General features: G+C 43.9%; 52 protein-coding genes and 2 tRNA genes (2 of these 54 cut by a window edge). 25 read left to right on the forward strand and 29 right to left on the reverse strand.

The features are described from left to right. From ACTXGH_RS11080 to ACTXGH_RS11105, 6 genes are all read right to left on the reverse strand, one after another. Positions 1–217, reverse strand: the 5' end (the start) of a protein-coding gene (locus ACTXGH_RS11080) for a type I restriction endonuclease subunit R (protein ID WP_439296477.1). It extends 2,990 nt beyond the left edge of the window; only the first 217 of its 3,207 coding nucleotides appear in the window; the start codon lies at positions 215–217; its stop codon lies beyond the left edge, outside the window. Positions 218–250: 33 nt separating this feature from the next. Then, entirely contained in the window at positions 251–1,447 is a 1,197-nt protein-coding gene (locus tag ACTXGH_RS11085; RefSeq protein WP_439296476.1) for a restriction endonuclease subunit S, read from the reverse strand. Next, positions 1,444–3,024, reverse strand: a complete 1,581-nt coding sequence (locus ACTXGH_RS11090; RefSeq protein ID WP_439296475.1) for a type I restriction-modification system subunit M — start codon at positions 3,022–3,024, stop codon at positions 1,444–1,446. The genes ACTXGH_RS11085 and ACTXGH_RS11090 overlap by 4 nt, the downstream gene beginning before the upstream one ends. A gap of 136 nt (positions 3,025–3,160) precedes the next feature. After that, positions 3,161–4,957, reverse strand: a complete 1,797-nt coding sequence (locus tag ACTXGH_RS11095) for an N-6 DNA methylase (RefSeq protein ID WP_439296474.1) — start codon at positions 4,955–4,957, stop codon at positions 3,161–3,163. Between the two features lie 40 nt (positions 4,958–4,997). Further along, complete coding sequence (locus ACTXGH_RS11100; RefSeq protein WP_439296473.1) at positions 4,998–5,183, reverse strand: hypothetical protein; 186 nt, start codon at positions 5,181–5,183, stop codon at positions 4,998–5,000. Next, a complete protein-coding gene (locus tag ACTXGH_RS11105) occupies positions 5,180–5,365 on the reverse strand; it encodes a hypothetical protein (RefSeq protein WP_075103527.1) in 186 nt (61 codons plus the stop codon). Before ACTXGH_RS11105 ends, ACTXGH_RS11100 begins: the two co-directional genes overlap by 4 nt. A 933-nt stretch (positions 5,366–6,298) precedes the next feature. On the opposite strand from ACTXGH_RS11105, the gene pqqA reads away from it, so the two are divergent. The 6 genes from pqqA (at position 6,299) to ACTXGH_RS11135 (ending at position 10,711) form a co-directional block, all read left to right on the forward strand. Next, complete coding sequence (gene pqqA / locus ACTXGH_RS11110) at positions 6,299–6,373, forward strand: pyrroloquinoline quinone precursor peptide PqqA (RefSeq protein ID WP_201500340.1); 75 nt, start codon at positions 6,299–6,301, stop codon at positions 6,371–6,373. A gap of 90 nt (positions 6,374–6,463) precedes the next feature. Further along, a complete protein-coding gene (gene pqqB, locus ACTXGH_RS11115; protein WP_439296472.1) occupies positions 6,464–7,375 on the forward strand; it encodes a pyrroloquinoline quinone biosynthesis protein PqqB in 912 nt (303 codons plus the stop codon). 37 nt (positions 7,376–7,412) lie between these two features. Then, entirely contained in the window at positions 7,413–8,168 is a 756-nt protein-coding gene (gene pqqC, locus ACTXGH_RS11120) for a pyrroloquinoline-quinone synthase PqqC (RefSeq protein ID WP_420884212.1), read from the forward strand. 14 nt (positions 8,169–8,182) lie between these two features. Then, positions 8,183–8,461, forward strand: a complete 279-nt coding sequence (gene pqqD / locus ACTXGH_RS11125) for a pyrroloquinoline quinone biosynthesis peptide chaperone PqqD (RefSeq protein WP_439263176.1) — start codon at positions 8,183–8,185, stop codon at positions 8,459–8,461. Further along, positions 8,458–9,639, forward strand: a complete 1,182-nt coding sequence (gene pqqE, locus ACTXGH_RS11130) for a pyrroloquinoline quinone biosynthesis protein PqqE (protein WP_439263051.1) — start codon at positions 8,458–8,460, stop codon at positions 9,637–9,639. The genes pqqD and pqqE overlap by 4 nt, the downstream gene beginning before the upstream one ends. A gap of 10 nt (positions 9,640–9,649) precedes the next feature. Further along, positions 9,650–10,711 carry a dipeptidase gene (locus tag ACTXGH_RS11135; protein ID WP_439296471.1) on the forward strand — a complete coding sequence of 354 codons (1,062 nt, stop codon included), beginning with the start codon at positions 9,650–9,652 and terminating at the stop codon, positions 10,709–10,711. A 114-nt stretch (positions 10,712–10,825) separates the two neighbouring features. Here the strand turns inward: ACTXGH_RS11135 and ACTXGH_RS11140 are convergent, their stop codons facing one another. The 3 genes from ACTXGH_RS11140 to ACTXGH_RS11150 all read right to left on the reverse strand — a co-directional run bounded on the left by ACTXGH_RS11140 (position 10,826) and on the right by ACTXGH_RS11150 (position 14,845). Further along, positions 10,826–13,375 (reverse strand): membrane-bound PQQ-dependent dehydrogenase, glucose/quinate/shikimate family, encoded by a 2,550-nt coding sequence (locus tag ACTXGH_RS11140; RefSeq protein ID WP_439296470.1) that lies wholly within the window; start codon positions 13,373–13,375, stop codon positions 10,826–10,828. Positions 13,376–13,648: 273 nt separating this feature from the next. Further along, the gene (locus tag ACTXGH_RS11145; protein WP_439296469.1) at positions 13,649–14,410 is read right to left on the reverse strand and encodes a M48 family metallopeptidase; all 762 of its coding nucleotides are present in this window, start codon (positions 14,408–14,410) and stop codon (positions 13,649–13,651) included. Positions 14,411–14,416: 6 nt separating this feature from the next. Next, positions 14,417–14,845: a hypothetical protein gene (locus ACTXGH_RS11150; protein ID WP_439296468.1), complete on the reverse strand. Its 429-nt coding sequence runs from the start codon at positions 14,843–14,845 to the stop codon at positions 14,417–14,419. Between ACTXGH_RS11150 and ACTXGH_RS11155 the strand changes: the two genes are divergently transcribed. Then, positions 14,844–15,170, forward strand: coding sequence for a hypothetical protein (locus ACTXGH_RS11155; RefSeq protein WP_439296467.1), 327 nt, complete (start codon positions 14,844–14,846; stop codon positions 15,168–15,170). The genes ACTXGH_RS11150 and ACTXGH_RS11155 overlap by 2 nt on opposite strands. Before the next feature lie 227 nt (positions 15,171–15,397). Here ACTXGH_RS11155 and ACTXGH_RS11160 read toward each other — a convergent pair whose 3' ends face one another. Next, a complete protein-coding gene (locus ACTXGH_RS11160) occupies positions 15,398–15,811 on the reverse strand; it encodes a PaaI family thioesterase (protein WP_299221188.1) in 414 nt (137 codons plus the stop codon). A 94-nt stretch (positions 15,812–15,905) separates the two neighbouring features. Beyond that, positions 15,906–16,850, reverse strand: coding sequence for a DMT family transporter (locus ACTXGH_RS11165; protein WP_439296466.1), 945 nt, complete (start codon positions 16,848–16,850; stop codon positions 15,906–15,908). Between the two features lie 395 nt (positions 16,851–17,245). Between ACTXGH_RS11165 and ACTXGH_RS11170 the strand changes: the two genes are divergently transcribed. After that, entirely contained in the window at positions 17,246–17,461 is a 216-nt protein-coding gene (locus ACTXGH_RS11170; protein WP_439296465.1) for a hypothetical protein, read from the forward strand. A gap of 95 nt (positions 17,462–17,556) precedes the next feature. Here the strand turns inward: ACTXGH_RS11170 and ACTXGH_RS11175 are convergent, their stop codons facing one another. Together ACTXGH_RS11175 and ACTXGH_RS11180 are read right to left on the reverse strand one after the other, a co-directional pair. After that, on the reverse strand, positions 17,557–17,802 hold the full coding sequence (locus ACTXGH_RS11175) for a hypothetical protein (RefSeq protein WP_439296464.1): 246 nt from the start codon (positions 17,800–17,802) through the stop codon (positions 17,557–17,559). 257 nt (positions 17,803–18,059) lie between these two features. Continuing rightward, positions 18,060–18,311 carry a hypothetical protein gene (locus tag ACTXGH_RS11180; protein WP_439296463.1) on the reverse strand — a complete coding sequence of 84 codons (252 nt, stop codon included), beginning with the start codon at positions 18,309–18,311 and terminating at the stop codon, positions 18,060–18,062. 464 nt (positions 18,312–18,775) lie between these two features. Between ACTXGH_RS11180 and ACTXGH_RS11185 the strand changes: the two genes are divergently transcribed. Then, positions 18,776–19,078, forward strand: a complete 303-nt coding sequence (locus ACTXGH_RS11185; protein WP_439296462.1) for a hypothetical protein — start codon at positions 18,776–18,778, stop codon at positions 19,076–19,078. Between the two features lie 203 nt (positions 19,079–19,281). Here ACTXGH_RS11185 and ACTXGH_RS11190 read toward each other — a convergent pair whose 3' ends face one another. Next, positions 19,282–20,805, reverse strand: a complete 1,524-nt coding sequence (locus tag ACTXGH_RS11190) for an alanine/glycine:cation symporter family protein (protein WP_439296461.1) — start codon at positions 20,803–20,805, stop codon at positions 19,282–19,284. 359 nt (positions 20,806–21,164) lie between these two features. On the opposite strand from ACTXGH_RS11190, the gene cls reads away from it, so the two are divergent. Then, positions 21,165–22,652: a cardiolipin synthase gene (cls, locus tag ACTXGH_RS11195; protein WP_439296524.1), complete on the forward strand. Its 1,488-nt coding sequence runs from the start codon at positions 21,165–21,167 to the stop codon at positions 22,650–22,652. Positions 22,653–22,666: 14 nt separating this feature from the next. On the opposite strand, the gene ACTXGH_RS11200 is transcribed toward cls, so the two are convergent. The 7 genes from ACTXGH_RS11200 to rsmH form a co-directional block, all read right to left on the reverse strand. Further along, positions 22,667–23,662, reverse strand: a complete 996-nt coding sequence (locus ACTXGH_RS11200) for a putative RNA methyltransferase (protein ID WP_439296460.1) — start codon at positions 23,660–23,662, stop codon at positions 22,667–22,669. Positions 23,663–23,788: 126 nt separating this feature from the next. After that, positions 23,789–24,907, reverse strand: a complete 1,119-nt coding sequence (gene mraY, locus ACTXGH_RS11205) for a phospho-N-acetylmuramoyl-pentapeptide-transferase (RefSeq protein WP_439296459.1) — start codon at positions 24,905–24,907, stop codon at positions 23,789–23,791. Between the two features lie 3 nt (positions 24,908–24,910). After that, positions 24,911–26,341: a UDP-N-acetylmuramoyl-tripeptide--D-alanyl-D-alanine ligase gene (locus tag ACTXGH_RS11210; protein ID WP_439296458.1), complete on the reverse strand. Its 1,431-nt coding sequence runs from the start codon at positions 26,339–26,341 to the stop codon at positions 24,911–24,913. 91 nt (positions 26,342–26,432) lie between these two features. Further along, on the reverse strand, positions 26,433–28,052 hold the full coding sequence (locus ACTXGH_RS11215) for a UDP-N-acetylmuramoyl-L-alanyl-D-glutamate--2,6-diaminopimelate ligase (protein WP_439296457.1): 1,620 nt from the start codon (positions 28,050–28,052) through the stop codon (positions 26,433–26,435). A 131-nt stretch (positions 28,053–28,183) separates the two neighbouring features. Then, complete coding sequence (locus ACTXGH_RS11220; protein WP_439296456.1) at positions 28,184–30,283, reverse strand: peptidoglycan D,D-transpeptidase FtsI family protein; 2,100 nt, start codon at positions 30,281–30,283, stop codon at positions 28,184–28,186. Further along, positions 30,283–30,759, reverse strand: a complete 477-nt coding sequence (gene ftsL / locus ACTXGH_RS11225; RefSeq protein WP_299221218.1) for a cell division protein FtsL — start codon at positions 30,757–30,759, stop codon at positions 30,283–30,285. The genes ACTXGH_RS11220 and ftsL overlap by 1 nt, the downstream gene beginning before the upstream one ends. 262 nt (positions 30,760–31,021) lie before the next feature. Next, entirely contained in the window at positions 31,022–32,206 is a 1,185-nt protein-coding gene (gene rsmH / locus ACTXGH_RS11230) for a 16S rRNA (cytosine(1402)-N(4))-methyltransferase RsmH (RefSeq protein WP_439296455.1), read from the reverse strand. 262 nt (positions 32,207–32,468) lie between these two features. Here rsmH and gltX point away from each other — a divergent pair, with 262 nt between their 5' ends. From gltX to ACTXGH_RS11260, 6 genes are all read left to right on the forward strand, one after another. Then, complete coding sequence (gene gltX / locus ACTXGH_RS11235) at positions 32,469–34,004, forward strand: glutamate--tRNA ligase (RefSeq protein ID WP_439296523.1); 1,536 nt, start codon at positions 32,469–32,471, stop codon at positions 34,002–34,004. Between the two features lie 280 nt (positions 34,005–34,284). Further along, positions 34,285–34,360: transfer RNA gene (locus ACTXGH_RS11240), tRNA-Ala, on the forward strand. Between the two features lie 155 nt (positions 34,361–34,515). Continuing rightward, positions 34,516–34,591, forward strand: a tRNA-Glu gene (locus ACTXGH_RS11245). 454 nt (positions 34,592–35,045) lie between these two features. Beyond that, complete coding sequence (locus ACTXGH_RS11250) at positions 35,046–36,104, forward strand: hypothetical protein (RefSeq protein ID WP_439263010.1); 1,059 nt, start codon at positions 35,046–35,048, stop codon at positions 36,102–36,104. A gap of 487 nt (positions 36,105–36,591) precedes the next feature. Further along, on the forward strand, positions 36,592–37,989 hold the full coding sequence (locus ACTXGH_RS11255) for a permease family protein (protein WP_439263008.1): 1,398 nt from the start codon (positions 36,592–36,594) through the stop codon (positions 37,987–37,989). A gap of 88 nt (positions 37,990–38,077) precedes the next feature. Continuing rightward, complete coding sequence (locus tag ACTXGH_RS11260) at positions 38,078–38,731, forward strand: LysE family translocator (protein ID WP_439263006.1); 654 nt, start codon at positions 38,078–38,080, stop codon at positions 38,729–38,731. A gap of 120 nt (positions 38,732–38,851) precedes the next feature. Here the strand turns inward: ACTXGH_RS11260 and acnA are convergent, their stop codons facing one another. Together acnA and ACTXGH_RS11270 are read right to left on the reverse strand one after the other, a co-directional pair. After that, positions 38,852–41,659 carry an aconitate hydratase AcnA gene (gene acnA, locus ACTXGH_RS11265; protein ID WP_439296454.1) on the reverse strand — a complete coding sequence of 936 codons (2,808 nt, stop codon included), beginning with the start codon at positions 41,657–41,659 and terminating at the stop codon, positions 38,852–38,854. Positions 41,660–41,963: 304 nt separating this feature from the next. Further along, positions 41,964–43,001 (reverse strand): DUF3025 domain-containing protein, encoded by a 1,038-nt coding sequence (locus ACTXGH_RS11270; RefSeq protein WP_439296453.1) that lies wholly within the window; start codon positions 42,999–43,001, stop codon positions 41,964–41,966. Positions 43,002–43,115: 114 nt separating this feature from the next. On the opposite strand from ACTXGH_RS11270, the gene ACTXGH_RS11275 reads away from it, so the two are divergent. Both ACTXGH_RS11275 and ACTXGH_RS11280 read left to right on the forward strand, forming a co-directional pair. Then, complete coding sequence (locus ACTXGH_RS11275; protein ID WP_439296452.1) at positions 43,116–43,832, forward strand: metal-dependent hydrolase; 717 nt, start codon at positions 43,116–43,118, stop codon at positions 43,830–43,832. Between the two features lie 59 nt (positions 43,833–43,891). Then, complete coding sequence (locus ACTXGH_RS11280; protein ID WP_439296451.1) at positions 43,892–44,452, forward strand: YchJ family protein; 561 nt, start codon at positions 43,892–43,894, stop codon at positions 44,450–44,452. Positions 44,453–44,467: 15 nt separating this feature from the next. Here the strand turns inward: ACTXGH_RS11280 and ACTXGH_RS11285 are convergent, their stop codons facing one another. From ACTXGH_RS11285 to ACTXGH_RS11295, 3 genes are read right to left on the reverse strand one after another with little or no spacing between them, the layout of a single operon-like run. Continuing rightward, complete coding sequence (locus ACTXGH_RS11285) at positions 44,468–45,376, reverse strand: class II glutamine amidotransferase (protein ID WP_439262996.1); 909 nt, start codon at positions 45,374–45,376, stop codon at positions 44,468–44,470. Further along, complete coding sequence (locus ACTXGH_RS11290; RefSeq protein ID WP_439296450.1) at positions 45,377–45,721, reverse strand: putative signal transducing protein; 345 nt, start codon at positions 45,719–45,721, stop codon at positions 45,377–45,379. A 41-nt stretch (positions 45,722–45,762) separates the two neighbouring features. Further along, complete coding sequence (locus tag ACTXGH_RS11295; protein WP_439262992.1) at positions 45,763–46,935, reverse strand: homoserine kinase; 1,173 nt, start codon at positions 46,933–46,935, stop codon at positions 45,763–45,765. Between the two features lie 186 nt (positions 46,936–47,121). On the opposite strand from ACTXGH_RS11295, the gene hisF reads away from it, so the two are divergent. The 7 genes from hisF (at position 47,122) to glmS (ending at position 54,826) form a co-directional block, all read left to right on the forward strand. Next, a complete protein-coding gene (hisF, locus tag ACTXGH_RS11300; protein WP_439296449.1) occupies positions 47,122–47,904 on the forward strand; it encodes an imidazole glycerol phosphate synthase subunit HisF in 783 nt (260 codons plus the stop codon). Positions 47,905–48,018: 114 nt separating this feature from the next. Further along, complete coding sequence (gene ribH / locus ACTXGH_RS11305; RefSeq protein WP_299221247.1) at positions 48,019–48,540, forward strand: 6,7-dimethyl-8-ribityllumazine synthase; 522 nt, start codon at positions 48,019–48,021, stop codon at positions 48,538–48,540. A gap of 206 nt (positions 48,541–48,746) precedes the next feature. Continuing rightward, positions 48,747–49,610 carry a transcription antitermination factor NusB gene (gene nusB / locus ACTXGH_RS11310; protein ID WP_439262988.1) on the forward strand — a complete coding sequence of 288 codons (864 nt, stop codon included), beginning with the start codon at positions 48,747–48,749 and terminating at the stop codon, positions 49,608–49,610. 2 nt (positions 49,611–49,612) lie between these two features. Continuing rightward, the gene (thiL, locus tag ACTXGH_RS11315; RefSeq protein WP_439296448.1) at positions 49,613–50,638 is read left to right on the forward strand and encodes a thiamine-phosphate kinase; all 1,026 of its coding nucleotides are present in this window, start codon (positions 49,613–49,615) and stop codon (positions 50,636–50,638) included. A gap of 3 nt (positions 50,639–50,641) precedes the next feature. Next, positions 50,642–51,223: a phosphatidylglycerophosphatase A family protein gene (locus ACTXGH_RS11320; protein WP_439262984.1), complete on the forward strand. Its 582-nt coding sequence runs from the start codon at positions 50,642–50,644 to the stop codon at positions 51,221–51,223. A 155-nt stretch (positions 51,224–51,378) separates the two neighbouring features. Further along, positions 51,379–52,761, forward strand: coding sequence for a bifunctional UDP-N-acetylglucosamine diphosphorylase/glucosamine-1-phosphate N-acetyltransferase GlmU (glmU, locus tag ACTXGH_RS11325; RefSeq protein ID WP_439262982.1), 1,383 nt, complete (start codon positions 51,379–51,381; stop codon positions 52,759–52,761). Positions 52,762–52,981: 220 nt separating this feature from the next. Further along, positions 52,982–54,826 carry a glutamine--fructose-6-phosphate transaminase (isomerizing) gene (gene glmS / locus ACTXGH_RS11330; RefSeq protein WP_439262980.1) on the forward strand — a complete coding sequence of 615 codons (1,845 nt, stop codon included), beginning with the start codon at positions 52,982–52,984 and terminating at the stop codon, positions 54,824–54,826. Positions 54,827–55,034: 208 nt separating this feature from the next. On the opposite strand, the gene ACTXGH_RS11335 is transcribed toward glmS, so the two are convergent. The 3 genes in view from ACTXGH_RS11335 to ACTXGH_RS11345 are tightly spaced (at most 37 nt apart) and all read right to left on the reverse strand, a layout consistent with a single transcriptional unit that may run on beyond the window. After that, complete coding sequence (locus ACTXGH_RS11335; RefSeq protein WP_439296447.1) at positions 55,035–55,760, reverse strand: HAD family hydrolase; 726 nt, start codon at positions 55,758–55,760, stop codon at positions 55,035–55,037. Next, positions 55,760–56,902, reverse strand: a complete 1,143-nt coding sequence (locus tag ACTXGH_RS11340) for a TIGR03364 family FAD-dependent oxidoreductase (RefSeq protein ID WP_439296446.1) — start codon at positions 56,900–56,902, stop codon at positions 55,760–55,762. The genes ACTXGH_RS11335 and ACTXGH_RS11340 overlap by 1 nt, the downstream gene beginning before the upstream one ends. Before the next feature lie 37 nt (positions 56,903–56,939). Further along, positions 56,940–57,671: the 3' portion of an ABC transporter substrate-binding protein gene (locus ACTXGH_RS11345; RefSeq protein WP_439296445.1), read on the reverse strand. Its footprint extends 261 nt past the window's final position; 732 of the gene's 993 nt are visible here — the last part of the coding sequence; its start codon lies off the right edge, out of view; it ends in the stop codon at positions 56,940–56,942.

Genomic DNA, 57,671 nt, shown 5'->3' on the forward strand with positions numbered 1-57,671 from the left:
GCTCATAAGCAGTGTCTGGTAGATCAGGATTTAGGGTAACTAAAGCATGGTGTAACTCACGAGTGAGAATAACCTCTGACTTGTCTTCTCTGCCGAGTAGACCATCTTTACCAAAGGTTTCGTTATGCCAAGCTGTAACGACTTGCCAGCCAAGCTCAATCAATACGTCTTTGGTCGCTTCCTCAACCATGCCATCTTCTGAATATTCGTAGCTCATGATTACACCTGTAAGTTATAGTTATTCTTATTTTTATACTTCAATAATACCCATCATTAAACGTGGCAAGAGGATATCTCGAGCTTCTCTAAGCTTATTATTTTGTTCTATAAATATTTGAATTGACCTAAACATAGGTTCACACAATTTTTCAAACTTTAACCTGACTTCGTTTGGAGCGAAATTAACCATATATTTTTCAAAGCAATCTGTATTAACTCGTTGTCTACCATCTGAACCAACCATACTTTTTATAGCATTCTCACGAAATCCTTCTTCTCTCGAAGTACAATAGATAAAGTATTTTCCACAGCTACTCGTTTCTCTTAAAACGATAAATTCTGTTGAACCTGTGGCTATAGAGTCGTTGTCTTTCATAAACTGTACAAACCCAGTTTTACCATTCTCCAAACAAGGTGTTATTCTTGCAAAAAGAGTATCTCCATTTTTAAACTTTGTACCACCAGATACAGCTCTTTCTTCTATCGGGTCTATAATCATAGAGGAAGTTGAAATAGAGCCCATAGGAATAAAAGGAGCAACTACACCTTTTTTAATAGATGTTTTAGGGTTTATATCTACTATATCTGCAAACGTTCTATGCTCCCAACCCTCAGGCAAACCTGTCTCTGCATCAATTTTTGTATTTTCATAATTAGGAAATCTCATACGCACAAACCATTCTTCATAGATGAGCTGTGCTTGCTCTTCTAATAGCTCAATACGTTTTATATTATTTTCGATTAAGTCATCATAGGCGGATAAGATATTGGCAATCTTCTTTTGAGTTGGTAGTGGTGGAATGGTTACCTTAATACTTTTAAACGCACCATGATTCAAATCAGGTTGGGCAGTGCCTGTAGCCAAAACTCTTGCAAGCTCTCTAACTGGCTGAGAGTTAAGCAAATGCAGTAAAAAAGTATTATCAATTAAATTGTTAGGTGTGACCTTAAAACAATTATTATAGATAACACCACGTCTACCCATGAAAGCATAGCCTACCTGTCCTGTACGACTATAGATTATTTCACTTGGTTTTACTAAAAATTGCTTGGGAATTGTATCTTTTACATATAGTGATTCTATATTATTTAGCAAATCAGAAATTTTTAATAAAGGATATGCTGTTTTTACTTCTGAAATATGGTGATCGCTTTTTTTATTCAGCGCAAACCCTTGTTTCAAGGAAACTAATTCACCCATTTTATATTGTGTCCAACCATCTCTCACAGCTCAACCCCTTGAATCTTTTTCATAAGCTCAACTGCTTCTTCATTCAGACTACTAAGCTCTGAGCGGATCTCAGTCATACGCCCTTTATAATCAAAGTCCATATCGATATCGATATTTACGCCCACATAGCGCCCTGGCGTTAAGCTATAGTCTTGCTCTTTTAAATCATCCAGATCCACTACCTTGCATAGCCCTTCAATATCAGCATATGCGCCATCAGGGAAATGTTCAGCAAACCACTTATTATCTTTACTCACGCCAAGCTCATCACCTCGAAAAGCATTGATTAGCGCGGTTAAGCCTTCTAATTGATCATCACTAAAATCTTGAATCGTGCTACTGACCTTACGATAAGTATTACGTGCATCAATCATCAAGATTTTGTCTTTATTTTCCGCCTTCTTATCTTTATTAAAGAACCACACATGACATGGCAATGATCGGGTATAAAAGAAATTGTTGGCGATAGAGACAATACACTCGACGTCGCCCGTTTCTATTAGCTTTTGACGTATCAGCTTCTCAGCATGACCTGCATCAGTCGCTGACGATGCCATAACAAAGCCTGCCCGACCTGACTCATTCAGATAACTGTGAAAGTACTGAATCCATAAATAGTTACCGTTACCTATCGTTCCGCCTTTAGTCAACGGTGCACCAAACGGCAAGCGAGCATCTTCTGTGAGAAACTTATTCTTACCATCGATACCGCTCACGTTGAATGGTGGGTTTGCCATTACAAAATCACATTTACCAGTGAGGTTATGCGGATTGGTATAAAAACTATTGCTCTCAATAATAGCGCCTTCAATGCCATGGACAGCAAGGTTCATCTTAGCTAGCTTAGTATTATTATTCTTAAGCTCTGTACCGTATACCGTGATGGCTTTATTGACGCTTTTATCTGGGTTATGATCTCGAATAAAGTGAGCCGTCTGTACGAACATACCACCAGAGCCACAAGCTGGATCATGAACGACACCATGGTCTGGCTGTATAAAGTTAACGATTAGATTAACCAGTGATGGCGGTGTGAAGAACTCACCACCTTCTTGTGCGCCCGCGCCTTGCATGGAGAACTTCATCAAGAAGAACTCATAAATACGACCAAAAACGTCTCCTTTAGCTTTTCTTACTGCGTCTTTATTGAACACACGAACAAGGTCACGCAATAACTTACTATCAAATGCTTGATAGTTTTTTGGCAGTATACCTACTAAAGAAGGGTATTCTTGTTCGATGAGCTTCATCGCATTGTTGATGGCTTCAGCGATATTCTCACTTTCAGGCAACGCTGCAAGGTAATCATATTTTGCTTTTTCAGGCAGCAAAATAGACCCTGCGGCAACAAAATCATCTTTGGTTACCTCACGCTTTTGACCAGTACGAGGGTTGATAGGTAACGACTCTTCAATACTGATCTTGGCATCTTCATAGCGGTTTTGTACAAATCGTAAAAACACCAAGCCTAATATAGGGTCTTTATATTCAGCGGCAGTAAGCGTTGAATTCGCACGCAAATTATCAGCTGCGCCCCATAGGTCGCTTTCGAGCTGTTTGATTGAAATATCCATGAACGGTTGTTTTCCTAATCTATATTTGAATGATTACTGCTTCTATGTTGCACTGTAAAAGGTAAGCTGATCATGAAAGTTAAAACCACATCAGCATACCTTCTATCGCACTAGCTTGGACAGTATGATTTGAAGTTTAGAGCTTCCAGAGCTGATCTTGTCGTGCTTGCTGTTCTAATACTAGTTTTTGGATGGCTTGCTGAGTCTCTCGGCTCTTATCTACACATTCAATTGCCTGTTCTTGCTCATCATCAGACGGTACTATAACAGGTATCTGCTTGAGCTCTTTCAGTGATATATTGGGTATAGTAGCACCTTTAATCAGGCTAGCAATTTGAGTCTGCCCAATATGCGATTTTAGATAAGCATATAAAACTTTTGGGTTTACTTTATCAGAGATTGGCCTTATCACTATCGCTGATCTGTTCACCATCCAACATCCATCACCTGTTATTGGTACATCTTCGGGAACGATACCAAGCTTACCAGCAGAACCTTTTAGAATAAAAATAATATCGTTTGGCTGTAAAAAACCTGATTGGTTCTTCGCACGCTCTGACTCTGATATGTAAGCCTTTCTAGTTGGTGTAGAGATATCACCAATGTCGTTTAGTTCACTAGCGCCCACTTCTAAGACAGTATAGTCACCTTCGTCTGGCTTGACAGGCAAGCCACGCTCGAAACGAACGATACTATCAAGGGTGACAGTCTGTGCCTCTTCAAGGATTTTATTGACCGTCTTTTCCTCTGGATCTAACAGGTAACGCCCAACATCTAGACGATATTCTTGCTCTTTGAGAGTCGAGACTGACACTGTAGTTGCGCAAGCTAATTGCTCATTAGATGCTAAGTACTCTAAAATAGTATCAATATTTCTTAAGCTAAGTAATCGCTTGGTTGTCTTTTTAATGAACGCTTCACCAGTTACATCTATAAATCTTACCGATTGGTTATGACCATTTGGCTCAATGATTAATAACGATGTCTTTACAGCAGTTCCTGTCCAGATCCCTGACGGTAAAGATATGACTGCTTTGAGCATACCGTTAGCAACTAAATGCTCTCTTAAGTCTTTTTCCATAGTGGAATATAAAAACCCTTCAGTTACTGAGACAATGACGGTTTCACGGCATTGTTTAAGCAAATGTAAGATATTAGCTGATTCTACTTTCTTAGTTGGTATGATAAATCGATCGTAAGTATCAATATTATCAGAGATATGCTTTGGTACTGTTACGCCCATTGGCGAGAAGCTGATACCATAATCGAAAGTCTCTAATTCGTTCTTGGACTTTGTATAACTAGGTTTATCTAATGCATCAGAATACGTTACCTCAAACTCATTTTCGCTCATCAATGATAAAGCATCTGCTATCATTCCTGACTGATTGATTGTCTCATAATAAACGTTTTCAGACTCTTCGCTAATTATAGTAACTAGAGGAAGTGAAGCTGGTGACATGAGATAGGTCGTCTTACCATTTGTGTCACCTAATAATGCATTTGCTAGCATATATACGCTAAAGTCTGTAAAACCCTCACTAGTCGATAAGGTGAAGTTTGAAATTATTGTTCTGATTGAATCAACTGCTGGGCTTTCTAGAGTGATGTCTTCATACTTCAACAACGTATTTATTGCGCTATGAAGAAATGGTAATGGCAGATCCTCTAGAGCATTATCGTGTGAGAAAACCCGCTGTATCTGGCTATCCTCACTTGCTTTGAGAGCCTCCACAAGCGCTAGCCACTCGTTTTTATACTCCGCTAAACTTTGACTTAGCTTTAAACCCTTCGGAAGCTTGCTTTCTTTTGATAACACTAAAATAGCCGCTAGCTTCAGTGCGATTTCGTTTTCATTGTGTCTTCTAATACCATATTGATGCATTAGATCATATAAGCTTATGACCAGCTCTTTAGTTTTATATTTTTGCATAAGATGAAATTACCTTTAATTTTTAGTGTTGAAAGACATGCTATTTAAAAGCAAGTCTTCGATCATAGCTGTCTAAGTTATAGGTAGTAATCAATGTGTCATTTTCAGAAACGACGACGACTCCACCTTTTTTTAAGATATTCTTCAGTGTCTTAATAGCCGCTTGAATCTCTTTAACATCAAGATCTGCGCCAGAACTTATTTTCTCATAACAGCTTAGTTTCATCTTACTCTCTCCTTTTTACACGCCAGAAGAAACTCGAATTCTACGAGTAGTTCTTTTGCGCGTCGCTTGTTCACAATGACCTTATCCCCGTTTACTTCTCCAAAAGCCATAACAATATCTAGTTCGGCTTTACCTATAGCCCGTTGACCCATCCTCGATACTAAATGCGTTGAAGCTTTCATAAGAATTTCCTTGCGATCATTATTTGATGCAAGTAGTGTCTCATATAAATTTAGTGGTGTAAATAGTATTGATATAATATTTTTATATTTCATATATAATTTTTAGATATTGGTGGCTTTATAACTCTGTCAATAGGCTTATCTTCAGTTATCAAGCAAGGCTGTACAGGGTATTGCCTAGATTATGAGAGGGTACGTTTGGAGAAGTATTTAGTAGACAAGGGTGATTTTATCGCTTTATATTTATAAGAAAAACATATCATTATTTGCATGCACAGTAAGAATTAGACGTGCTTCTTTGTCAGAAGGTCTCTTGGGTTGCTTAAGGCGGTAGTAAATAGTATTAAGCAATGAGGTAGAAAAATAGATATACTAGAAATGGTTTTTTGGTGATAATATATGTTTGAAATTAAATAGTTGATTGGAAATATCTTGATACAATTAATCGAGAGAAAATCCCATTATTTGCCTTGCCTCCAATACTGTGAAGCTGTTGGTCTATTTGATGGTCTAATAATTAGCTACAGTATATTAAATACATCTATATCAATAACTTAAACATATAGTTAGACTTCCTCCTTCACCGCCAATCTTATTCTGTTTATAACAGCTACTCAATTTTCCTAGCTTTTTTAAACACTCTTATATACCTTTGTAATCCTGTATAAATAACGCATCTAGCGTTTTTTTTATGTCTAACGTTTTCCTAATCTGACCGAACATAACCTACCTATCCCGTGGCTTGTGTTGGTCTGTTGATTGCTAAAACTGATTGCTTAATTGTCATTCATTGTAGCAATCATCAGGTTATGTAACTGTATCTTTCAAAAGCGTTTCTACTGATTTGACATCAAGTGTCAGATTATACTACCATTGAAAATTACTATTAATAATTTTGTCTATTAACCAATAAAACACTCTCGGAGTACCGTTATGAAATGGACCAAACCTGCTTTTCAAGACATTCGCATTGGTTTTGAAGTTACTATGTATTTCGAAGCACGCTAGGTATTTTAAAGCGCGTTAAAATTTGTCAAACCTCGATTTGTTAAAAGCCCTAGATGACTAGGGCTTTTGTTTTTTTGGAGATATTAACTTATGTATATTCATGTTTTGGGCTCAGCGGCAGGTGGCGGATTTCCGCAGTGGAATTGTAATTGCCATAATTGCCAGGGTGTGCGTCAAGGTACGATTAATGCTAAGACGCGCACTCAATCCTCGATTGCCATATCCGAAAATGGTACAGATTGGATTTTGTTTAATGCCTCTCCCGATATTCGCCAGCAGTTGTTTGACTTTAAGGCGGCGCACCCCGCGCGCGGTCTCAGAGACACGGGGATTAATGCGGTGGTGCTGATGGACAGCCAGCTCGATCACACCACGGGGCTGTTGACCCTGCGCGAAGGGTGCCCGATTGATGTGTGGTGTACCGATATGGTGCATCAAGATCTCACCACCGGATTTCCTATTTTTAATATGCTAGCGCACTGGAATGGCGGGCTACAACACCATCAAATTGACCCCAATCAGCGATTTCATATTAAAGGCTTTGATAATCTAGAATTGACGCCTTTAATTATAAAAAGCTCAGCGCCTCCCTACTCTCCGCACCGCAACGATCCACACGATGGTGATAATATTGCCCTGATTGTCAAAGACTTAAGTACGCAAAAGCAGCTGTTTTATGCGCCAGGACTGGCCAAAATTGATGAGCGCATCATGCAGATTATGCAAGCGTCTGATTGCGTGATGATTGATGGCACGTTATGGACTGATGATGAGATGCAAACTTGCGGCGTTGGCACTAAGACCGGTCAAGACATGGGTCATTTGCACATTAGCGGAGAGGACGGCTCACTACATTATTTAGACCAGCTCACAGGCATCCGCAAGGTATTGATCCACATTAATAACACCAATCCCATCTTAGATGACGACTCCGAGCAAGCGGCTATTTTAGATCAGCACGGGGTTGAGGTGGCATTTGATGGTATGGAACTTGAATTGTAATCAAGTCCAAACTAAAAACAATCATAAGGTGAAAACAATGCCAGAAAAAACAGCCCTAAGCGCCAAAGAATTTGAGCAAGCGATCTTGGCTAAAGGTCAGTATTATCATATCTACCACCCCTTTCATATCATGATGCATGAAGGGCGCGCAACCCAGCAGCAGATCCAAGCGTGGGTGGCCAATCGCTTTTATTATCAGATCAATATTCCCTTAAAGGACGCGGCGATCATGGCAAATTGCCCCGATCACCGTGTGCGTCAAGAGTGGATTCAGCGCATGATTGACCAAGATGGTGTCTATCCTGATGGCGGGGGTCGCGAGGCGTGGTTGGGACTTGGTGAGGCGGTAGGACTGACCCGCGAGCAAATCCTGTCTGAAGAATTAGTGCTACCCGGCGTGCGCTTTGCGGTGGACGCTTATGTTAATTTTGCACGGCGGGCAACGTGGCGTGAGGCGGCCAGTAGCTCATTGACCGAGCTGTTTGCCCCGCAGATTCACCAGTCGCGCCTTGAGTCTTGGCCCAAGCATTATCCATGGATAAAAGAGCAAGGCTATACCTATTTTCGCTCGCGTCTGAGTCAAGCGCGCCGTGATGTCGAGCATGGTCTCACCATTACCTTAGACTCGTTTACCACGGTCGAAGAGCAGACACGCATGCTGGAGATTTTACAGTTTAAGCTTGATATTTTATGGTCAATTTTGGATGCGCTGAGCCTAGCGTATGTCCATGATCAAGCGCCTTATCAGAGTGTGACTACAGATAAGGTATGGCATAGAGGATTGTTTAAATGAGTACTTCTAACTTAATGCCCGATCTTGATTTATCGCTTGTGCCGACATGGCGTCATGGCTACCGCTTGCAGTTTGAACCGGCACAAGACGCTTATGTGCTGCTCTACCCTGAGGGTATGATTAAGCTCAATGAGAGTGCGAGCATCATCGGTCAACAAATCGATGGTCAGGCGTCCGTCAGTGATATTATCGAAAAGGTGAGCGCTATGTTTGGCAATGTGCCTGAAATCAAACAAGACATTGTCGAATACATGCTGGTCGCGCAGCGTGAACATTGGATTGATTTATTATGACCCATGACGTTGGGCTACCGCTGTGGCTGCTCGCTGAGCTGACCTACCGCTGCCCCTTGCAATGTCCGTATTGCTCCAACCCGCTGGATTATGCGCAGTATCAAGAGGAGCTGACCACGGATGAATGGTATGACGTGTTTGATCAAGCGCGGCAGATGGGCGCGGTGCAGCTGGGGTTTTCTGGCGGTGAGCCGCTCGTTCGTAAGGATTTAGAAGAGCTGGTCGCTTATGCGCATGACAAGGGATTTTATACTAACCTTATCACCTCTGGCATGGGGCTAAATGAATCGCGAATTGCAAACTTAAAACAAGCCGGTCTAGATCATATTCAAATCAGCTTTCAAGCGAGCGACCCTGTGGTCAATAACGCCTTGGCAGGATCAAAAAAGGCGTTTGCACAAAAGTATGAGATGGCGCAACTGGTCAAAGCGTACGACTATCCGATGGTGCTCAACTTTGTCATTCACCGGCAAAACATCGATCAGATTGATCAGATTATTGAGCTGTGTTTGGAGCTTGGCGCAGATACGGTCGAGCTTGCCATTTGTCAGTTTTATGGTTGGGCGTTTGAAAACATGCAAGGGTTACTGCCTACCCAAGCGCAGTTAGTGAGAGCTGAGCGCATCACCAATGAGTATCGGCAAAAAATCGAAGCGCAAAACATTAAGTGCAAACTGATCTTTGTGGTTCCTGATTATTATGAAGAGCGCCCAAAGGCGTGTATGGATGGTTGGGGCAAAATATTTTTGACCGTCGCCCCCGATGGTACCGCGCTGCCTTGCCACGCTGCGCGCCAGTTGCCGCTAACGTTTCCAAACGTGCGCGATACTAAGCTGTCCCATATTTGGTATGACTCGCCAAGCTTTAATGAGTTTCGCGGTGACGCTTGGATGCCGGATATGTGCCAGAACTGCGAAGACAAAGCGCGCGATTATGGTGGCTGTCGCTGTCAAGCCTTTATGCTGACAGGTGATGCTAACAACGCCGATCCGGTGTGTGGCAAATCGCCATACCATCATCTGATTAAAGAAGCGCGCGCAAACAGTCACGCACCGACTCCGTTTGACGATTTGTTATTTAGAAATCCAAAGAACTCTAAGCTGGCAAACGAAAAGCTGCTAAACGAAAAATCGTCTAATGATAAGCAATTGATTCCCACGCGCACGCTAATTGAGTAATGGTTTACCTATGATTTTTGATGGACATATTTTTGATGGGCATAACGATTTATTGACCCGCCTATGGCTGAGCAATGCCGATGATCCCGTTCATGATTTTATTTATGGCACGCTCCCTGGGCACTTGGATTTACCGCGCTGCCGTCAAGCAGAATGGATGGGTGGATTGTTCTCAATATTTTTGCCGCCGTTTAATTATGTGAAAAGTAACCATCCGGATAAGTTAGCCAACGCCTCAAGCTTAGATTCAGGCGCCGATTTTACGCCGCAGCAAATCATTGATATTTGCCGTGCGCAATTACAGCTCGCCCAGCAGCTACAAGAGCGCTCGAATGGTCAAATCAAAATTTGTACCACACTTGCGCAAATTCAAACCTGTATCCAAAACCAACAATTCGCCATCGTCCTGCATTTAGAGGGCGCAGAAGCCTTTGCTATTGACCCTGATTTATTGGACGAGTTTTATGAGGCGGGGCTTAGAAGTATTGGCCTGCTTTGGAACCGAAAAACCAAATTTGGCGATGGCTTAAACGTGCCCTTTCCGCACTCTCCTGATACGGGTACGGGACTTACCAACGACGGTAAAGACTTCATAGAAAAATGTGCCAAAAAGCGGATGGTCATTGATGTCTCGCACATGAATGAGCGCGCGTTTTGGGACACTGCCAAGATTATTGATCAGCCTATAGTCGCGACCCATTCCAATACCCACGCGTTGTGTGCGCAGGCAAGGAACTTAACCGATGAGCAACTGCGCGCTATTAAAGAGAGTAATGGTATGGTTGGGGTCAATTTCGATGTGGCGTTTTTGCGTAGCGATGGCAAGCGCGATACGCACACCTCGCTTGATGTGATCGTCGAACATCTTGCTTATTTGGTTGAGCATTTGGGGGACAATCACGTGGGGTTTGGCTCGGACTTTGATGGGTGCCTATTGCCTGATGATCTAGCGGGTGTCAGTGATATCGACAAGCTCATTGAGCGAATGCAGCAGCGTCATTTTTCAGATACCCTTATTGAGAAAATCATGGCTAAAAATTGGTTTCGGGTGTTGGATAAGATTTGGCAGTGAGGGTAAAGCGTCTTTGATTTTCAAACTTACTTTATTCTTTTATATTTAATTTGATAGCATAAAAAAGCGGGCATCAGTAGATGCCCGCTTTTTTATGCTATCAAATAGCGACGACTACTGGGTAGCAGTCGCGCCTTCAGGTAGCGCATAAGCGATAACCGAATCGCCAGTTTTAGTGCCGGTATAGCGATGACCACCTGCCACGACGACTAAGTATTGACGACCATCACGACCTAGATAAGTGGCTGGTGTGGACTGACCACCCGCTGGCAGACGCGCGCGCCAGATCTCATTGCCATTGGCCAAATCATAACCGCGCACATAATAATCAACCGTGCCGGACAAGAAAGCAACGCCGCCTGCGGTGACGATAGGGCCACCAATACCAGGTACGCCGGTCTTAAAGGGTAGCGGCACAGGCGCCATGTCGCGCACGGTGCCGTTGACACGGCGGTAGACGGTCTCGCCGTTGGTCAAGTCAACACCCTGCACGTAGCCCCAAGGCGGCTGCTGGCATGGCAGTCCAACGCGTGACATAAAGGGCTTAACGATGGAGCCATACGGTGCGCCGAAGTTTTCATTGCCTATCGGCACATCATCGCCTGGGCGTGAGACGACTTTTTCTAGGCTGTCAGGACGCTCGACCAATTGCGCGGTAAATCCTAAATACACCGGCATGGAAAACAGCATTTGGCGCGCAGGGTCAACGGCGACCGCGCCCCAGTTTAAGACCCCAAAGCTGCCGGGATGCGTGAGCGTACCATTCTCGCTTGGCGGGGTGAAGCGGCCTTCGTAGTTCAATTTGGCCAGGTCAATACGGCACAGCATCTGATCGACTGGCGTCATGCCCCACATCTGCGCGCCGGTGACTTCTTTGGGTGCAAAAGAGATTTTTGAGACCGGCTGCGTGGGTGATAACGGCTCGCCCTCGATACCGCCGCTTTGTGGTACCGCGACCTCCTCGACTGGCAGCACAGGATCCCCTGTGGCGCGGTTAAGCACAAACACTTCGCCTTGCTTGGTGGGCTGCACCAGTGCGGGCACTTTTTTGCCCTCAATGGTCAAGTCAATCAAGCTTGGCTGAGCCGGCACATCGTAATCCCATAAGTCATGATGCACCGTTTGGAAGGTCCAGCGCGGCTCACCCGTTGCGACGTCAAGCGCGGTAATGGAGGTTGAGTACTCCTCTTCAGCCTCTGAGCGGCCCACGCCATATTGATCAGGCGAGCCGACACCAAAGGGCACATAGACCAGACCCAGGTCTGCATCATAGCTTGACACGCTCCAGCTGTTCGGCGCGTTTTCGGTATAGGTTTCGCCATCAGCAATGGGCGCGGTCGCTGTTGGGTTTGCGGCATCAAAGTTCCACACCAGATCCCCTGTCGCCAGATCAAAAGCGCGAACCACGCCTGATGGCAAGGTGGTAGACACGTTGTCATTGATAGCGCCGCCAACGACGATCACATCATCGGCGATAAGGCCGGGCGAGGTACTATAATAAGCGCCAGGGGAGATATTAGGCATCCCTTGCCACAGATTGACCGTACCATCATCACCGCCAAACCCGGGGCAAATAACGCCCGTCTCAGCGCTTAATGCAATCAAGCGCGCGTCACGTGTGGTGATAAAAACGCGCTGACGGCAATCTTGACGAATAGAGGCGTTAACGCTCGTCGTATTACCAGGTACCAGAGGATTGGGGTCGTTAGGTTTGGCTCTATCGACCAAAATGTTTTGAGCCACGCCTGCTGCTTTTTGCGTGGCGCTCGCACGGCTGGCCTCAAGCAGCGCATCCGCCTCATCAGCGCTTGCCAGTGGCGCACTCGCTGCAATTACGGATATATTGCTACCATCATCATAACTGACACCGCGGCACGTGGTATAAGACGCAAGCCCTGAGGGCAAGTCTAATAGTTTGGGATCAAAGCGCCAGCGCTCATCGCCTGTGACCGGATCAAGCGCGATGACTTCACTTTTTGGGGTACACACATACATCGTATCGTTGACAATGAGCGGCGTAGACTCAAGCGCGCTCCCCGGCAAGTCCGGATGGATGTCATCGCCAGCATGATATTCCCACACTTTCTCTAATTTACCGACATTGTCCGTATTGATCTGATCAAGCGGCGAGTAGCGCTGTCCGGCAGACGTGCGCCCATAAGCGGCCCACTCACCCGGCTCAACATCATCTGCTGGTGCAGGGCCTGACGCCATACGCTCGGCTGCCAAGTCGCCGTCAATCTCGTGCGGTTTTGAGACAAAAGAGATGACCGCGATGACCACCCCAACGACCATCACGCCCATGAGCGACTTACTTTCAATCGAGTACTGACCGGGGCCGGCGCGCTTTGACTCTAGGCTGCGCACCACAGGCGGCAGTAGCATAATGATGCCAAGCAGCACAATCAGCCCCTCGCGCGGCGCCATCGCCCACCAATCAAACCCAACTTCCCATAGTGCCCAAATCAAGCTGATTATAATCACAATGGCATAAGCGACCAAAGCAGAACGCTGCCGACGCAATAACAAAATCGCGGATATTATCATGGGAATGGAGAGAATCACATAGCCCCAACTGCCGCCAAGGCTAATCAGCCATATGCCGCCGATGGCAAGTGCCACCCCAAGTATGAGAATCAGGATGGCGAGTATAACTCTAATCATAACTGCTCCAAGTGTGCCTTTAACGCTAAAAAACACACAGATACTTTGCGCACCTGTGTGTCCTTATGTTTTTTAAAAATAAAAACACTCAGCCGCCATAACATTTATGGCAGCGGCGTGTCGATCGATAGTTTTTAGGTTAGCAAAAAAGTAATTTTAGCTGTAGCGACGTCATTTTATAGCAAACGAGTATAAAACTTGAAACTATTCGGTAGCACAAGCGTAACGCAGTCAGCACAGACAGGCGTCGATTTGCGTATATCGCTGGCAGGTTCACTCATTCAAATACAACTCCGCCATCCCATCAAGCCGAGCCTTTACCTCCCTCCAGTTTGGCATTATTTGCGTGAGTAGTCGCCAAAAGCGTTCGCTATGATTGTGCTCGCTGATATGACACAGCTCATGTAGTATCACATAATCAATGCACTCTTTGGGCGCTTTTATCAAATGCGGATTGAGTATTAAGTTGCCCTTAGTAGAGCAACTACCCCACTGTTTTTTCATGGTCATGAGTCTAAATGATGGCATGCTTGTGACCCATGAGGCTTTAGGCAGCACCGCCTCTAGGCGCTCTGTAAAGACAAGTTTGGCTTTATCTTGATACCAATGATCAAGTAGCCTTTTTACCTTAATCGCTCGTTTATCCGCGTCGAATTCATTAGCACTTTGGCGTAATATCACATTGAGCTTACCGCGACTGAGCTTCACACTAGGGGCATTTTCAGCGTTATTAAGCACTTTTAACACATAACGACGACCCAGATAAAACTGAGTCTCACCGCTGACATAACGCTTGGGCAACACATGATCTTGTTGCTTGGCAAAGTCCTGTAGGCTCTGCCATATCCAACGCGCACGCTTCATTATGGCGTCATGTATCCTCTCATCTGACGCATCGCTAGGTGCTGTGGCGACCACGCGCGAATCTGGATGTACTTTAATAACAACTTTACGAGGTTTACTTTTTGCGTCTTTACGCACTACTTCATAATGGATTTTATTGTCACCATAATAAAAATCGCCATTCTCAGTCATTGCTTACTACCCTCTTGCTGCTCGTGGGCTACTTGTCTCTTTCGTGCTTTTTGCTTCTCTCGATAGCCCAAGCCGGGTAATTTTTAACACCTCTTCAATCAGCTGTTGCGCTTTATCAATACCCAAGTCAGCAAACAGCATGGGCAGTAAGTGTCGATTGATGGCGTTTTCAATTTCACTCGGATTGAGTGAGTATTCTGCCACATTGGTTTTTACCACGTCATCAATCTCAAAGGCGTAAGCGACCAGCTTGTCATTATCCAGCTCTGTATCCGCTAAGTGATCATTGTCACCAGCAGCGTCAAATAAATGCTTAAACAGACCAAAATATGCCTGCGCATGTTTGTTTAATTTGCCGTTATCATCGATAAAGTCATTCGGCATGCCAGCGACATCACGGTCTTTGACGGCTTGCTCAAAGTCAGCAAACATCATGTACTGCTTCACGGGCGCATCAAACATCGCTTTGGCAACAGTCGGCGACTCAAGCAAATTTATCACTGAAACCGTCTATGCCGACAGCAGTATGCGTAAAAAAACAGGTAAGTATGAGCAAGACTGGTCACTGACGCAAGAGACCAATAATACAGCATGGCTGTGTATCACTACTTCAGAAAACCTATTGCTGACTACTAGCACTGAAGACGGAGCAGCAGAATGTTATAAAATCAATTCCCAAGGGGATATTTTAGCTAGCAAGGTGGTACTAAATCAGCCGTCTGCAAATGCGACTAAGACGGTGACACTGGTTAGTCAGTAGTTTATCTATAAAAATAGTCCATAGACAATTGCTTATAGAAAGCTGCTGGTAAACGATTGACTGTGGACTATTTATTAGATACTGATTACTAGATATTTATTAATAAATACTTATGAGAAAAGTGAGCTGACCTCTACAAGATACCCTGTCTCTAGGTGATGTAGCGAGCCAAAAATACATGATCAGTAGAGCCCTATCTGTTACCTCGCGCAGCTCACACTCGTCATTTAGTTGAGCTGCGGCGGTACAGAATATGTGCCAACGACATGAGCCACCATGTCGCTTGAGCCTTCTGAATATAAAGCGACCTCGCCCACTATGAGCGTGCGCCCTACTTTTATCAGCGTACACTTAGCAATGATACGTGCTTGGGCAGAGGGTTTACGCAAAAAGTTGATGGTAAGGCTCGTCGTCACGGTCAACGGGACGATGCCTATTTTACCCAGTATCGCCACATAGATGGCGACATCAGCGATACTCATTAATACTGGCCCAGAGACCGTACCACCTGGGCGCAGCTCGTCTATGCCAATATCATGGGCTAAAGTCGCACCGCTATCATCTACGGCTTCGATGATACATTTGGTCTGAGGAAACTCCGATGTTATAAACGCGACGATTTCTTCTTTGGTTGCAGACATATATCTTCCTTGAGTTTGGTTGTTATTTCCCTGTCTGTTCTTTATTAAACAGTCTTTTTCTCAATCATCATAACAAATTTTTAAATCCACACCTTTAAATCTCCTCTATCGATACCTTTGCTATTTTTACACCGCCCCAGGTGACAAGCGCGACGCCAATACCGATTAAAAAGGCGCCCAATAACAACCCTTCAGGCGGCGCTTCACTTTGTAAAAAGATAGCCACAGGGACACCAACGATCGCCCCTACTGCGCCTAACAAGCTCAATAAAACGGGTCCGCCTGTTTTTTGTAGTAAAAACAGTAGTAAAAATTGACCAGCAAAAATCAATGCCTGTATAGCGATTAACCAAAGCGACTTAGACTCTGTCAGCGGCACCGCGATTGAAAAGCTAGGCAACATACTGACGATACCCAGCAGTATTGCAGCGGCAATCAGCATGCCGGGGGCAAGCGAGCTAGGAGAGGCGTTATTTGGCCAGCGTAAAGTACGGTATAGATTGCCAATAGCGAGCAAAACAGGACCACAAAGTGCCAATAAAATCCAAAACACACTGGCATCTGGGGTAGAGAACTTGCGTGCTGCCAACACGCCCACACCCAAAAGAGCTGCCACGACACCAACCGCACGAAGCGCGTTAAAGCGCTCTATTCGCAGTAGTATGGCACCAAGATAAGTAAGGAGCGGCGGTAGAGCGATAATCAAGGCGACAAAACCTGCACCAACTTGTGGCACGGCTGAAAAAAATATGAGATTGGAACCTGCAACGCTCACCAGCGCTGCCACCAGATAATATTCAAAGCTGCGTTTGTTTAAAGGCGGCAACTCATCTCTTACCAAGGCGATGATGAATAAAATAATTGCCGCCCCTGTGATCGACCAAAATAAAAAAGCCAACGGCGCCAGCTTAAGCTCACCCGCGTATTTTGCTAAATTGGTAGACACCCCAATTAATACACCGCCAGCCAACAGGCAAATCAAAGGAACAAACCAGTTAGGCCTATGGTGCAATATTTTTGGTCGGCTCAATTGATTCATCGCTTATCCTACTTACTTAAAACATAATTGATTGATCAATGTTCGTTATAACTTTACCTGAACCATGACCAAGTAAAAACCAATATCATCAATCGCTTACTTATCTATACCAACTGCTCTACCTTCTTTAAGAATGAATCAAACAGATAAAGCTCATGGTCATACGACCTGACTATTATCCAATTATATGACTGAAACGTTTTTATAATAATTTTTCAATATAAGCGGTACTACTGCTTATACAGAGGTTTAAAAGAGGCGGTTTATCTCTTGCGTTACTTTGAATAATCGTCACAAATATTGTTGACAACCTAATTATTAATAAACTATAGTTTGCATTTTTGACATTATCGTGTATATTCGTCCTTATGAATATACACGATAAAAAAGGATGTATGGCAATGGAAAAAAAGGTACATGACATCTCACTTACTGATCATGAAATATCTTTGATACATACTTCATTAAGTAATCTTCAACGAGATCTGATAAACCGTTTTAAGTCTCTTAAAGAAGTGACAGAAGACGGAGAAGAGGTTTGGATTGGGGATTATGACAGAATGCAGCTGGATGTCATCGATTCAATACAAAAAAAACTCTCAGAGTTTTGATAAATTTGCATATCATTGTATAGCGGTTCGATTTGCTACAATGATTAAACTTATTAACCATCACTCCCTGATTGGTTAATGAAGATATAAGAGACTTAAAACCCTGCCTCATCCTGTGTTAGTGGACTAATCTTGATAGGTACCGCGAATGACCATGCCATACCAGCCGTACAATAAAAACCATTGTCATCAAAAGATATAATGCGAGCTGTAAAGTCGTTGTCGACTTGATCTGACATAGCTTCTTCGTCACTGTTATCACTTACTGCACACCATATTTGTGTGTCACCGCGATCCAACATCGCACGTGTTAGTTCACTACCAGTTAATTCTTTATACATTCTAATTCCTCCTAATTACAGTCTATTAAATATTAAAATACTTCGTGTCGTTTAATATTTTAATAAACAAGCGTCTTTAATTGCATTTAGAATGATTTTGTAATAATGCTATATAATTGCAAAAACATCGTAAATATGATGAAATAGAATGTTATAAGCTATTGTTTCTTTTATCTATTTATAATTGTATAAACGGTCCTTTCCTTGGTTCGAACGGCTGTTTGTAATTGTTGCTACGATTATTGAATTAATATTGTTCAAAATCCTATTTCATTTTGACTAAGCTCAACTCTACGAACAGGAACTGCATACTTCCATGGTTTTCCCTTATTACAAACAAAATAGTCATTTGTATAAGTAACAATAGGATAGATACAGCTATAGTCAGCTTCATTGATAGTAGTCAGAGCTTGTCCATCACTATCGTTACTTACCGCGCACCATACCTGCTTATCACCGCGATTTAACATTGCACGTGCTAGATCACTACCTACTAAATTATTGTTCATATATATATCCTTATTAATGGACAATCGTCATTATTTTTAAGCATACTCTTTATAGTATCGATTTATGTTTATAGAATGTACACTTTTGTGTCTTGTTCTTTTAGGCCCATTCACACTATTTATACAAAGTTCAAGCAGATAATTAAAAAATCTAGTTGCTTAAATTCTATTTATTTAAATACAGTTACTTAAATGAATTTATTATTGACGCATAGATACGACTTATCTAAATAAACAAACAATTTTTATCAAGAACAGTACACCTTAGGGAAGTTCTTCATATCTTTCAACCCTTGGATATGGGGTTCAGAAAACCAATAAGTTTATCAATTTTAATAAATAGTCAATAAAAACAGACAAAACACTCCTATTGACAGCTGTTACTTGAGTTTAGATTGGTATTGAGATCAATACGATATGAGTCTGTTAAGAAAACCAGACGTCACTTATTTAAGGAGTCTACAATGAGACATATATTGCTAAAATCGAAAAGGATTACGCGCTTACTAGGAATAGCCCTTGTCACTACAGTCGTAGGAATAAGCGCTTGTAATAGTGAGACAGAAGAGGCGAATGATACGGTAGCAGTAGATCAATCCACTGCTAATGTAGAGTCAACGGCGATGACTAAAGAAGAAAGTGTCACGGAGGAGCCATCCGAACTGATGGACAATACCATGCCTGATAACACAAATACCGATGAGATGATGACTGACTCTGCGGAGAACACAAATATCGATAAAACAGATGCTGAGGGCTTACAATAAATGGCAATTGAGTAGTAAACAACTAATCGAGCATAATAAATAAAGAGGTAGACACGGTTGCCCTAGTTGTCTGCCTCTTTATATTAAACTTAATGGTATCCTGTCTTGTCTAGACAAACGAAAGACAATTTTATTTACCTGACAATTTTGCCATCTATAATATCTATTATCTATAGTATCTATTGATGTTGTGTGCTTATGAATTAATCTTTAGCATCTAATTGCTCTTTTGAGCGCCGCTCTTCCCAGTACAGAGCGTTTTTAATACCCAGTTTGTTAGGATCAAATGTATAGCGAGACACCCCTGCTTTACGCTGGTTTTCATAGTCTTTGAGCGCTTTGAACGCAGGACGTGCCATAAAAAAGATCAGCAAGATACCAACGATATTTAACCATGCAATCAGACCGACACCAATATCGCCAACCGCCCAGATATAGCCTGCCGAATTGAGTCCGCCATAAGCAATCATCGACATCGTCAATACTTTAACCAACAATAACCCTATTCTATTGACCCTAGGACTAATAGAGCGTGTCAGATAGGCGACATTGACTTCAGCAATATAATAATTGGCTAAAATGGTAGTAAAAGCAAAAAAGAAGACGGCAACAGCAATAAATGTATCACCAAATGCGCCATAGACCGACTCCATTGCCAGCTGCGTAAAAGCAGGAGAATTGATTTCAGTACCTGCCACGACGTTTTGTACAAGGTATTGACCCTCAGGTAACGTTCCTTGAATGTTATAGGTCCCCATCGTCAAAATCATAAAAGCCGTTGCTGAGCAAACCAATAAGGTATCGATATAGACAGAAAATGATTGTACCAATCCTTGCTGCGCTGGATGATCGACCTCAGCGGCAGCAGCAGCATGAGGGGTCGTGCCTTGACCGGCTTCACTTGAATAGACGCCACGTTTGACACCCCAACCGAGGGCGGCTCCCAGTCCTGCCTGCGCGGTAAAAGCATCACCGACGATTAGCCCAAATACTTGCGGAATCAGCTCAAAATTGATGAGCATAATTATTAAGGCTAAGACAATATAGCCGATTGCCATAAACGGTACGACAATTTCGGTAAACGTTGCAATACGCTTTATACCACCAAAGATGATGACACCAAAGACAATGAGGATAAGCGCTATTGCCCCAAGCCTCATGCTACTGACGTCTGTGCCTAAGATGTTTAGCGTAGTTCCCTCACCCATTACCTGTGTGACAGCATTGACCACGCCATTTGTTTGAATGCCGGGTAAAAATATACTTAAAGCGGTGATAGCAGCAATCGCAAAAACGATACCGTACCAGCGTTGTCCCAGTGCCTTTTCAAAATAGTAAGCCGGACCACCACGATACTCTCCAGTAGTCGCATCTTTTTCTTTGTATATCTGCGCTAGTGTTGCTTCAATATAAGCCGTAGTCGCGCCTAAGAATCCAACCACCCACATCCAAAATACAGCGCCTGGTCCACCAAAGCCGATAGCTGCGGCAACCCCTGCTATGTTGCCCATCCCCACACGTCCCGCTAACGATAAGGTCAATGCCTGAAAGGAAGAGATACCATTACGACTTGCTTTGCCTTTAAATATGAGACGTAACATCTCTCCAAAGAGACGTACTTGAGCAAACCGTGTGACTATCGAGAAGAACAGACCTGCTCCTAAGCACAAGTAGATTAGCGCTGAACTCCAAATGATGCCGTTTATTGTATTGACAAAATCTTCCATGTATCTGTTCCTATTACTATAGCTATAGATATAACGGCAGTAGTGATTTGTTTGGCCTTTTATTTAATCGTAGATTTTCTATACCGTAAAGAGACTGCAATTTGGCATAAAATTAAAATAATTACTAGACAGTTTTTTCAACGATTGTGTTTGAATTAGCATATATTTAAGTTTGATGTCATAAAAGTGCGCATGACGATAGCGTTTCTTATCGTTTAAATAACCAATTCGCTGCTGTCTAATACAATAAGCTTGCTGCCTTAACCGTTTGCTAACCACACGAATGTTTGGAGTAAGTTATACTAAACATCTCATCTATCTCGACAACGCATTTAAAAACAATAACAACGGATTGCTCTATAGTATTGGATATTTTACTCGTTATTCACTTTATATTATTACTGATCATATCTTTACGAGTACTTTCACGTCCTGAATTAACGTCACCAGCTAGGCTTGCTTGGTTGGTTGTTTTGTTCGTGCTTCCGTACATTGGCGTGGTTGTCTACTGGATGTTCGGTGAAGTCCATTTAGGAAATGGCTTTGCACAGCGTTATAAAAAAATCATTGACGATCTGCATCACAATAACCCTGAAGTACTCGGCTGCAAGGGCGCGCTAACAGAGGCTGTCAAACCGGAGTACCGAGCTGCCTTTGCATACTCAGCCAATATCACAGGCTTTCATACTACCTTAGGTAATAGTGCTGAGCTGATGAAAGATGCAGCGGATACACGTCAGCGTATGATTGCAGATTTCGATGCAGCGACCGATCACATTCATGTGCTGTATTATATTTGGCTAATCGACGGTATGGGAGTTGATACCGCTAAAGCCCTGATACGTGCTGCTAAGCGAGGGGTTACTTGCCGTGCAATGGTCGATGGGATGGGCTCGCGTAAGATGATCGGCTCCAAGATATGGCAAGAAATGAAGGATGCTGGTGTACAAGTCAGCGTTGCCTTACCGATTAGCAATCCAATAAGGGTGCTATTATTTAGCCGTATTGATTTGCGCAATCACCGCAAAATTACAGTCATAGACGGGAAGATTGGCTACTCTGGTAGTCGCAACTGTGCGGATCCAGAGTTTCGAGTAAAGCCAAACTTTGCGCCATGGGTAGATATTATGCTACGAGTTGAAGGGCCTGTGGTTGCACAAAATCAAATGCTGTTTGCGAGCGACTGGTTGATTGAAAACCCAGATACTTCTTTTGATAGTTTTCCTTATTATACTGAATCTCATACTAAAAACAGTAACGAGTCTTATCCTAAATGTCAGGAAAATTCAAAACAAAATGGTTTTGCCGCGCAAGTCTTTGCAGATGGACCGACTCAGCAACATGGCTCAACTCCGCAGTTTTTAGGTGCCCTTATCAGTCAAGCTCAGCACACCTTAATTATCTCTACTCCTTATTTTGTACCAGATTATTCGCTAGTCAGTATTTTATGCGCGACGGTCTATCGCGGGGTAGAGGTCACGATGATTTTCCCAAAACACAATGATTCATTGGTAGTAGCAGCGACCAGTCGCAGTTACTATTGGCAATTACTACAGGCAGGGGTAAAAATTTATGAATATAAGCTAGGTTTGCTCCACGCTAAGACATTGACCGTTGATGGTGAAATTAGCTTAATTGGTTCGACCAACTTAGACTTGCGTAGCTTTGATCTAAATTATGAAAACAACATTGTATTTAGTAATAAAGCGCTGACTGCAGATATTATCGAGCGTCAATACCAGTATATCGCTGACTCGGATAAAGTAACGCTAGCACAAGTCAAAGACTGGCCGCTACCTTATCAGATTTGGAATAATATCGTCGCTACCATGGGGCCTATATTATAAAGCGACTAATCTCACTATAAAGTTGTGCGTTTTTTTAAGACATATACCACAAATTTTGCTTCGGTTATAAAAGGTGTAGTTTCAGCACTAGTCAGTAATATTTGACGACTCTCAGTACGAGCACGGTAAGCATAAGGTGTCATGGTTAGCAGATCGGTTAGCGCCTCTACTGGTAAGGTTAATGAGACGCTAATATTATGCGTGTCTATCAGCTCAAAATAAGGCGCCAAAGCCGGCAAAAACTTATCGGAGTCATGCTCACGTACGCTATCAAACAAGGCTTCACGCATACTCGCCAAGTGCCCGGCATCTGGCTTGGCAATCAATAAATACCCCTCATCTTGCAGCACTGCTGCAAAGGCTTCTGGTAGAATCGGACTAAATATACTACTAATACCTGTCATGCTATAAGGACGTAGCGGTAGGTGCGCGGCACTGGTCACTACTGGATAAATAGCTGCCTTCTTCGTGTCAGTCTGCTTAGTATCAATCTGTTTAGTATCAATCTGTTTAGTTTCAGCGCCTTGTTGATACCAAAGACTGTTTGCCGCTTTACTGACTTTGGCCAAGCTGGCAAGCGCAGGCTTACTAATATCGGCAGCGATTAAAGCGTCCAGTCCAGTTTGCGCCATTGCTTGCGTATAATAGCCTTCTCCGCAACCAATATCTAGCCAGCGTATAGGCTGTGCATCCTCCTCAATTGCTGCTCTGTTTTCTGCCAATAACTGGGTCATTTGCTGACAGACAAGCGTTTGCAGAGGCTGATAGTATCCTGCGTCCAAAAACCGCTTGCGAGCATCAATAGATTGCTGACTGTCACCCGGTGCTTTGGATTTTTTTTGTTGGACTGGCAATAGGTTGACATAGCCTTGCCGTGCTACGTCAAATGGATGCGAGGTTTGTTTAGGATGCAGGCTACCATCACAGCGCCATGTATCTTTAGCAGGCTGTAGAGGTGAGTGGCAAATAGGACAAGTAAATAAAGACACAGGCAACTCAAGATCAGACATAGTTGATGAGCATATTAGCAAAATTTATGGACAGCGGATGATATTAACCCTCATTAAATAATAAAAAAGCCATCTCGACAGATTAAAGATGGCTTTTTATTGGACAATTTAAGACGCTAGATTAGATTAGCGTAGCTTGAGCGTCATTAAACCTAATACCACTAATACAATGGCAATAATCCAAAAACGGGCGACCACTTGGGTCTCTTTCCAACCGATCTCTTCAAAATGATGATGCAATGGTGCCATACGAAAGACGCGCTTTTTACGTAGTTTATATGAGCCTACCTGAATCATGACTGACATTGCTTCAGCGACGAATAGACCACCCATAATAGCAAAAGCAATCTCTTGCCGCGTCATGACTGCAATCGTACCTAGCATTGCGCCAAGCGCTAGCGCACCTACATCGCCCATAAAGACTTGTGCTGGATGCGCATTAAACCATAAGAACCCAAGACCGGCGCCAATCATCGCACCACAAACGATAATAACTTCAGAGTTATAGGCTATATAGGGAACATGCAAATACTCAGAAAATCTAACATCACCTGACACATATGCCATCGCACCCAGACCTGCTGCGACGAGCACTATGGGCAAAATAGCCAAGCCATCTAAGCCATCCGTTAAATTGACTGCGTTAGAGGCACCATTAATGACAAAGTAGGTAAAGACAATAAAACCGATACCAAATGGCACGGCCGAAAATGGAATCGTTAAGTTTTTGAAAATGGGAATCAGCAGATCCTGCATCTCACGCGTCGTTGCCATATCAGGCTGTAGCGTAGCTATATAGTAAAGGGAAGCCCCGACAAATAACGCACCAACAGACAGCCAAAAATACTTTTTGCGAGCAATGAGACCTTGAGGATTTTTATATTTAATCTTGAGCCAATCATCTGCCCAGCCAACAGCGCCAAAGATAATCATTACAATCAGCAAAATCCAAATGTAAGGATTGCCCAGCCTTGCCCATAGCAGTGTGGCTACCCCAATGGAAGTCAGAATCAAAACGCCGCCCATGGTGGGCGTCCCGGTCTTGATTAGATGCGACTGAGGGCCGTCATCACGGACCGCCTGACCATACTTAAGTGAGCGTAGATGACGAATAACCCGCCCGCCAAAAAACAAACTAAAACTAAGCGCGGTAATAACCGCAAGTAATGCCCGTAGTGTCAACGAAGAAACCGCAAAAAACGGTGTGTAATACTGACCAAGCCATTCAAACAACCAAACTAACACCGTCTACTCCTCAACTAGCGCATCAATAAGTGTTTCCATTTGCATGGAACGAGAACCCTTGAACAATACGGTACAAGGCTTGGCTTGCTGCGCTTGCAAAAACGTCTGCAAGTATTGTAGTAGACTTTCTTTGTCATCAAAGGCATGAGCACTGATCGCACTCACCTCTTTTGCACCTGCAACACTATAGGCTGCATATTCGCCTACACAGAGCAGTACATCGATACCCGTGGCACCAATAGTCCGTCCAAGGCTTTGATGTTCACTGACAGCAGCATCACCTAGCTCTGCGATATCGCCCAATACCATGACTTGCGTACCTGTTTGTGCAGCCAATACTTTAGCGGCAGCACGTACTGAGTGTGGGTTGGCGTTATAAGTATCGTCGATGAGCCTATGCATACCTAATAGCTGACTGTTTAAACGCCCCTTAGCAGGTCGGGCATTTTCTAAACCGATGACGATATCGCTGACATCGATATTTAGCGCATGAGCACAAGCAGCAGCAGCCAGAGCATTATTCACATTATGCTCGCCTGCCAAAGGCAAATTGATATCATGGACCTGATCGCCCACATGTAGCTTAAACTCACTGCGCTCAGGCTCTACGTCTAAGTGGCTGGCACTGACAACAGTGTTGCCAAAACCAATCACGTGTGAAGTATGCTTTTCGGCGATGCGGCGCAGTTGGTTGGTAAAATCATCTTTATCAGGGACAATAGCAAACTGAGCGTCCGTTAACGTGTGATAGATTTCAGCTTTAGTCTGACATATGCCTTCACGACTACCAAATTCCCCTAAATGCGCTGTACCGATATTTAATATACAGGCAACATCAGGGCGGACAATCTCAGTCGTATAAGCAATCTCGCCAATATGGTTGGCGCCCAGCTCTAGTATGGCATAACGATGATGATCAGACAGCTCAAGCAGCATCATCGGAACCCCCAAATCGTTATTAAGGTTGCCGCGAGTAATAAGCGTCGGTGCCAAGCGGCCAAAGATACTACCGAGCATCTCCTTACAAGTTGTCTTACCACTAGAGCCCGTAATGGCGATGACCGTCAAGTTTTGATGCTGCTGACGACGATAAGCGGCCAGATGCCCCAAAGCCAAACGGGTATCACTTACCACCAACTGTGGAATACTTGTAGAAATTGGACGTGATACGATTGCTGCGACTGCGCCTTGAGCAGCAGCGACATTGATATAGTCATGTCCATCAAAATTATCGCCACTGAGTGCTAAAAATATATCACCTGCCTTGATGGTGCGCGTGTCGGTTGTGATACGATTGCTTGTAACGCCAATCTCTGTGTCTGATTGGTCTTGTTGCCAGTGACTGCTAAGCGCCTCTGTAGCCGCCAGCAAGTTGTCTGCTTGCCAGACATAAAGCCCTTGCGACTGAATGGTATTGTTGTTGCCAGCTGTCATAATGATTGCCCTATATGGTGACTACGGTATTTCGTTATTTTTGTTTGTCTTGGCTTGATGGTTATATTTGGTTATGCATAAAACCCTATATTTATATGCGTCCCGCTTGTTGTAGCGCCTGCTGCAAAACAACGCTGTCATCAAAATCATGACGGACACCGTTGATCTCTTGGTAAGTCTCATGACCTTTGCCCGCAATAACCACAATGTCATTGGCGCTGGCGTGACTTACTGCATACTCAATCGCTCGTTGGCGGGCAGGCTCAATATGCGTACGCTGATACTGCTCTTCATTCATGCCAGCCTGCATATCTTGCAAAATCATATTGGGATCTTCAGTGCGCGGATTGTCGGCAGTTAATATTACTTGATCAGCACCAGACAACCCTGCTTGTGCCATTAATGGACGTTTACCTGCATCGCGGTCGCCGCCACAACCAAACACCGCCCATAACTGACCTTGGCAATGCGTTCTTAAGCTATCTAGCACTTGTGTCAACGCATCAGGAGTATGCGCGTAATCCACGATAAAGCATCCATCGGTCGATGGCACACGCTGCATACGTCCAACTGCACCTTGTAGCTGTGGTACCAAGCTGGCAACGCGCTCAAGGCTGATGCCTAACGCTACCGCTGCTGCAATTGCCGCCAGCAGATTGGCAACATTAAAACGCCCTAACAAAGGGCTGATAATGTTGATATTATTCACATCGTTACCTTGACTGGCATCTAGTACACTTCGTAAAGCAATTTTTACGCCTTGTAGACTAGGCTCAATCTTAGTAGCGACAAAAGTAGCAACCTCTGACGTATTATCAGCCTGCAAACTATATGTCCATACGATCAAATTACTGGCTTTAGCCGTATCAATCATTACGTTCGCATGCTCGTCATCGATATTAATAATAGCGTGCGTCAAGGTTGGAAAATGGGCTTTATCAAATAGTTTGGCTTTTGCAGCGACATACTCTGCCATATCGGCGTGATAATCTAGATGGTCTCGGCTTAGATTGGTATAAATAGCGACTTTGACGGGTACACCTTGTAACCGCTGTTGATCCAATCCATGCGAGCTGGCCTCAAGTGCTAATAAGTCAACATTTTGCTCGCCCATATGATACAAAAACTGCTGCACTGCTAACGCATCACCCGTGGTATGGCGCGCTTGTAACAATGCGTCAAGCTTACCATTACCTGCTGTGCCCATGACCGCGCTATCGCTACCAGCCAGCTGTGCCAATTGTGCGACAAGTTGACTGATCGTGGTTTTACCATTGGTACCGGTGACCGCGACGACTGTTGGCAATGTGATTGGCTGCTGATATTGCAAACGTGCTTGTATCAGGCTTCCTAAAAAATGGCGAATGTTAGGTACGTACAAGATAGGGCAAGGTAATATATCGGTATTATCAAACAGTGCTGATGGATTGATCTCTGAAAAGATAAGAGCTGCCCGTTTGCCAGCTTGTGATAGATAATCACGAATCTTTTGCGGGTCTTGACCTTGCTGCGTCTGACTCTTTAATAGTATAAACGCATCATTGTCAGCAACATGACGGCTATCTAAACGTAATTTATTAAAAGCAGTATTTGCTATAACTTCTGGATTTTTAGCACTGTGCACCATCTGTGATAATTGCTGCCCCAACGCCTCACTACTACTCTCTATAAGTTGTTGCAACGTAACAGCATTATGGGCTGATGGGGTCATGGGCAAATCCTAAACGATTGAGAAAATGAAAAATTAAGACGTAACATACATAAGTCATGCGTTAAAACCGCAGGTGACCTTTGTGACAGGTGTCCTTTATAAATCACCAAAAAGACACCTGTTTGCTAGGCTTATTCAGTCTTTAATGGCTTATCTAAAGGCACATTATACAAGCGCAAAGCCTCTTTCATTACGTTGTGAAAAACTGGAGCTGTAGTCAGGCCTGCATAAATTTGACTACGAGGGTCTTCGATCAAAACGACACCGACTAACTTTGGATTTGATGCAGGAGCCATGCCAGCGAATACGTTGCGATATTGGTCAGTATAGTAGCCACCATCTGGGTTAATCCGGCGCGACGTCCCTGTTTTACCCGCGACACGGTAACCATCAATAGCAGCTGCCTTCGCGGTACCACCTGGCTCTGTTACTGCCTCAAGCATTTTGACAATCGACATCGCTTGCTCATGCTCCATGATACGCTTACTGGGCAGTGCCTTATCAGTTTTAGTCAAAGTTAACGGGTGCATGACACCGCCAGAAGCCAATGCTGCATAAGCCTGTGCTACTTGAGCAAGCGTCACTTGTAGACCATAGCCATAGCTGACCGTCGCGCGGCGAGCCGTTTCTTTTTCTTTTGGTGTAGTCACCAAGCCTGCGCCCTCACCTGGAAATTTAAGCGGGGTTTTGGACCCAAAGCCAAATTGTTTTTGCATGTTGGTGATGGCATCAGGCGGTAGAGATAAGGCAATCTTGGTCGAGGCGACGTTACTCGATTTCTGTAGTAGCGTCGCCATATTAATCCTGCCTAGATTATTATGGTCGCGAATCGTGTAACCACGGACACGGATAGAACCTGGATTGGTATCGATTAAAGAGTTGGCCGTATATTTACCAGAGTCTAACGCAGCCGCGACCGTAAACGGCTTCATCACCGAACCTGGCTCAAAAACATCAAGTAACGCGCGATTACGTTGGTTTTCACCAGTCATCTCATTGAGATTATTAGAGTTAAATGATGGCCATGTCGATAACGCCAACACTTCACCAGTCTGTACATCGACCACCATACCAGTCGACCAACGTGCTTGCTGTAAGCGTCCTGCTTTCTCTAACTCTTTATAAAGCAAATACTGCAAACGCGAATCAATGGTCAACGCCACGTCCTGTCCTGCGATTTCTGGTTCGACTTGTTTGATTTCTCTTAGGCTGTTTTGTTTGGCATCTTTTAACACCAAAACTTTGCCATCATCCCCTGCCAATGTTTTTTCGTACTGACGCTCAATACCGGCACGACCCTCGTAACCTCCCTCAGAATCGCTGGCATTTTGCCCCATAAACCCGAGCAGCTGTGAATTGGGCTGCGGCTGAGGATAATAACGCTGAAAAAAGTTTTTTTCATAAACACCAGGGAAATCAAGTGAGCTGACACTTTGAGCAATCTCAGGCGTGACCTTATTTAACAACGGCAAATAATGCGAGCCGGCGCCCGATGGCAGTGCCGCTTTGACCGCTTCTTCATCAGTGACGTCAATACTCTCATCAATGGCGGCCGCTTTTTCAAGCTCAGCGACTGGAATATTGGCAGCAGCCGCTAAGCGGGTTAGATCCATATTGTCTAAGCGCTTTTGCATACGCGCTTGTAGCTGCGGACTATCAGGATTGGCGATTTTGACACGATTGAGCTCATAGTATTCGCGCGCATAATCATGCGGGCTAAACGATACAGTCGCAAGCGGTGCGCTGACGGCTAAAGGCAAATCGTTGCGATCGGTAATCATACCGCGATAGGATTTTTGTGTGCGTACGCTCGTGATGAGCTCATTACCTTTATCTTGATAAAACTGTGCGTTGGCTACTTGCAGATAATAGGCGCGTGCTATCAACAAGCCGAATATGACTAAGGCAATAGCCCAAATAGTACGAAAACGGTTTTTGTCGTTTTCAAAACCGCCACGTGAGGAGGCGCCAGAGGCTTTGCTAAAAATGACTTTTTTACGGTTTTTGACACTGGTATAAGCGCCTTGATTGTCGTTGTTCTTTAGGCGTCCAAATAGCTTACCAGCACGATTATTCGTTCCCGTTTTGGAAGATGTCGTGTTTGAAGTCTTACTGCCTGATTTGGCAGTATTAGTACGGCGTAGAGGCTTAATCACTTTACCACTGGCTGTTTTTTTGTTGGTATTTTTTGTTGTGCTTTTGCCAGTGCTTTTTGGTTTTTTATCACTCATTACTCTGCCTCCACAGCCGGTACTTCAGGAGATAAATCCGTAGTGGCTCGTGGTCCCATATCGTACGAACCATTCTCAGCTGAGTCAGTTACCACTGGTTCCAACGCAGTAGCGACGCCTGGCTGAATAATCAGCTTGTCCTTTAGCGTTGGTGAATACATCCCTAACTCAGCGACAGCGCGACTGGCAATCTGCGGTGTGGCACTAAAGGTTTGCTGCTCAATAAGCAAACGCTGGTGTTCTACTTGTAGCTTACGCTCTTGTTTCTTCATGTCTTGCAAGGTTCTATAATCCTGATGATATTGCTGAACATTTTCAGCCGTTTTGATACCGCTCCATACGATTGCACCTGCCAATAGCAACAGTACAACCACATAGATACTGACGACATTGAATCGACGCGCGAATAGTTCGCCAACATCGGTCGTATTGGACATAGCGGCGTGGTGGTTTGCAGGTTTGTCAGATATTGCCATGAAGATCTCAAAAAGTGGATTTGAAGTATAAAAGCGCTAACTGTTTTAGATTTACAAATAACTTATCAGCACCATCAATAAAACATAAAATCAAATATCTCAGCCAACTGACCAAAAAACAACCAAACGAAAAGTTAACTGCTGAGCCTAGCAGACAATATTTACAGCTTTTTAACAGTGGCGTAGCGATTAACACATTCGCGCACCATTTAGATAAACATTAGCAACCATACGTGGTTCGTCCAATGATTTCACCTAAGGTTTAAGATGCATCTGTCTGCTGATAAGCTGTATCAGTACGCGTTGCCATACGTAGCCATGCACTACGAGCACGCGGATTCTGGCTCGTCTCAGCTTTGCTTGGGCCGATACGTTTGGGCTTACTAAAATAACGTGGGCGTTTGGGCGGCATAGGCAAGTTTTCATCCTCTGGATACTGACCTTTACTATGACGCTGCAAAAACTGCTTGATACGCCGATCTTCTAATGAGTGAAAGCTGATCACAGCCAGCTGCCCTCCCGTTTTTAAAATCGGAATACTTTGTACTAAAAAGTCATCGACATCGCCAAGCTCGTTATTAATAAAAATGCGCATGGCTTGAAAGCTTTGCGTCGCTGGATGCTTACCGCGTTGCCAATTAGGGTGCGCAACTTTAATCACTTCTGCCAGCTCAAGTGTGGACTTGTAACTATCCATCTGTTTGATAGCGCGCGCAATACGGCGACTATGACGCTCTTCGCCAAACTCATAAAGTACGTTAGCCAAAGTCTCATCATCGACTTGCTCGAGCCATTCGGCAACCGACTGGCCACGACTGGTATCCATCCGCATATCGACCGCGCCATCACGCATAAAACTAAAGCCGCGACTACCATCATCAATCTGCGGTGATGAAATACCCAAGTCTGCCATTAGCCCATCAACTTCCATGATGCCTATGGCTGCCAGACTATCGGTCAACGTAGCAAAGCTATCATGCATGACATGTACGCGGCTATCTTCACTTGCAAGCTTACGAGCCACGCTAATAGCGGTCGGGTCTTTGTCAAAGACAATCAACTGCGCATCATCAGCAAGCTGGCTTAGTAGTAGCCTGCTATGACCGCCACGTCCAAAAGTCGCATCAACGTAAATACCACTTAACTGTAAGCTATTTTGGTCATCGTTGTCTGTCTGTTTGGGCAGTGATTTTACGCCGAGCACCGCAGCGACGGTCTCTTGTAGCAGCACCGCATCATGGACAAAGCTTGAATCATCAACCACTGTATCACTTTGACTAAACGCTTGAGTCGTTTGATCAAGCTGCTGGGCGGGCGCTTTAGTAGAGGCGTTTTTTATAGAAGATGAGCTAACCATTGATTCAGGTGTTCCGGTAGTAGAAGAAGGGTTGGCTTTGGTATCTGACGATGTTAATTTAGATTTTGGCTTATATTTTGGCACAGACACAAACAACTCAATAGATGACGACCAACAAGGCCAATAATTAGATAAAAATAAACAAGTTATGACTTGTCTAGCGTTATTATCGCAAGGATACATCTGTAGTCAAGCGCTAGAAGGCCTTTTCGTTAAAAATATCATGTCTCTCTGTTATACTAGCGCTATATTTTACGCTATTTTTCTACTTTAACGTCTATTCATTCGTATTTCTTACTCACGCGTACTTTTGATTGTCACTTTTCATCATAAATAACTTTTTGAGAACTTTATCATGCAAACCTCTACCCAAACCACTGTTAACGGCACGCGTCCTGTCCGTACTCGTATTGCACCATCACCGACTGGCTTTCCTCATGTCGGCACCGCTTATATTGCGCTATTTAACTTAGCCTTTGCTAAAGCCAATGGTGGTGAATTTATCTTACGTATTGAAGATACTGACCAAACCCGCTCAACTGAGCAGTCTGAACAAATGATTTTGGATGCACTGCGTTGGGTCGGTCTGGACTGGAGCGAGGGGCCAGATATTGGTGGTCCACATGCCCCCTATCGTCAGAGCGAGCGCAGCGATATTTATAAAGAACATGCCGAAAAATTATTGGATAACAATCATGCATTTCGCTGTTTTTGTACTAGCGAGGAGCTAGATACCATGCGCGCTGAGCAAATGGCCAATGGCGAGACCCCGCGTTACGACGGTCGCTGTGCTCATCTTGCGCCAGAGAAAACCGAGCAATTGGTTGCTGAAGGCAAGCCGCATGTGATTCGTATGCGCGTACCAACCGAAGGCGTCTGCCGCGTTGAGGACATGCTACGCGGTACTGTTGAGATTCCTTGGGAGCAAGTAGACATGCAGGTCTTACTAAAAACCGACGGCATGCCAACTTACCATCTTGCCAACGTCGTTGATGACCACTTAATGGACATCAGTCACGTCATGCGCGGCGAAGAATGGCTAAACTCAGCACCCAAACATCAGCTGCTTTATGAGTATTTTGGCTGGGAGATGCCGACCCTTTGCCACATGCCATTACTGCGTAACCCGGACAAATCAAAACTGTCGAAACGTAAAAACCCAACCTCGATTACCTACTATCGTGATGCTGGCGTACTACCTGAAGCGCTGCTCAACTATCTAGGCCGTATGGGCTACTCAACGCCTGACGAAGCTGAAAAATTCACCTTAGATGAGATGATTGCCAGCTTTGATATCCAGCGTGTGTCACTTGGCGGGCCTATCTTCGATATCGAAAAGCTTAATTGGTTAAATAGCGAATGGCTACGCGCGCTCACACCTGAAGAGCTAAAAAATAAAATTCTTGACTGGGCCAGTGACAGCGACAAGCTGACTGCTATCGCAGCGGCGATTCAGCCGCGTATTGAGCTATTGTCTGATGCGGTCAATTGGGGTGGCTTTTATTTCCAGAACTTACCTGATATCAACGCGGAAAGCTTTACGCATAAGTCGCTTGCGCCTGAGCAAATCATCGAGATGCTACAGCTGGCACTTTGGCAGTTAGAAACCTTGCCAACATGGTCGGAAGAAAATATTTATGCCACGCTAAAAGGTCTCGCTGCTCATCTCGATATTAAGATGCGCGACTTTATGGCGCCGTTCTTTATCGCTATCGCGGGTAGCACCTCATCGACGCCCGTCATGAACTCTATGGCGATTATCGGCGCTGATATGACCCTAACTCGCTTGCGTCATGCTGTTGATGTACTAGGTGGCCTCGGTAAAAAGAAACTGAAGAAACTTGAAAAACAAGCGGCAGAGTTGCCGGACTTTTTAGCTGCTAAGTAGTTTTTAACTATCATTTAACAAACCTGCTGAGTAACGACATAGCTAGTGAATAAAAGCCGGGGTCAGATCATATTGAGCTGACCCCTTCTGACGTTTTAGTAGTGCATAGGAGGAAGTTCTGAATTTTAATGCATGTTATTAAGCAAAGTTTGCGTTATTTTGGTCTGAATTAGTAGAGAAAATAGCTATAAACACTTTTTTTTATATATTTACGAATTATTTTTAAAATAGCAGTTGACAAGACAGCTGCTCTTACCTAAAATACGCACACTCTTAGCGAGGGGCTATAGCTCAGTTGGTAGAGCACTTGCATGGCATGCAAGGGGTCAACGGTTCGACTCCGTTTAGCTCCACCATACTATTTATAGCAACGCTCAGTACGACTGAAACGTAACCATAAATACTCGCTAGTAGGACGATATCAGCACCTAGGCAATGCTTGTTCTATTAATAGATAAGCACTCTGATATTGTGAAGTACCGTTGTAACCATAGGTTATAACACTCTATGCGTCCCCATCGTCTAGAGGCCTAGGACACCGCCCTTTCACGGCGGTAACGGGGGTTCGAATCCCCCTGGGGACGCCACTATTCGGCGTCAATTATTAGCACTTTTACAGACTTGTATTAGATTAGACTAATAATCGCACCACTAAAAAGCCCATTCACAATTCATTGTGAATGGGCTTTTTTATGCCTGTTTATCTACAAGTACGATAGAGACACAAACTTGCTATCACATCTGATAATTTTCGAATTCTTATATGAAAAAACCTAAAAGTAATAAATTTTAACTTTACAATCAATAGTTTAACTATTTTAACGACAAAGCCACACAAGCTTACAATTAGCGGATTTGGTGACACAAAATAACACCCTTATACACAAAGTCAGTGTTTCTCTACTTAACGCTATTATGAATATATTTCTCTATTAATTATGATTGCCTTGTACCTAGTGAAGACTTGTATAAGCTTCTTTATAGAAATCAACAATAATGATATGCAAATTAGCGTTAAATAATATGTGATAAGGAATTGTTATGTTACCTACCTATACGCCTCAACGTCGCCCTTCATGGCGCGGCGTGCTAGCAGGTCTTATTATGGGACTGCTCGTAGTCATGGCGATGATTGCCATCGCTTTAATCCTAAGCTCATTTATACCGTTTGACTTAAAAGGTACTAGTATTGCTGCTGGTATCTATGCTGCTATTACTGCCTTAGTCAGTGCTTATGTTGCAGGCTATTTTGCTATCAAATACTCTGCACCCGAAGCCTTGTTTGGTGATGGTACAGATGTCGACCAAAAAGACGCTACGTTGACTGGTATGTTGACTGCTGCTTTAATTGTATTGGTAACCACGTTTTTCACTTTTAGTAGTGCAACTGGCATCCTAGCGACGGCTGGTAATGCTGTTGGTGGTACGGTTAGTACAGTAGCAAAAACTGCAGGTGGCGTAGCAGCGGCTGGTACATCAGCGGCAAGTACAGCAGCCATCACTGCACCTGATAGTACTGTTACGCAGGTTCAGCAAAAAGCGCAAGAAGTTTACCAAACCGTATCTGGTAACATCAGCAAAGCAGATATCAGCGCTATGGTAGCCAAGAATACTCAAGATTTAAACGATCAACAAATCCAAGCGACGACTAATGTATTGGATGAGATGATTAACGAAACCAAAACTGACGTTACTGATATGGACTTCACCAGTATCGACACATGGCGCAATATTGATGAGTATGCAAAACAACGCATGGCGTCTATTGAGCAGACATTAAAAGGTCCTGAGCTAATCAACCGCTTACAGCAAGAAGGATTGAGCGAAGCGCAAGCGACTGAAGTACGTTCAGAAGTAGTACAGTCATTTAATGAGTATAAAACACAAACTGAGCAATATATCGCGCAAGCCCAACAAACCGTTGATCAAAACTTACAACAAGCTGAAGACGTTGCTCGTAAAGCTGCCTTGTATAGTGGTCTATTTTGGTTAATCAGCACTATTTTAACTTTCATCGCTGCTACTATGGGTGCCAAAAGCGCTGCTACTAAGCATCGTTTAGATAAGCCTATCGTTACTTGGGGTGACAATGTTAGATAAGCTGTTAGGAAGAATAAGGAAGTTGTAAAATACTTATTTCTGATAGAGCTTATTAATAGTTATTAGTTATAGAAAAAAGCCCAGTTACAATATATTGTAACTGGGCTTTTTTTGTCTGCTTAATTGTTCCCAGTTTATCATTTAATATATAACCTTTGACTGGTCACGATAGTGGGGTACACTTTAACTAATCCAATTTACACTGGTTTTTTCCTTACAAGCATCGTTGCTTTAATTATTTCAACCACGTATTATGTTTTTCGAAAAATACCCAAAAGTCATTTAACAATTGATTTTATTGAATAATTTTAATAAAGCCATAATCAATCTTCGAATAAGAATTCTTATCTTTAAAAGGTCTAGCCAAACAGTACTTATAATTGGCCAATATTCTTCAAAGAGATTCTTCCTTATTTCAATAAAAAATTCTAACCAATTTAAATTAAAGCTAGCTCCATAAAAAACTCACTTAAAAGGATTTAAGACGATGGCTATCGTTCGCAAGCACGGTGAAGAACAGCCTTATTGGCCTGCTGGCCCCTTCAAAATACGCCTGCCCTTTATACACTACCGCTGGGAGATCCCTGAAATGCTTCAGGGATTATTCATGTTTATGGTTAGCCTTGCCATGATCCCACTGCTGGAACAGTATCTAGGCATGCCGTACGATGCAGCACTAGCATTTTGTGTGATTGCTGGCCTCATGTATCTACTGCCTTCCTTACTTGGCGTGCCGCTTGTGCCCGGCTGGATTACCCCAGCTATTCCCATTGTCATTTTATATTTGCAAGCTTTTGAGCCAGGACCGCAAGCGGTACAAGCAATGTTTGTGCTGCAATTAGAAGTATTTTTGATATTTATCTTCTTTGGTATCACTGGACTGAGTAATCGTATAGTAGGTTTTATCCCTAATTCCTTAAAAGCCGGGGTCATTATTGGCGCGGGTATCGCCGCCTTGATGGGAGAGATACAAGTAGGTGGCCGCGTAGAAGCCACACCGATCTCGTTGATCATTGGCGCTATTATCTCCGGTTACGTGCTATTCTCAGTCTCTTTTAAATATATGGTTCAATACAGCCGTTTCGCAAAAGTGGTTGCCAACCTAGGTATGATCTCAGGTATGTTCGTGGCGATGATTATTGGCTGGGTTATCGGTGAGTATCCGCTACCTGATATTGAATGGGGTATTACTCAGCCTAACTTTGGCGCGATGACTGACTTTCTGATTTTTAATGTCGGCCTGCCTGATATCAGTGTTTTCTTACTTGCCTTCCCGACCGCGATGATCGCTTATGTAATTGCTTTTGGTGATATTTTGGTCGGTCAAGCGCTCAGTGAGCGTGTCGATGAAATCCGTCCTGATGAAAAAATTGAGACCAATATCACGCGTATCCATATCGTCACGGGTATTCGTAACGGTGTGCTGGCCTTTTTTGCCCCATGGCCGGGGCTAGCAGGACCTATTTGGACTGCAGCTCATGCTACCCTTGCTGAGCGTTATGCGCTTGGACGTAAAGCCATGGACTCGATCTATAGCGGCGGTGGCACCTTTTGGTGGACAGGCCTTGCCGCTATATTTATATTACCGCTGGTCACGCTCTTTAGACCGGTACTCCCCATTGCGCTGTCACTAACGCTACTATTAACTGCCTATATTTGTATCATGGTAGGTATAGAGCAGCTAAAAACCTCAGCTGAGCGCGGGGTTGCTGGTATTGTAGCAGTAACTTTGGCCATGCCAGCGGCGCAGTCAACTGTTTATGCTATTGCCATTGGTATCGTGCTCTATATCTTGATCGAAAGACCAAATGCTAGACAGCGCAAAGAGATGCAAGCAAATTCTCTGTCAGACAGTAAAATTGACTCTGTTGATAAAGACTATTGATAAAATGCTTTGATTAAGCGGATATCAGAAGAGCATTTTTGTTCTTCTGATACCCGCTTTTTTATGATGTTTAAAAGGTATGTTGACTATGTTTGGTATTGAAAACTATCTGGGCTTTATCTTGGCAGCTATTTTACTAAACCTGACACCTGGCACAGATAGCATGTATATCATTACGCGTAGTGTCTCACAAGGGAACAAAGCCGGTCTCTATTCTGTACTGGGCATTGTCACTGGAATACTAGTACACACGGTATTGGCGGCATTAGGACTATCAATCATTTTAGCCAACTCTCCACTAGCATTTACTATCGTTAAATATATTGGTGCCAGCTACCTATGCTATTTAGGGTTTAAAATGCTAACCAGTAAATCGAAATCTATCCTATCAGACAGTTTGCCCAATAACGGAAAACTTGTACAAGCTGAGTCTTTGAATTATAGGCGAATCTATAAGCAAGGCGTATTGACCAATACTTTTAACCCTAAAGTGGCTTTGTTCTTTTTAGCTTTCTTTCCTCAGTTTGTCGATTCTAATTACGCTCATGGCATGTTGTCCTTTTTAATTTTAGGGCTTACTTTTGCCGTAACTGGCCTAATATGGTGCACGTGTTTGGCATTATTGGCGTCACAGTTTAGTAAAAGCCTGAGAGAAAACCCAACAACTGAATCTATTTTGAATAAAATAAGTGGTGTGGTGTTTATTGGCTTAGGTATTAAGCTGTTGACTGAGAAGGGTTGAGAAAACTGCTATAAATGTCCAAATAAGCTACTTTTTATAAAATCTACCTACTCATAAAAAAAGCCCAGTCCCCTACATTAAGGAGACTGGGCTTTATATTATTCTAACTCTAATCAATCACTACGCAGCTTCTTTACTCTCAGCAGCTAGCTGACGCAGCACATAGTGCAATACGCCGCCATGACGCACGTATTCGCGCTCTTTCGGCGTCTGTAAACCAACGTTAACTTCAAAGACTTCCTCTGAGCCATCGGCACGAGTAGCAGTGACTTTGGCAGTTTTGCTCTCGCCATTGTCAAGCCCTGTGATACTAATGACTTCTGAACCATCGAGGTTATAAGTGCTTGCATTCTCACCATCTTTAAAGGTCAATGGCAACACGCCCATGCCCACTAAGTTTGAACGGTGAATACGCTCGAACGAAGTCGTCAGTACTGCTTTTACACCAAGCAAAATCGTACCTTTCGCTGCCCAGTCACGGCTAGATCCAGAACCGTACTCTGCACCGCCAAGTACTACTAGCGGACGCTTATCTTCTTTATACTTCATTGCCGCGTCATAGATGGCCATTTCTTGACCGTCTTGTAGCGTGGCTTTGTCGTCTTTGAAGTAATACGTATAACCACCCTCTTTGCCATCCATCATGCTGTTTTTGATACGGATGTTGGCGAATGTACCGCGAGTCATGACCGCGTCGTTACCACGGCGTGAGCCATAGCTATTAAAGTCGGCTTCCATGACACCACGCTCTTGCAAGTATTTACCAGCAGGTGATTCGGCATCGATATTACCAGCCGGTGAGATATGGTCAGTGGTGATTGAATCACCAAATAGACCTAGGATACGTGCGCCTTCGATATCTAGGATACCTTCTGGCTCCATGGTCATACCATCAAAGAACGGTGGGTTCTTAATGTAAGTAGACTCTTCGCTCCATGGATACAGTTGGCTATCCGCCGAGCTAATAGCGTTCCATGCTGCACTACCGTCAAATACTTCACCGTAGTTTTTGCGGAACATTTCAGCATCGATATTATTGGCAATCAGCTCGTTGATCTCTTCCGAAGTTGGCCAGATGTCTTTTAAGAAGACATCATTACCTTCTAAATCTTGGCCTAGTGGATGAGTCGTCAAGTCAATATCGACCGTACCTGCTAACGCATAAGCGACAACTAATGGTGGTGAAGCCAAGTAGCTGGCTTTTACATGTGAGTGAATACGACCTTCAAAGTTACGGTTACCTGATAGGACGGCTGCGGCAACCAAATCACTTTCTTCGATAGCCTCTTCAATCGCATCTAACAGCGGTCCTGAGTTACCGATACAAGTAGTACAACCATAACCGACCAGATAGAAACCTACTTTTTCAAGTTCATCCATTAGCTGAGACTTTTCGAGATAATCAGTCACAACTTTTGAGCCTGGTGCAAGAGAGGTTTTGACCCATGGCTTAGCTGTCAACCCTCTAGCCGCTGCTTTTTTGGCAACTAGGCCTGCACCAATCATAACGGCAGGGTTTGAAGTATTGGTACAAGAGGTAATAGCCGCGATCACGACAGAACCATCACGCAGTCTATATTCTTCGTCTTCGATTGTAATCTTACAAGAGGTACTGCCTTCAGCGCAGAAAGGCTTAGGTTTGGCTGCTAATTTTTTAGCTTGCTCTTGCTTACCGCCTTCTTCATCAAAACGCACCTTGGCTTCGACTTCAGCTTTACGACCTTTAGTCATCTCTAGTAAAGTCTCGCCAAACTTTTCATGCATATCAGATAGATTGATACGCTGCTGCGGTAGGTTAGGACCCGCAAGAGCTGGTTGGACAGTACTGAGATCTAGATACAAATTGCTTGAATAGGTTGCCGCTTTAGTATCGGCATCATGCCACATGCCTTGCGCTTTGGCGTACTTTTCAACCAATTCAATTTGTGCTTCGTCACGACCTGATAGACGTAAATAATCAATCGCCATTTGGTCAACTGGGAAAATACCGCATGTGGCGCCATATTCTGGAGACATGTTGGCTATCGTCGCTCGATCAGCAAGCGGCATTTGATGTAAGCCTTCACCGTAAAACTCGACGAACTTACCAACTACGCCATGTTTACGCAACATCTCAACCACACGTAATACTAAGTCAGTTGCCGTAACGCCTTCAGACAGCTCACCTGTCATCTCAAACCCAACGACTTGTGGAATCAGCATTGAAGAGGGCTGACCTAGCATCGCCGCTTCCGCTTCAATACCACCGACACCCCAACCAAGCACACCAATACCATTAATCATTGTGGTATGACTATCGGTACCAAACACGGTATCAGGGTAAGCAGTCAACTCACCATCAACTTCCGCTGCCATGACGACGCGCGCAAGATATTCTAAGTTAACTTGGTGCACGATACCGGTCGCTGGAGGTACGACGACAAAGTTTTTAAAAGCACTTTTACCCCAATGCAAGAATTCATAACGCTCATTATTGCGCTTAAATTCGATTTTTTCGTTCAAATCAAGCGAGTCTTCACGGCCATACACATCGACTTGCACCGAGTGGTCAACGACGAGCTCACTGGGAATAAATGGATTAATTTGCTCAGCTTTACCGCCAAGCTCGACTACCGCATCACGCATCGCTGCTAGATCGACGACCGATGGTACACCGGTGAAGTCTTGCAGTACTACACGTGCTGGCATAAAGGCGATCTCTTTTGAGGCCTCTGCTGCTGCATCCCAGTTGGCGACTGCCTCAATATGGTTTTTACCGACAGACTGGCCGCCATCTTCGTTACGCAGCAGGTTCTCTAGTACTACTTTCATACAGTATGGTAGCGTATTAATATTATCGTAAGTCTCAGCAAGTTTGGGCAAGCTGTAGTAGGCATGCTCTTTGCCATCGACTGAAATAGTGTCTTTTACGTTAAAGATATCGCTCATGGTAGCTTCCTTATCGTTGTTATAAATCCTGAACATAAATTATCATGAACTTATGCTTGTGACTGGTGGCTAAATAGCTTATTGATTGTTTTGATGAAAAATAGTGCAATGTAAAGTAATAAAACAATTAGGTATAAGTTTCAATTAAACCTAAACATAACTTCGTATTTAGAATTTAATATTCACCTGTTTTTACCATAACAAATATTCAAGACTTTGTTAACGCTTAGACGTAGTCAAATCGTGGCACAATCGTAACCGTCGCCAGGCTCTAACAGTATGATTGTAATTAACTTTATATATCTTAGCTTTTACCCTGTTTACGGCGACCGCTCCTAAACACATAAGCGTCCTTATAAAAGTCAGCATCTGCATTCTTCGCCCAAAAATGCGGTACGCCTAAAATAGGCAATGGCGATAAATGACGCGGTGTGACCTCATTGCATGATAGCAACTCGTTCATATAATCAGCGACTCTATCATCTAAATACTGCAGACGCTCAGATAATGATAAGGCAAAGAAATCTTGGCTGACGTTGATAATCACACTATGCGCGCATAAAGGCTTGCGCGGTGCTATCAATTGCTCAAGCAGGGCATGACCAAAGATATAAACCGCCGCTTGCGCCTTTGGACTAGGACTTATAGGGTCATCCCATTGCCTACGCGGCTGTACCAAACTGCCCTGCCAATCAAAGTCAATCAATGCCTCGCCAATACTAGGGTCAGCTGTGACTAGCACCGCACCATTTTCATCAAAGACAGTGATGGTATCGCGGACGCGGCCTCGACTGGCACTGACCCCTTGCTGTTCAATCTCAAGCATATGATAGTGGTTTAGCAGGGCTTTGGTCTTGGGAAAGGTCAGCCAAATACTACCGTTAAATAAGTCATGTAAGTTATCACGCGTCGGAATATTGCCAGTCATGGCGATGAAACTCTCGTAAGCCTCGCCTTCTGGTAGCGCATCCTGTGAGACAAAACTCAAAGTATGCGCTCGCTGATTTTTAATGGGTTTAGTGGTCGGTAATGGCCTTTGCGCAGTTTCGCTTTGCTTCTTTGAGGCAGTGTTAAGTATACCTGCGACAATATCTATAGACTTGTCATTGATTATCGAAACCTCTGCCTGCTGAGGTGAATGACTTAGCTCATTTATACTTTTACTAATGTCGTTCAATTGACTTAAATGACTAAGCCACGGGGCTTGCCAGTCAATCTGAGCAAAGCTGTCATCAAGCTTACTGGTAAATATAACGGACTCATGGGCAGACGAACCATTTACCAAAGGTTGGTCAAAAAGAGCATCAGCACGATGCAGATGTGGCAAATTACTAGCGGTCATATTGACGATCTCTATTAGGCGGCTGGCGGCTCTATGGTATCATGGTGCGCTTTTTTACGGCTAGACAAGCAGCTCGAAACGATGTTTTCGCGCGCTATTTATTAATGAGTTTTTATGGCAAATTTTAACACCCACTTAAATGTTGCATTTATGGTCAGTGGCACGCTGAGTTTGGCAGTCTATAAAGCTGGATTGGTTGGCGACTCAGGTTTTTTGATGTGTGTGACGCTCGGCACCATCGGCGGGCTATTGCCTGATTTGGACTCTGATCACTCAACCCCGATCAAGCTTGGGTTTAATATCATCTCTTTTGTCTTTGCCTTTGGTTTGGTGATGCATTGGCGCAGTGAGCTAAGTTTACTTGCCCTGATGGCGTTATGGCTGGCAGGCTATGGTTTTATGCGTTATGTGGTATTTCATATTTTTACCAATATGACGGTGCACCGCGGTGTCATCCATTCTGTCCCTTATATGGCGATAATGGGACTTGGGATGACTTGTCTGAGCTATTATGGATTACAGATGCCGCTGACCGCCAGCTGGTTTTATGGGCTGTTTTTATTCGGCGGTGCAATGGTGCATTTGACACTGGATGAGCTGTATAGCGTCAATTTATCAAATATGAAAATGAAACGCTCATCGGGCACGGCCATGAAGTTTTATCAACACAAAGACAAATGGTGGTATCTGCTACTGTACGCTATTCTTTTGCTCTTGATATATATAGCGCCGCCTTTTGAGATTTTTTGGTCGCGGTTAAGTGACCCATCAGCATGGGCACAGCTAAGAGTTGGTATATTGCCAGAATTAGTAAAAAGTATGCTGCAATAAAGTTATCATAAGACCATTAAGCCTAAACGAATAAGCCTAAACGAAAATTAGAGTAAAACATGCAGACCTCCCTACATCCTTGCCCTTGCCAAACCAATCCAACAGCAGAGACGACAGACGCTCTATTATCCTATCAAGACTGCTGCCAGCCTTATCATGATGCCTTTTATAATGACAACGTTGATAAAGTAGATAGTATAAGAGCGGAGTCAGCGCAGCGTCTGATGCGCACGCGTTATAGCGCTTTTGTGCTCATCAAGCCAGAATATATTGCCAAAACCACCCTGCTCGCGCAGCAAAGCTTGCTTGATATCAAGGCGATTGAGACATGGGCCACCGAGACCGATTGGGCAGGACTAGAAATCGTAGAACACACGCCAAAGCTTGGCAAACGTCATGCGCAGGTCGAGTTTAAAGCATTTTATATTAAGCCAGACGGAGAACAAGCAGCACACCATGAGCTATCTGCTTTTGTAAAGGTAGTAAATGAAACTGCTAAAGAAAAAGACGAACGTTGGTATTTTTTAGATCCAACGGTTGTCATGACGGTGACGCAAAAGCAGCCGTGTATTTGCGGCTCAGGCGAGAAGTTTAAACGCTGTTGTGCACTATATGTTTAACGAATACTGACTGCCTTACACACTCGCCCCAACCGCGCGTGCCACCGCAATGCCTTCGTCAATGGTCAAAAATTTACGCTGACTTGGGCTGTCTTTATAAATAATTTCACCCTCTTGAAATATCAGACATTCGTTGACGGCCAATTGTTGCCATTTTTCATTTTCAGTGAGTGGTACGGTAACTAGTATCGTTACTTTATCCGTATCTGTAGTCACATCACTAAAGTTAATCGCCAAATCGTCATCCGCCAATTTTGCTTCACCAAATGGCGCTTGGCGGGTCAAATAAAATAACAAGCTACCTGCATAAGCCAGTTGCCAGCGTCCGTTGGATATTAGGCAATTAAACAAACCATTGGCGGATAAATAACGGCATTGGGTGGTCAAAAAGTTAAACAGCGTCTTGTCGTCAGGACGGGTCTTAAAAGTGCTTTTTAAGCGATTGACCAGATAGCAAAATGCCATTTCAGAGTCCGTTGAGCCAACAGGCTGGCAGTGTGTGGCGTTACCATTGTCTTGCAGACGCTGGCAGCGCTTGATAAATTCGCTATTCATCTGTCCATTGTGGGCAAATACCCACTGCTCACCCCAGACTTCACGGACGAATGGATGCGTATTCGCTAAGCAATTCTGCCCTTGAGTGGCTTTACGAATATGAGCAATGACGTTCATGGCTTTAATCGGATAATTATTGACCAAATCAGCCACCGGTGACAGATGGCTTGGGCGATTGTCATGAAACAAGCGTAGTCCCGTTGAGTCATTTGCCCCCTCACCATTATTGGTGCAGTCACTACGCTCAAAAAAAGCAATACCAAAACCATCTTCATGGCTATCGGTCATACCGCCGCGGCGACGAAACCCTGCAAAGCTAAAACCGATATCGGTTGGGGTATTACAGTTCATTCCTAGGAGTTGGCACATTTATGATTTACCGCCTTTGTTACTTTGATTGTCTAAACTGTGTTTGTATTCTTGCATGACATTGTCCTGTGTCACTGTTGTAATACCAAGCTCTGCATCGCTCATATTATCCAGTAGCACTTCACCTGCCGTCTCGCTATCGATATTATCTAATATACTCTGTGCGTGCGCCAAATCTTCATCTTGCACCCAAAGCACGATACCAGAATTCATACCCGGAATGGCGCTAAGGGCTTGTAAAGACACAGTAATACCGTTATTACGTAGCAGGTTGGCATGCAGCTCACCTTGGATGTTGGTGTCATAGCGTGCTAGTTTGTGCCAGTTGTCAACTTGATCGGTCATAGGGTTACCTTTGGGGTTAAGACAGAAATCGTTAAAACACTCTATACCAATTGATCGAGCGCATACTCTTTGATGATAACATTACTATTATCGTTTAAAGTAGCACACGCTTGCTCAGCTTGGGTAATATCACTAAATATGCCCTCGACGTGATTATTGCTTTCACCATTTAATAATACAAATACTGTCTCTTGTGCTTTTTCGACATGCGACCAGTGATAAGCGGCCAGACGCTTCATCAAATCAGGGTTTTTGACCATGATATTGTCGCCAGTCCGTCCCTCAGTGCGGTTATAGTAAATGACGTTGAGACGCAGTAGCCAAAAAATCACGGCCGCTTTGGCAAGCATCACTGGCAATGCACGTTTTTCATCTTCGCCAAGCGCACGTTTAGACTCATACCCTTGCAAAAAGGCGTTCATTTTTTGACGATCAAAATTGACCGTTTCGCTTTGCTCAGCGTCACCCCACGTGGTACAAAAATCATTAATGGTAATAGCAATATCCATCACATAATGCTCAACGCTGACCTCAGTAAAATCAAGTAAGCCCGTTAATGTCTCATTATCTTTTTGCAAATTCCACAAAGTATTATCCGCAAACATATCGAGATGACACAAGCCTTTTGGTAAGCTGGTAAGTGGTAAGTTCGAGTAAGCCTGCCAAATATCGCGCATTAATTTGGCTTCATCACCTGGCATAAACTGCATCTCACGGTCGCGTACCTCTCCCCATGGATAAAGTGGCACGCCGTAATCCTGCGCAGGCTGTAGCGCTTGCAGGGTCTCATGCAACATCGCTAACGCTGCACCAATCTCGTGACACATCGCCGGCGTAGTCTGCTTGGGGTGCGCCCCTGCCAAGCATGGTACGATCGTAATAGCTTTATCTTCATAGCGGATGACATAGCGTTTATCATCTTGACTATCGCTAGGCTTTTCGTGACCTTCAAGCAAAGCTAGTGGCGCGGCTACCGGTAACTTGCCCGTTAGCTGATTGAGAATAACGGCCATTTTTTCGATATCTTCTGGTGGTCGCTCCTCAAATAAAGTGAAAACATAGGAGTGCTGACCGTCGTGGTCATCAGTGGTCTGAATAAACCAGTTAGAGTTTTTGATGCCTTGGGTAATAGGTATAGCGCGTTTAAATGACACGCCAAAACTTGAGCAAAAGGCGGCAAATTGATCATCGGTTAACTGGGTATAGACGGACATGACATCTCACTTTTGGCAATAGAATAAAGAAATAAGGTAAATTTAGACGCTAACGACAGCAATTGTACCGCGTATGACAAAACTATGATGAAAAGCGTAATAATCTTGCGAAAACCTGCCTGATATGGCGGTGATTTTGCTAGACTAGCGCTTAAAGAATGAATTGATTATAAGGTGAAAGACCCTATGTTAGCAAAGCGTATCATCCCTTGCTTGGACGTGGACAATGGACGCGTGGTCAAAGGCGTACAGTTTGTCGATATCAAAGACGCAGGTGACCCTGTCGAAGTGGCGCAGCGTTACAATGAACAAGGTGCCGATGAGATTACTTTTTTAGATATTACTGCCACCAGTGATGAACGCGATACCACCTATCATACCGTTGAGCGCATGGCTGAGACGGTGTTTGTGCCCTTAACCGTTGGCGGTGGCGTGCGCAAAATCGCCGATATTCGTAATTTGCTCAACGCGGGCGCGGATAAAGTCGCCATTAACTCAGCAGCCGTATTTACTCCGGAGTTCGTCGGTGAAGCTGCGCAAAAATTTGGCAACCAATGTATCGTCGTCGCTATCGATGCCAAGCGCGTCACGGATATCGAAGTGAATGGCATCATCACACCGCGTTGGGAGATTTTTACTCATGGCGGCCGTAAGCCAACGGGTATTGATGCGGTCGCTTGGGCGAGCAAAATGGCCGATCTTGGCGCAGGCGAATTACTCGTCACCTCGATGGACGGTGACGGTACCAAAAAAGGCTATGATTTGGCGCTGATGCGTGAAATTACCAGCCGCGTTAATGTGCCTGTCATTGCCTCTGGCGGCGTTGGTAATTTAGAACATTTAGCGGAAGGGGTATTACAAGGCGGCGTCGATGCGGTGCTGGCTGCCAGCATTTTTCACTTTGGCGAGTACACTGTACAAGAAGCCAAAGCCTATATGGCAGCACAGGGTATACAGATGCGACTATAATACGTTTGTAAAATACAAATGCCTCTGTAAAAAATGTTATCATAGCGCTAACCACTTATTTTCGTTCATTATTCATATATTTTCATTTACCACCAATTCAGCGAAGGATTTTTTATGTCAAACTTACAGCAGCAGCGCAATGACGTTACCCACATCGATGGTAACTTACACCAAAATGAAAACGCCCGTATCGGTATCGTTGTCGGTCGTTTTAATGGTTTTGTCGTTGAGTCATTAGTCGATGGTGCTATCGATGCCCTACTACGTCATGGTGTATTAGGTAGCAATATTACTGTCATTCGTGTGCCGGGCGCGTTTGAGTTGCCATTGGTTGCCCAGCGTGCTGCTGAGTCTGATCGCTTTGATGCTATTGTTGCGCTAGGCGCAATTATCCGTGGTAGCACGCCGCATTTTGACTTTGTCGCTAGCGAATCAGCCAAAGGTCTTAGCAGCGTTGCGATTGATTATAATATCCCTGTGGCCAATGGCGTGATCACAACCGATAGTATCGAGCAAGCGATTGAGCGCTCTGGCACTAAAGCGGGTAATAAAGGCTCTGAAGCAGCAATGGTGGTGCTTGAGATGTTGGCGGTATTATCACAGCTAGATATCGACGACGACAGCGACGACGCTTAATTCATTTTCAAAATGATTGATTGCTAATTGTATCAATTAGCCTATACATATGATTTTCGGTTATTTTTATTGGAGCGATGGTCATAACTATGGCTCTGATAAAACTGTAGTAAACATTTAAAACTGACTGGTGATATCTGCCTGTCGACCACTATTTAACATCTTATTTTTACCCTTACTATTTTAAAACTAGGTATAAACCCCTTATGACTGACCAACTCAAACGTGCTATTAATGCGGCAAAAACCGAGCAATCCCATACTGAACAAGCTAAAGCAACCGGTATAGCGAGCAGTAGTGCGGGTGATCAAAATTTTGATATGAGTGAGTCTTCTTATAAGACCAGTCATACTGCTGTCCGTAAAGCACGACGTTTTGCTATGCAAGGCCTGTACGAATGGCTGGTGACTGACCGCCGTTTCGATATAGATGGCAAGCTTGGCTGGAAGGACAATGCGCCGCACGATATCGCTGCCCGTACGCGCGCTACTAATGCCATGCATACCGTCCATATTGGCTACTATCATGAAATGATGCGTGATATTCCAGAGCAAATCGAGGCATTGGACGTACTTATCAGTCAGCATCTTGATCGTGACATCAACAAATTAGACACCGTTGAGCACGCTATTTTATTGATTGGAGCTTACGAGCTACAAAACCGCTTAGAGATTCCTTATAAAGTCGTGCTCGATGAAGCCATGAAGCTCAATAATCACTTTGGTGCGACTGACGCCCATAAATTAATTAACGCTGTTCTTGATAAAATGGCAGTTGAGCTACGCGAAGTGGAAGTACAAGCAGATACCAAAGCCAATCTACGCACCTCACAAAAAACGGCTGCTAAACCTGTAGTAAAAACTGATGCGAATATAGATAACACTGCCGATACACGTAGCATTGAAGAAAAACCAACTGCTTCAAATAAGCCACGTATCAGTGCTAATAATACCAACGTCAAACGCAATAGCGCTAGTAAAGCCAGTGCAAACATTAGTGACTTTAAGGCGAGTAAAAAAGATAATGCCAAAAAAGATGATATTACCTCTGATGAAAAAAGCCAAGACTGACCATGAATGAATTTGAGCTAATCGAGCGCATATTTACACAAATGCAAGCAGCACATTCTTTAGCTGATGATGTCGAAAAAGGCATCGGCGATGATGCGTCGGTGATGGCATTACCTGTAGGCGCGCGCTTGGTTAGCTGTATTGACACCTTGGTTCAAGGTCGACACTTTAGTGCCGATTGGGAGAAAATTAACGAGTTGGCGTTTGCCATCGGTTACAAGGCTGTCGCCGTTAACGTCTCAGATATCGCTGCTATGGGGGCAACGCCGCATAGTATTTTGCTGGCGCTAGCACTGCCTGAGCGTTTGGCAACTGAGACTTGGCTCATAAACTTTGCTAAAGGCTTATTTCATGCCTGCCAGCTGTTTGACGTGACCCTTATTGGCGGTGATACCACGCGCAGTGAGAACTTAGTACTCAGCGTTAGCGCACAAGGGTTATTAGCCGCAAGCACGCCAGCAGTCTACCGCTCGGGCGCCCAAGTCGGTGACAAAGTCTATGTCTCAGGCACCCTTGGTGATGCCGCCTACGCTTTACAGCACTCCAACAGCCGCCAAGGTTTAGAGCTGGCTCATCGTTTGCATACGCCTACGCCGCGTATTGCCTTAGGTTCAGCGTTGGCACAGATTGGCGCAACGGCGATGATAGATATCTCAGATGGTCTATATCAAGACCTTGGACATATCTGCAAGCAGAGCGCTGTTGGTATGCGCATTGATTTGGAGCAGCTGCCGACTAGCCAACCCCTAGCAAGCGTTGATTTAGCTGAACGCTTATTATGTCAGCTGACAGGTGGCGATGATTATGAATTGGCGTTTACCTTACCTGCTCATATTGAGCCGCCTACTATTAACAGCAGTAACACGCCAGTCACCTGTATTGGTGAAGTGATAGCCGTAAACGAGGCAGATATTGTAGATAGTTTACGGCCAAAGCTTTTGTATCAGGGCCAACCAGTAACGCCTACGAACCCTACCCCCTTTGCCACTTGGCCTACTCTTACTGGTTACCAACATTTTGCAGGTTAATCCATGACGGATCATGACTTATCTAAGCCCGATATTCGTAAAGCAAACGATTGCCCACCGCTACCTGCTAATGCCAGCCTACTTGACCGTATTGTTTATTGGCTTGGTATTGGTTTAGGAAGCGGTCTACCTCGCCGTGCTCCGGGTACTTGGGGAACGGTTGGTGGTTTGATCATTGCGATACCGCTTATGAGCTTAGGTTTTGTACCGTTTCTGATTATCACAATACTATCTTGCATTATTGGTATCTGGATATGCGGTCGTACCTCTGATTTGATGCAAGGACATGATGATCCGCATATCGTTTGGGATGAGTGGGCTGGTATGTGGATTACTTTATTGCCGTTTTCTTATACAGGTATTACTGTTACGAATTTTTGGCACGATATTTCACAAAGTTTGTCTATTATTGCTCTTGTAATCGCATTTGTACTTTTCCGCTTCTTTGATATCATTAAACCACCACCCATTGGTTGGGCAGATAAAAAAGTCTCAGGCGGTCTTGGTATTATGCTCGACGACATTATTGCCGGTATTATGGCCGCAGCTGTTTGGATTGTTGTTATGATAGGCATGCTAGTATAAATAACTGCTATTTTAGCGAATTATGTTACAAACTACCTCATTACTATAAACCCAACGATAACAAAGTATCATAATATTCACTTAAATGAATATGTTTTTCTCGACATTTGCGTTATAATCTTATCATATTCTGTTACACCTATTATAGAGTACTTATGACAAATTCCCTTTCTGTAATTATCCTTGCTGCCGGAAAAGGCACGCGTATGCAGTCTGCTAAGCCAAAAGTTTTGCAGACATTAGCAGGCAAACCTCTATTAGGACACGTCTTAGACACTTGTGATGAGTTGACTGTTACTAAAACTATTGTGGTTTATGGTTTTGGCGGCGATCAAGTACAGACAGCGATGGATAGTCAATATGCGCATTTACCAATTACATGGGTCGCGCAGACTGAACAGTTGGGTACAGGTCATGCCGTTAAAGTTGCCTTAGAGCAATTGCCAAAAGATGGCCAAAGTCTTATTTTATATGGTGATGTACCCTTAGTAAGCTGTCAGACTTTAGCGACACTACAAACAGCCAACACTGATGGCATGTCGATGCTGACGTTAACAGTGGATAATCCATTTGGATTGGGTCGTATCAAGCGTGATGCATCAGGAAATGTTGAAGCCATCGTTGAGCAAAAAGACGCTAGCGCCGATGAACAGCGTATTAAAGAGATCAACAGTGGCATTTATTGCGTTGATAACGCTCTGCTTCATAAATACTTGCCTGAATTATCAAATGACAATGCGCAACAAGAATATTATTTGACCGATATCGTAAAAATGGCGGTTGCTGATGGTGTAACGATTGCAGCGATCGAGCCTGAACATACGTTTGAGATTGAAGGGGTTAACAACCGTCAACAATTGGCCAGCTTGGAGCGTACTTGGCAAAATAAGCTAGTCGCTGACTTGCAAGAAGCTGGTGTACAGTTTGCTGACCCGACTCGTGTTGATATACGTGGTACGCTAAGCGTGGGGCAAGACGTATTCGTCGATGTCGGTGTGGTCTTTGAAGGTGACTGTACTTTAGGCGACAATGTTTATATCGAAGCTGGTTGTGTTATCAAAAATACTCAGATTGGCAATGCTTGTCATATCAAACCGTACTGCGTGCTTGATCGCGCTGAGGTCGGTGCTGGTGTTGATGTTGGTCCTTTTGCAAACTTGCGCCCTGAAACCGTATTATCTGACAACAGTAAAGTTGGCAACTTTGTTGAGATTAAAAAGTCGACTATCGGTCATGGTAGTAAAGTCAATCACCTCAGTTACGTTGGCGATGCGACCGTAGGTACTGATGTCAATATCGGTGCTGGAGTCATTACCTGTAACTATGATGGTGTGAATAAGTCGCAAACTATTATTAACAATAATGCTTTTGTTGGCTCCAATGTGAGTCTGGTTGCTCCAGTAACGGTTGGCGATACTGCGGTAGTTGCGGCAGGATCTGTAATTACAGAAGATGTTGATAGTAATGCCTTGGCTTTGGGTCGCGCTCGTCAGGTACAAAAAGCAGATTTTCAACGTCCAACTAAAAAGTCGAAATAGTTAGCTGATAGTAGTAAGTTTATAGTTAAGCGTTTAGTAGCGAAATTATAACCAACTTGAGCAGCGCGGCAATTTTGCGGTGCTGCTTAATAATATGACTTATATATTAAATAACTTTTGAATACTCAAAGCTTATTTACTTACTACTGATTTGTATACATTGTTTTTGATTCACTTTTATTTGTCTAACATCATTAAAAATTTAACTTAAGGAATAGCTATGTGCGGAATTGTAGGCGCAGTTGCTGAGCGTAATATCGCTAATATTTTACTTGAAGGCCTAAAGCGTTTGGAATATCGAGGCTATGATTCTGCGGGCTTGACGGTCATTCGTAATGGTGAATTACATCGTGAACGTCAAGTAGGCAAAGTACTGGCATTGGTTAATGCAGTCGCGAATGATCCAGCCAATTTTGATGGTCATATTGGTATTGCGCACACACGCTGGGCAACTCATGGCGAGCCTGCACAACGTAATGCGCATCCCCACGTCTCAGGTAAAATCGCGGTCGTTCATAACGGTATCGTTGAAAACTACGCTGAGCTAAAAGAAGACTTGATGGCCAAAGGTTATGAGTTTACATCACAGACAGATACCGAAGTAGTCGCGCATCTGATCAATGATGTTTATCAAAAAACATCTGATCTACTAGAAGCTGTCCGCACAGTTACGCCGTTATTACATGGTGCATTTGCCCTTGGCATCGTCCATGTAGACAGTCCAGAAGAGCTCATTGCTGTACGTTTGGGCTCACCTTTGGTCATCGGTGTGGGTATCGGTGAGAACTTTATTGCGTCAGATCAATTGGCGCTATTGCCAGTTACCAACCGATTTATGTACCTAGAAGAAGGCGATATTGCTAATATTACGCGTGAACATATTCGTGTTTATGCGGACGGCGTAGAAGTCAGTCGCAAAGTACATGAGATAGATGCCAAGCAGCACAACGCCGATAAGGGCGAGTTTAAGCATTATATGCTCAAAGAAATCTATGAGCAGCCAGATGCGGTCGCTCGTACGGTTGAGATGGCAGTAGATAATGGTGAAACGACCAAACTACGCGATGACTTTTTAGACCGTCACGAAACCAAGCTCGCTGGTGTTAAACACATTCAAGTACTCGCTTGTGGTACCAGCTATCATGCGGGTATGGTCGCAAAGTATTGGTTTGAAAATTTAACACGTCTGCCCTGCTCGGTCGAAATCGCAAGCGAGTTCCGCTATCGTAATCCTGTTGTTGTCGATAATTCGCTCGTCGTTTGTATCTCACAATCTGGTGAAACAGCTGATACTTTATCGGCGCTACGTGAGATTCAAAAGCACAAACCAGAAGGTCTAGTGAGTTTGGCACTGTGTAACGTACCAACGTCATCATTAGTACGCGAGACGGATATCTTCTTGCCAACACTTGCAGGGCCTGAAATTGGTGTCGCGTCTACCAAAGCCTTTACCACCCAGCTTGTCGCGCTAGTGCTATTATTGTTAAAGATTGGAGTCGTACAAGAGCGTATCGATAATGAGCGTTTGACGTCATTACTAGAAAACTTGCATAAGCTACCGGGTCAGCTTCATGCCAGCTTAAAGCTTGATACTCCTATTAAAGCGATGAGTGAAAGCTTTGAAGAGAAGAAGAGCTGCCTGTTCTTAGGTCGCGGTTTGCAGTTCCCAATTGCCTTAGAAGGCGCGCTTAAGCTGAAAGAAATCTCCTATATCCACGCTGAAGGCTATGCGGCAGGTGAGCTAAAACACGGTCCATTGGCATTGGTAGATAAAGACATGCCAATTGTGGTACTTGCACCAAAAGACAATATGTTCGATAAGCTTAAAGCCAACATGCAAGAGGTACATGCGCGCCACGGTGAGCTGTTTGTATTCGCCAGTGAAGCTAGCCAAATGGTAGCGGAAGATAGATTGCATGTGGTCTATGTACCTGATGTCTGCGAGATACTCGCACCGATCGTTTATAGTGTTCCTGTGCAGCTGTTGTCGTACCATGTCGCTGTTATGCGCGGTACAGACGTCGATCAGCCACGTAACTTGGCCAAGAGTGTCACAGTCGAATAGTATAAGTTATTGATTTTTAATTAAAACTTATTAATAAATAAGGTTTTATTTTAAATACTACAGTAACATACCGAATCCTCCGCTATCTTATGCAAAACAAATGGCGGAGGTTTTTTTGGAATAATGAAAATAAAACAAGCTCCATCGCAATGGAGCTGTCGATATATTATCAACCATTTATCACACCTGCTGATAACCACTTAAGCGTCTACATCAATTCAGCCAAATCAGTCAACGTCTCTAGTATGATATCTGGCGCATACGTCTCAAGCTGTGCTTTGGTTTGCGCGCCGCTTAGCACGCCTACACAGAGACCACAATTGGCGTTTTTGCCTTCTTCAATATCTATACCACTATCGCCTGCCTTTAACACGTGTTTTGAGTCTTTTACCCCAAACTTGTCCATCGCTAACGTAATCATATCTGGTGCAGGACGACCATTAGTGACATCGTCGGCTGTAATCAGCGCATCAATCTCGCGGCCCACCGACCAACCCAAGATAGTCAATATGTTATTGGCGGTCGTTGCATCGTAGCCGGTGTTTAAGACTACCTTTCTACCCGTTGCTTTTAGCTGATCAAACAGCTCCAGCATCCCCTCAAAGGGCGCCAAAGTCTCTGCTGTATAAGCCTTTGTCAATCGGGTTTTGAATATCGTAAATGCGGTATCGGTAAGTGATTCAACCTCATCATCTGTGATATTCAATTCATTTAGTATGTCGTTGATCGCTTGGCGTTTTTCCTTGCCAGCGCCAAACGCTAAGCAAGGATCTAAACCCACCTTTTTATCGTCAGAACTAAGCGCTTGATTGATCGCATCGCGTACGGTTTTGTAGACTAAATTTTCTTCATTTACGGTGGTACCTGCCATATCAAACACACATAGCTTGATCTGCTCGAATGGATCTTTAATACTATTAATATCTTCCTTCATTATTTTGACTCCAATACCAAATGAATTAACTCTTCACCAAATGCAAAGCCTGTTGACGCGCCAGTGCCGCTTGTAATAGTGCCGACAACCACACCTTTTTCTGGAGACGCTTTAAACACTACATCATCACCGCTGGGATAGACACCTAACCAGTGCTGAGTAATGTCACTCTCACCAATATTCATCATTTGATCAAACTCATTTGTAATCAAATCATCAATGCGCACATCTCTAAAAGGCAGCTCTCTGTCGCTATAGTCATGACTGTCGCCGATGATAAGAGAGCCATCAGCAGACTGCACCACGATCAGATGTACGCCTGCTTTGCGCTCGGCTGACTGGATATCGTCTAATAAATTGATTAGCCCTCTTGCTTCGGGTAATTGGGCAAATCCATCATAACGAGCAAAGCTGAGATCCGACATCACCGCAGCATTTAACTTAAACGCTTTTTTTGGCATCACACGCATCATATTCAGGGTGCATAGTTTGGCCTTAGCCTTCGCCAAAGTCACTGGATATAAGCTGTGTAAATCTGTTCCAGGACAGACCACACAATGCTCTGCATGTAGCGTACCGCGACTGGTATGAACCATCGGCAGCTCAATCGAATGAACGGTCGTTTTATTATAAAAGTCCACACCGTACACTTGATTGAGCCAATTTGCCAATTTGCCAATGGCAGTTTTTGATTCAACTCTGAGCTCATGAGGGCTATACAACACACCCAGACCTTTTTTGAGATAAGGTACGTTTTCTACGATTTCAGATTGAGTCAGTAAGCGACAAGACTCCCCCATTTCTGTTTGTAAAAATGCTTCAGCGACCTCCATCGCCTCTGGACGTTGCATGAGCATATGCAGGCCACGATGCGCCACCTCAATACCTGCTTTTGGCGCAATATCTGCCCAGACATCACGCGTATGCATGGCTCGTTGCCAATGCTCGCCCCGTTGCTGACCACTGACGGTAACAAAACCGAAATTACGCACTGACGCATCTTTATTTTGTGACTCACGCTCTACCAATGCGACACTTAGTCCCTTCTTGACGGCAGCATAAGCACTGGCAAGGCCGACGATGCCACCACCGACGATCACCACATCGTATTTTTTTGGGGATAATTTGGTTAATAACTGCATAGCGATGTTCCTTGGTTTTAACCTCAAAAATTAGAACTTATATCTTTTGACCGTGAAAAAAAGCTCTATGCTTATCTAATAACTCAGCGGTCAGCGGTTCAGCATAGGTTTTTACATTTTTGACTTGGTTCTCAGGTGCCACTGTTTCACCGTCATAGACGACATTTGGATATATCTCTAATAGTTGTGGTCGCGCATTTTTGGTGATAATTTCGGCTATTTCCATTGCATTTTGATTGGTTTTGTTTCCTTTATCGATAACAGCGACTGATTCACTCAGCGTATAGTTGCCTTCGCTAGGATCAATATAATCAATAGGCAGACCTTCATCTTTATTCACGACAGCTTGATGACGCATACCAAAGCCAATAGGCACTTCACCTGCTATGACTTTTTTCAATGGGCCTGATCCTGATAGCTCTAAATTGGGACCAGCATTTTTACGAATACTGTTCATGATTTTTTGTCCTTCGTCATTTTCGCCATAGGCAGATGTGATGTTTTGAACAAATAACCAACCAGTCGATGAGCCATTGGGATCAACCATCGCAATTTTATTTTTGTAGACTGGATTTGCCAAATCTCTGGCACTGGTTGGTCTAGGCAGATTTTGTACAGCCATCTCTTTCGTGTTTAAAATCATTGCCCCAGTAAAACTGAGAATGGGGGCATAGTAATTAGGTACTGTCACTTGAGGATTGACCTTAAACGCTAGCTCTTTAAACATCGAATGCTTTGCCTGCGCGCTCTCTAAATAAAACGAGCTCAT

This window comes from Psychrobacter sp. 1Y10 (assembly GCF_052259005.1).
Lineage (GTDB): Bacteria > Pseudomonadota > Gammaproteobacteria > Pseudomonadales > Moraxellaceae > Psychrobacter > Psychrobacter saeujeotis.

Excerpts from the sequence above, each read along its gene's own strand:
- ACTXGH_RS11290 (WP_439296450.1), bottom strand. The coding sequence starts at position 45,721 with ATGACCGATCAAGTTGACAACTGGCACAAACTAGCACGCTATGACACC.
- ACTXGH_RS11255 (WP_439263008.1), top strand. The coding sequence starts at position 36,592 with ATGGCTATCGTTCGCAAGCACGGTGAAGAACAGCCTTATTGGCCTGCT.
- ACTXGH_RS11145 (WP_439296469.1), bottom strand. The coding sequence starts at position 14,410 with ATGACTGAGAATGGCGATTTTTATTATGGTGACAATAAAATCCATTAT.
- ACTXGH_RS11335 (WP_439296447.1), bottom strand. The coding sequence starts at position 55,760 with ATGAAGGAAGATATTAATAGTATTAAAGATCCATTCGAGCAGATCAAG.
- ACTXGH_RS11340 (WP_439296446.1), bottom strand. The coding sequence starts at position 56,902 with ATGCAGTTATTAACCAAATTATCCCCAAAAAAATACGATGTGGTGATC.
- ACTXGH_RS11275 (WP_439296452.1), top strand. The coding sequence starts at position 43,116 with ATGGCAAATTTTAACACCCACTTAAATGTTGCATTTATGGTCAGTGGC.
- ACTXGH_RS11100 (WP_439296473.1), bottom strand. The coding sequence starts at position 5,183 with ATGAAACTAAGCTGTTATGAGAAAATAAGTTCTGGCGCAGATCTTGAT.
- ACTXGH_RS11160 (WP_299221188.1), bottom strand. The coding sequence starts at position 15,811 with ATGTCTGCAACCAAAGAAGAAATCGTCGCGTTTATAACATCGGAGTTT.
- pqqB (WP_439296472.1), top strand. The coding sequence starts at position 6,464 with ATGTATATTCATGTTTTGGGCTCAGCGGCAGGTGGCGGATTTCCGCAG.
- ACTXGH_RS11175 (WP_439296464.1), bottom strand. The coding sequence starts at position 17,802 with ATGTATAAAGAATTAACTGGTAGTGAACTAACACGTGCGATGTTGGAT.
- ACTXGH_RS11280 (WP_439296451.1), top strand. The coding sequence starts at position 43,892 with ATGCAGACCTCCCTACATCCTTGCCCTTGCCAAACCAATCCAACAGCA.
- ACTXGH_RS11285 (WP_439262996.1), bottom strand. The coding sequence starts at position 45,376 with ATGTGCCAACTCCTAGGAATGAACTGTAATACCCCAACCGATATCGGT.
- ACTXGH_RS11105 (WP_075103527.1), bottom strand. The coding sequence starts at position 5,365 with ATGAAAGCTTCAACGCATTTAGTATCGAGGATGGGTCAACGGGCTATA.
- thiL (WP_439296448.1), top strand. The coding sequence starts at position 49,613 with ATGAATGAATTTGAGCTAATCGAGCGCATATTTACACAAATGCAAGCA.
- ACTXGH_RS11185 (WP_439296462.1), top strand. The coding sequence starts at position 18,776 with ATGAGACATATATTGCTAAAATCGAAAAGGATTACGCGCTTACTAGGA.
- ACTXGH_RS11215 (WP_439296457.1), bottom strand. The coding sequence starts at position 28,052 with ATGACCCCATCAGCCCATAATGCTGTTACGTTGCAACAACTTATAGAG.
- acnA (WP_439296454.1), bottom strand. The coding sequence starts at position 41,659 with ATGAGCGATATCTTTAACGTAAAAGACACTATTTCAGTCGATGGCAAA.
- ACTXGH_RS11250 (WP_439263010.1), top strand. The coding sequence starts at position 35,046 with ATGTTACCTACCTATACGCCTCAACGTCGCCCTTCATGGCGCGGCGTG.
- ftsL (WP_299221218.1), bottom strand. The coding sequence starts at position 30,759 with ATGGCAATATCTGACAAACCTGCAAACCACCACGCCGCTATGTCCAAT.
- ACTXGH_RS11200 (WP_439296460.1), bottom strand. The coding sequence starts at position 23,662 with ATGTCTGATCTTGAGTTGCCTGTGTCTTTATTTACTTGTCCTATTTGC.
- ACTXGH_RS11170 (WP_439296465.1), top strand. The coding sequence starts at position 17,246 with ATGGCAATGGAAAAAAAGGTACATGACATCTCACTTACTGATCATGAA.
- ACTXGH_RS11260 (WP_439263006.1), top strand. The coding sequence starts at position 38,078 with ATGTTTGGTATTGAAAACTATCTGGGCTTTATCTTGGCAGCTATTTTA.
- ACTXGH_RS11140 (WP_439296470.1), bottom strand. The coding sequence starts at position 13,375 with ATGATTAGAGTTATACTCGCCATCCTGATTCTCATACTTGGGGTGGCA.
- ACTXGH_RS11180 (WP_439296463.1), bottom strand. The coding sequence starts at position 18,311 with ATGAACAATAATTTAGTAGGTAGTGATCTAGCACGTGCAATGTTAAAT.
- nusB (WP_439262988.1), top strand. The coding sequence starts at position 48,747 with ATGACTGACCAACTCAAACGTGCTATTAATGCGGCAAAAACCGAGCAA.
- ACTXGH_RS11135 (WP_439296471.1), top strand. The coding sequence starts at position 9,650 with ATGATTTTTGATGGACATATTTTTGATGGGCATAACGATTTATTGACC.
- ACTXGH_RS11190 (WP_439296461.1), bottom strand. The coding sequence starts at position 20,805 with ATGGAAGATTTTGTCAATACAATAAACGGCATCATTTGGAGTTCAGCG.
- ACTXGH_RS11210 (WP_439296458.1), bottom strand. The coding sequence starts at position 26,341 with ATGACAGCTGGCAACAACAATACCATTCAGTCGCAAGGGCTTTATGTC.
- hisF (WP_439296449.1), top strand. The coding sequence starts at position 47,122 with ATGTTAGCAAAGCGTATCATCCCTTGCTTGGACGTGGACAATGGACGC.
- ACTXGH_RS11150 (WP_439296468.1), bottom strand. The coding sequence starts at position 14,845 with ATGATGTTTGCTGACTTTGAGCAAGCCGTCAAAGACCGTGATGTCGCT.
- ribH (WP_299221247.1), top strand. The coding sequence starts at position 48,019 with ATGTCAAACTTACAGCAGCAGCGCAATGACGTTACCCACATCGATGGT.
- ACTXGH_RS11090 (WP_439296475.1), bottom strand. The coding sequence starts at position 3,024 with ATGGATATTTCAATCAAACAGCTCGAAAGCGACCTATGGGGCGCAGCT.
- glmS (WP_439262980.1), top strand. The coding sequence starts at position 52,982 with ATGTGCGGAATTGTAGGCGCAGTTGCTGAGCGTAATATCGCTAATATT.
- pqqC (WP_420884212.1), top strand. The coding sequence starts at position 7,413 with ATGCCAGAAAAAACAGCCCTAAGCGCCAAAGAATTTGAGCAAGCGATC.
- ACTXGH_RS11155 (WP_439296467.1), top strand. The coding sequence starts at position 14,844 with ATGTACTGCTTCACGGGCGCATCAAACATCGCTTTGGCAACAGTCGGC.
- ACTXGH_RS11295 (WP_439262992.1), bottom strand. The coding sequence starts at position 46,935 with ATGTCCGTCTATACCCAGTTAACCGATGATCAATTTGCCGCCTTTTGC.
- pqqE (WP_439263051.1), top strand. The coding sequence starts at position 8,458 with ATGACCCATGACGTTGGGCTACCGCTGTGGCTGCTCGCTGAGCTGACC.
- ACTXGH_RS11165 (WP_439296466.1), bottom strand. The coding sequence starts at position 16,850 with ATGAATCAATTGAGCCGACCAAAAATATTGCACCATAGGCCTAACTGG.
- ACTXGH_RS11320 (WP_439262984.1), top strand. The coding sequence starts at position 50,642 with ATGACGGATCATGACTTATCTAAGCCCGATATTCGTAAAGCAAACGAT.
- ACTXGH_RS11095 (WP_439296474.1), bottom strand. The coding sequence starts at position 4,957 with ATGCAAAAATATAAAACTAAAGAGCTGGTCATAAGCTTATATGATCTA.
- ACTXGH_RS11270 (WP_439296453.1), bottom strand. The coding sequence starts at position 43,001 with ATGACCGCTAGTAATTTGCCACATCTGCATCGTGCTGATGCTCTTTTT.
- pqqD (WP_439263176.1), top strand. The coding sequence starts at position 8,183 with ATGCCCGATCTTGATTTATCGCTTGTGCCGACATGGCGTCATGGCTAC.
- ACTXGH_RS11220 (WP_439296456.1), bottom strand. The coding sequence starts at position 30,283 with ATGAGTGATAAAAAACCAAAAAGCACTGGCAAAAGCACAACAAAAAAT.
- glmU (WP_439262982.1), top strand. The coding sequence starts at position 51,379 with ATGACAAATTCCCTTTCTGTAATTATCCTTGCTGCCGGAAAAGGCACG.